This is a genomic window from Xanthocytophaga agilis (genome assembly GCF_030068605.1).
Lineage (GTDB): Bacteria > Bacteroidota > Bacteroidia > Cytophagales > 172606-1 > Xanthocytophaga > Xanthocytophaga agilis.
The window spans coordinates 57,672-115,342 of record NZ_JASJOU010000001.1; the positions used below are offsets into that span (position 1 = coordinate 57,672).

Annotated in this window: 46 protein-coding genes (1 of these 46 only partly in view); 25 read left to right on the forward strand and 21 right to left on the reverse strand. The window is 37.9% G+C overall.

The window, feature by feature from the left end; all coding sequences use genetic code 11:
- Positions 1–1,197: the 5' portion of a MocR-like pyridoxine biosynthesis transcription factor PdxR gene (gene pdxR, locus QNI22_RS00260; RefSeq protein WP_314508589.1), read on the reverse strand. The gene continues 267 nt to the left of window position 1, outside the view; the window shows 1,197 of its 1,464 coding nt (coding positions 1–1,197); the start codon lies at positions 1,195–1,197; the stop codon falls past the left edge of the window.
- Between the two features lie 86 nt (positions 1,198–1,283).
- Here pdxR and QNI22_RS00265 point away from each other — a divergent pair, with 86 nt between their 5' ends.
- The 3 genes from QNI22_RS00265 (at position 1,284) to QNI22_RS00275 (ending at position 3,510) form a co-directional block, all read left to right on the forward strand.
- Entirely contained in the window at positions 1,284–1,628 is a 345-nt protein-coding gene (locus QNI22_RS00265; protein ID WP_314508590.1) for a cupin domain-containing protein, read from the forward strand.
- A 47-nt stretch (positions 1,629–1,675) separates the two neighbouring features.
- Entirely contained in the window at positions 1,676–2,353 is a 678-nt protein-coding gene (locus QNI22_RS00270; protein ID WP_314508591.1) for a pyridoxamine 5'-phosphate oxidase family protein, read from the forward strand.
- 125 nt (positions 2,354–2,478) lie between these two features.
- The gene (locus QNI22_RS00275) at positions 2,479–3,510 is read left to right on the forward strand and encodes a WD40/YVTN/BNR-like repeat-containing protein (protein ID WP_314508592.1); all 1,032 of its coding nucleotides are present in this window, start codon (positions 2,479–2,481) and stop codon (positions 3,508–3,510) included.
- Positions 3,511–3,598: 88 nt separating this feature from the next.
- Here the strand turns inward: QNI22_RS00275 and QNI22_RS00280 are convergent, their stop codons facing one another.
- From QNI22_RS00280 to QNI22_RS00320, 9 genes are all read right to left on the reverse strand, one after another.
- Positions 3,599–4,381, reverse strand: coding sequence for a TIGR00266 family protein (locus QNI22_RS00280; protein ID WP_314508593.1), 783 nt, complete (start codon positions 4,379–4,381; stop codon positions 3,599–3,601).
- A gap of 40 nt (positions 4,382–4,421) precedes the next feature.
- The gene (locus QNI22_RS00285; RefSeq protein WP_313985841.1) at positions 4,422–4,610 is read right to left on the reverse strand and encodes a hypothetical protein; all 189 of its coding nucleotides are present in this window, start codon (positions 4,608–4,610) and stop codon (positions 4,422–4,424) included.
- Positions 4,611–4,708: 98 nt separating this feature from the next.
- The gene (gene gltX, locus QNI22_RS00290; RefSeq protein ID WP_314508594.1) at positions 4,709–6,274 is read right to left on the reverse strand and encodes a glutamate--tRNA ligase; all 1,566 of its coding nucleotides are present in this window, start codon (positions 6,272–6,274) and stop codon (positions 4,709–4,711) included.
- 302 nt (positions 6,275–6,576) lie between these two features.
- The gene (locus QNI22_RS00295; RefSeq protein ID WP_314508595.1) at positions 6,577–7,305 is read right to left on the reverse strand and encodes an ATP-grasp domain-containing protein; all 729 of its coding nucleotides are present in this window, start codon (positions 7,303–7,305) and stop codon (positions 6,577–6,579) included.
- Between the two features lie 10 nt (positions 7,306–7,315).
- Entirely contained in the window at positions 7,316–7,687 is a 372-nt protein-coding gene (locus tag QNI22_RS00300) for a VOC family protein (RefSeq protein WP_314508596.1), read from the reverse strand.
- 40 nt (positions 7,688–7,727) lie between these two features.
- Positions 7,728–8,522: an amidohydrolase gene (locus QNI22_RS00305; RefSeq protein WP_314508597.1), complete on the reverse strand. Its 795-nt coding sequence runs from the start codon at positions 8,520–8,522 to the stop codon at positions 7,728–7,730.
- Positions 8,523–8,688: 166 nt separating this feature from the next.
- On the reverse strand, positions 8,689–11,310 hold the full coding sequence (gene clpB, locus QNI22_RS00310) for an ATP-dependent chaperone ClpB (RefSeq protein WP_314508598.1): 2,622 nt from the start codon (positions 11,308–11,310) through the stop codon (positions 8,689–8,691).
- A 341-nt stretch (positions 11,311–11,651) separates the two neighbouring features.
- Positions 11,652–12,977 carry an ABC transporter permease gene (locus QNI22_RS00315; protein WP_314508599.1) on the reverse strand — a complete coding sequence of 442 codons (1,326 nt, stop codon included), beginning with the start codon at positions 12,975–12,977 and terminating at the stop codon, positions 11,652–11,654.
- Positions 12,978–13,040: 63 nt separating this feature from the next.
- Positions 13,041–13,979, reverse strand: coding sequence for an ABC transporter ATP-binding protein (locus QNI22_RS00320; protein WP_314508600.1), 939 nt, complete (start codon positions 13,977–13,979; stop codon positions 13,041–13,043).
- Positions 13,980–14,328: 349 nt separating this feature from the next.
- On the opposite strand from QNI22_RS00320, the gene QNI22_RS00325 reads away from it, so the two are divergent.
- From QNI22_RS00325 to QNI22_RS00345, 5 genes are all read left to right on the forward strand, one after another.
- Positions 14,329–14,931: an RNA polymerase sigma factor gene (locus QNI22_RS00325; RefSeq protein ID WP_314508601.1), complete on the forward strand. Its 603-nt coding sequence runs from the start codon at positions 14,329–14,331 to the stop codon at positions 14,929–14,931.
- A 51-nt stretch (positions 14,932–14,982) separates the two neighbouring features.
- The gene (locus tag QNI22_RS00330) at positions 14,983–15,825 is read left to right on the forward strand and encodes an anti-sigma factor family protein (protein WP_314508602.1); all 843 of its coding nucleotides are present in this window, start codon (positions 14,983–14,985) and stop codon (positions 15,823–15,825) included.
- 124 nt (positions 15,826–15,949) lie between these two features.
- Positions 15,950–17,311, forward strand: coding sequence for a hypothetical protein (locus QNI22_RS00335; RefSeq protein WP_314508603.1), 1,362 nt, complete (start codon positions 15,950–15,952; stop codon positions 17,309–17,311).
- Between the two features lie 65 nt (positions 17,312–17,376).
- Positions 17,377–17,832: a hypothetical protein gene (locus tag QNI22_RS00340; protein WP_314508604.1), complete on the forward strand. Its 456-nt coding sequence runs from the start codon at positions 17,377–17,379 to the stop codon at positions 17,830–17,832.
- A gap of 636 nt (positions 17,833–18,468) precedes the next feature.
- Positions 18,469–19,995, forward strand: coding sequence for a tetratricopeptide repeat protein (locus tag QNI22_RS00345; protein ID WP_314508605.1), 1,527 nt, complete (start codon positions 18,469–18,471; stop codon positions 19,993–19,995).
- A 59-nt stretch (positions 19,996–20,054) separates the two neighbouring features.
- Here QNI22_RS00345 and QNI22_RS00350 read toward each other — a convergent pair whose 3' ends face one another.
- On the reverse strand, positions 20,055–24,101 hold the full coding sequence (locus QNI22_RS00350) for a PKD domain-containing protein (protein WP_314508606.1): 4,047 nt from the start codon (positions 24,099–24,101) through the stop codon (positions 20,055–20,057).
- Between the two features lie 344 nt (positions 24,102–24,445).
- Here QNI22_RS00350 and QNI22_RS00355 point away from each other — a divergent pair, with 344 nt between their 5' ends.
- Positions 24,446–24,886 (forward strand): YbjN domain-containing protein, encoded by a 441-nt coding sequence (locus QNI22_RS00355; protein WP_314508607.1) that lies wholly within the window; start codon positions 24,446–24,448, stop codon positions 24,884–24,886.
- A gap of 249 nt (positions 24,887–25,135) precedes the next feature.
- Entirely contained in the window at positions 25,136–25,837 is a 702-nt protein-coding gene (locus QNI22_RS00360; RefSeq protein WP_314508608.1) for a sulfite oxidase-like oxidoreductase, read from the forward strand.
- Positions 25,838–25,943: 106 nt separating this feature from the next.
- On the opposite strand, the gene QNI22_RS00365 is transcribed toward QNI22_RS00360, so the two are convergent.
- Together QNI22_RS00365 and QNI22_RS00370 are read right to left on the reverse strand one after the other, a co-directional pair.
- Positions 25,944–27,836: a toxin-antitoxin system YwqK family antitoxin gene (locus QNI22_RS00365; RefSeq protein ID WP_314508609.1), complete on the reverse strand. Its 1,893-nt coding sequence runs from the start codon at positions 27,834–27,836 to the stop codon at positions 25,944–25,946.
- A 77-nt stretch (positions 27,837–27,913) separates the two neighbouring features.
- Positions 27,914–28,885: a tryptophan 2,3-dioxygenase family protein gene (locus tag QNI22_RS00370; protein ID WP_314508610.1), complete on the reverse strand. Its 972-nt coding sequence runs from the start codon at positions 28,883–28,885 to the stop codon at positions 27,914–27,916.
- Between the two features lie 669 nt (positions 28,886–29,554).
- Between QNI22_RS00370 and QNI22_RS00375 the strand changes: the two genes are divergently transcribed.
- Complete coding sequence (locus tag QNI22_RS00375) at positions 29,555–29,980, forward strand: hypothetical protein (RefSeq protein ID WP_314508611.1); 426 nt, start codon at positions 29,555–29,557, stop codon at positions 29,978–29,980.
- A gap of 3 nt (positions 29,981–29,983) precedes the next feature.
- Here the strand turns inward: QNI22_RS00375 and purU are convergent, their stop codons facing one another.
- Positions 29,984–30,832, reverse strand: coding sequence for a formyltetrahydrofolate deformylase (gene purU / locus QNI22_RS00380; protein WP_314508612.1), 849 nt, complete (start codon positions 30,830–30,832; stop codon positions 29,984–29,986).
- Between the two features lie 228 nt (positions 30,833–31,060).
- On the opposite strand from purU, the gene QNI22_RS00385 reads away from it, so the two are divergent.
- The 7 genes from QNI22_RS00385 to QNI22_RS00415 all read left to right on the forward strand — a co-directional run bounded on the left by QNI22_RS00385 (position 31,061) and on the right by QNI22_RS00415 (position 40,088).
- Positions 31,061–32,296 (forward strand): exonuclease SbcCD subunit D C-terminal domain-containing protein, encoded by a 1,236-nt coding sequence (locus tag QNI22_RS00385; protein WP_314508613.1) that lies wholly within the window; start codon positions 31,061–31,063, stop codon positions 32,294–32,296.
- A gap of 89 nt (positions 32,297–32,385) precedes the next feature.
- The gene (locus tag QNI22_RS00390) at positions 32,386–35,490 is read left to right on the forward strand and encodes an AAA family ATPase (protein ID WP_314508614.1); all 3,105 of its coding nucleotides are present in this window, start codon (positions 32,386–32,388) and stop codon (positions 35,488–35,490) included.
- 595 nt (positions 35,491–36,085) lie between these two features.
- The gene (locus QNI22_RS00395) at positions 36,086–36,337 is read left to right on the forward strand and encodes a hypothetical protein (protein WP_314508615.1); all 252 of its coding nucleotides are present in this window, start codon (positions 36,086–36,088) and stop codon (positions 36,335–36,337) included.
- Positions 36,338–36,578: 241 nt separating this feature from the next.
- Positions 36,579–37,133 carry a hypothetical protein gene (locus QNI22_RS00400; protein WP_314508616.1) on the forward strand — a complete coding sequence of 185 codons (555 nt, stop codon included), beginning with the start codon at positions 36,579–36,581 and terminating at the stop codon, positions 37,131–37,133.
- A gap of 170 nt (positions 37,134–37,303) precedes the next feature.
- A complete protein-coding gene (locus tag QNI22_RS00405; RefSeq protein WP_314508617.1) occupies positions 37,304–38,428 on the forward strand; it encodes a hypothetical protein in 1,125 nt (374 codons plus the stop codon).
- Between the two features lie 131 nt (positions 38,429–38,559).
- Positions 38,560–39,009: a MarR family winged helix-turn-helix transcriptional regulator gene (locus tag QNI22_RS00410; protein WP_313985896.1), complete on the forward strand. Its 450-nt coding sequence runs from the start codon at positions 38,560–38,562 to the stop codon at positions 39,007–39,009.
- Between the two features lie 134 nt (positions 39,010–39,143).
- Positions 39,144–40,088 carry a DNA/RNA non-specific endonuclease gene (locus tag QNI22_RS00415; protein WP_314508618.1) on the forward strand — a complete coding sequence of 315 codons (945 nt, stop codon included), beginning with the start codon at positions 39,144–39,146 and terminating at the stop codon, positions 40,086–40,088.
- A 33-nt stretch (positions 40,089–40,121) separates the two neighbouring features.
- Here the strand turns inward: QNI22_RS00415 and QNI22_RS00420 are convergent, their stop codons facing one another.
- Together QNI22_RS00420 and QNI22_RS00425 are read right to left on the reverse strand one after the other, a co-directional pair.
- Entirely contained in the window at positions 40,122–40,649 is a 528-nt protein-coding gene (locus QNI22_RS00420; RefSeq protein WP_314508619.1) for a DUF2911 domain-containing protein, read from the reverse strand.
- 46 nt (positions 40,650–40,695) lie between these two features.
- Positions 40,696–41,376: a beta/alpha barrel domain-containing protein gene (locus QNI22_RS00425; protein WP_313985905.1), complete on the reverse strand. Its 681-nt coding sequence runs from the start codon at positions 41,374–41,376 to the stop codon at positions 40,696–40,698.
- A 218-nt stretch (positions 41,377–41,594) separates the two neighbouring features.
- Between QNI22_RS00425 and QNI22_RS00430 the strand changes: the two genes are divergently transcribed.
- The 3 genes from QNI22_RS00430 (at position 41,595) to QNI22_RS00440 (ending at position 46,033) form a co-directional block, all read left to right on the forward strand.
- Entirely contained in the window at positions 41,595–42,869 is a 1,275-nt protein-coding gene (locus tag QNI22_RS00430) for an outer membrane beta-barrel protein (RefSeq protein WP_314508620.1), read from the forward strand.
- Positions 42,870–43,145: 276 nt separating this feature from the next.
- On the forward strand, positions 43,146–44,741 hold the full coding sequence (locus QNI22_RS00435) for an FMN-binding glutamate synthase family protein (RefSeq protein ID WP_314508621.1): 1,596 nt from the start codon (positions 43,146–43,148) through the stop codon (positions 44,739–44,741).
- Positions 44,742–44,977: 236 nt separating this feature from the next.
- Entirely contained in the window at positions 44,978–46,033 is a 1,056-nt protein-coding gene (locus tag QNI22_RS00440; RefSeq protein WP_314508623.1) for a fatty acid desaturase family protein, read from the forward strand.
- Positions 46,034–46,297: 264 nt separating this feature from the next.
- On the opposite strand, the gene QNI22_RS00445 is transcribed toward QNI22_RS00440, so the two are convergent.
- The 5 genes from QNI22_RS00445 to QNI22_RS00465 form a co-directional block, all read right to left on the reverse strand.
- Positions 46,298–47,821 (reverse strand): GH3 auxin-responsive promoter family protein, encoded by a 1,524-nt coding sequence (locus QNI22_RS00445; RefSeq protein ID WP_314508624.1) that lies wholly within the window; start codon positions 47,819–47,821, stop codon positions 46,298–46,300.
- Between the two features lie 252 nt (positions 47,822–48,073).
- Positions 48,074–48,373 carry a GNAT family N-acetyltransferase gene (locus QNI22_RS00450; protein ID WP_314508625.1) on the reverse strand — a complete coding sequence of 100 codons (300 nt, stop codon included), beginning with the start codon at positions 48,371–48,373 and terminating at the stop codon, positions 48,074–48,076.
- A gap of 39 nt (positions 48,374–48,412) precedes the next feature.
- Complete coding sequence (locus QNI22_RS00455) at positions 48,413–48,715, reverse strand: GNAT family N-acetyltransferase (protein WP_314508626.1); 303 nt, start codon at positions 48,713–48,715, stop codon at positions 48,413–48,415.
- Between the two features lie 12 nt (positions 48,716–48,727).
- Positions 48,728–49,138, reverse strand: coding sequence for an OsmC family protein (locus QNI22_RS00460; protein ID WP_314508627.1), 411 nt, complete (start codon positions 49,136–49,138; stop codon positions 48,728–48,730).
- Positions 49,139–49,162: 24 nt separating this feature from the next.
- Entirely contained in the window at positions 49,163–50,020 is an 858-nt protein-coding gene (locus QNI22_RS00465; protein ID WP_314508628.1) for a pirin family protein, read from the reverse strand.
- 183 nt (positions 50,021–50,203) lie between these two features.
- Here QNI22_RS00465 and QNI22_RS00470 point away from each other — a divergent pair, with 183 nt between their 5' ends.
- The 4 genes from QNI22_RS00470 (at position 50,204) to QNI22_RS00485 (ending at position 57,193) form a co-directional block, all read left to right on the forward strand.
- The gene (locus tag QNI22_RS00470; protein WP_314508629.1) at positions 50,204–50,743 is read left to right on the forward strand and encodes an RNA polymerase sigma-70 factor; all 540 of its coding nucleotides are present in this window, start codon (positions 50,204–50,206) and stop codon (positions 50,741–50,743) included.
- A 115-nt stretch (positions 50,744–50,858) separates the two neighbouring features.
- Positions 50,859–51,941 (forward strand): FecR family protein, encoded by a 1,083-nt coding sequence (locus tag QNI22_RS00475; RefSeq protein WP_314508630.1) that lies wholly within the window; start codon positions 50,859–50,861, stop codon positions 51,939–51,941.
- A gap of 128 nt (positions 51,942–52,069) precedes the next feature.
- The gene (locus QNI22_RS00480) at positions 52,070–55,669 is read left to right on the forward strand and encodes a SusC/RagA family TonB-linked outer membrane protein (protein ID WP_314508631.1); all 3,600 of its coding nucleotides are present in this window, start codon (positions 52,070–52,072) and stop codon (positions 55,667–55,669) included.
- A 57-nt stretch (positions 55,670–55,726) separates the two neighbouring features.
- A complete protein-coding gene (locus tag QNI22_RS00485; RefSeq protein ID WP_314508632.1) occupies positions 55,727–57,193 on the forward strand; it encodes a SusD/RagB family nutrient-binding outer membrane lipoprotein in 1,467 nt (488 codons plus the stop codon).
- The last annotated feature ends 478 nt before the right edge of the window (positions 57,194–57,671 follow it).

Genomic DNA, 57,671 nt, shown 5'->3' on the forward strand with positions numbered 1-57,671 from the left:
CCGGCGTTCGTGATAAAGCTTCTGTGCTTTTTTGAGATGGCGCTTCAATTCTCCCTCTGCAATCAGTTCTGCCATCGCCTGTTCCAGTATAAGGTCTCCCTGTCTGTCAATAATTCTACGCAGATAACCTGCTTCTTCTATAAGGTTTTGTGGAGCAACAATGTATCCAACCCGAAAAGCAGGTGCAATTGCCTTGGTTAGAGAACCTACATAAACTACCATGCCATGCGTATCTGCACTGGCTAACGGTAGAATTGGACTACTGGTGTAATGGAAGTCGTAATCATAGTCATCTTCCAGGATGGCAAAATCGTATTGTGATGCCAATTGTAATAAACGTATTCGCCGTTCTGCACTCAGTGTAACTGTTGTTGGATAATGGTGGTGAGACGTAATATATAATAAACGTATAGATTGCTCTTCACAAAGTGTTTCAATTGAATCTACACATATTCCTTGTTCATCAACCGGAACACGAAGTAACTGTACACCTAGTTGTTGGAATATCATATTAGCTGCCGGATAATTGGCATCTGCTACGATTACTTTATCTCCTTGTTTACAGATAATTTTTGCTGCCAGGTGAATTCCCATAACACTACCTCGGGTAATACAAATATTATTTGAGGAAATTGCCAGTCCTCGGCTCTGATGGAGATAATCTGCCAAAACTTCGCGTAGGTATGGGTTGCCCTGCGTTTCACCATATAAAAGAAGCTTCTTTTGGAAACTGCGTTGTAAAATAGTCCGGTAGGTACGTGAAAGTACTTCCACTGGAGCCAGGCGTACATCTGGAAATCCATCATCAAAACCTATGAGATTACCCGCTTTGATAATTGGCCGATGGAGAAGTGTATTAGATTCAATCCTAAAACCAGTTTGTACAGGGTAAGCAGGTGGTACATTAGTAGCTGAAGATATCTTCTCTGGTGTGATCTCAGGTAACTTTTTGCTTACAAAGGTTCCTTTGGCTGGTATCTGTTCTATCCAACCTTGTGTTAGAAGTTCTTCATAGGTTTTAATTACCGTTTTTCTATGCACTTGCAATTGTTCGGATAAAGCTCTACTACCAGGCAATTTAGTCCCCGCTCCGATAACTCCTTTCTTTATCTGCAAGATCATGTTATTGGTAATTTGCAGATAGACAGGAGTGCTGCTTTGTCTATCAATAGATAATAAAGTGGAGTAAGGAAGCATAAACCGGACTACTTGTTGTGTAAAAACTGGATGCCTTTGGTAGTCCTGTAAATGTATACTTTTGAAAAGTAATCATCAAGTATATTATGGTATTCTCTCCTGATACTTTTCTAAAAAATCTGCCTCTTCCTGCTACTGAGAAATGGAAGGATGGTGTCTGGTATATAGAGGTTTATCGTCATGGGACAATGCAACTGGAAATATTTGCTCCCAAAAATAAAGATTATCAGACACCACATGAGCAGGATGAGTTATACATTATTATTAGTGGTACAAGTGAATTTATTAAAGAGTCTGAACACTATACCTGTAAGGTTGGAGATGTCATTTTTGTGGAAGCAGGAAGAGTACATCGCTTTGAAAATTTTAGTGATGATTTTATCACCTGGGTCATTTTCTATGGCCCCAAAGGTGGTGAGACATCTGTATAAACTTAGTAAAAATCCTTATATCCATCATTTTTAATCAATGCAAAACTATGGAAAACACTTCTCAAACATTTGAACAAACAGAGCGGACTACGCTTACAAGATCTCTCAAAAGAGGAACCTACGACAAGCAGACTATTTATGATATTCTGGATGAATCATTGGTTTGCCATGTATCGTATGTTCAAAATGGACAGCCTTTTATGATTCCGATCAGCTATGGGCGAATGGATGACAAGCTATATATTCATGGTTCTGTGGGTAGTCATTTTTTTAGAGAGCTGGCCAAAGGAATAGATGTTTGTATTTGTATCACTCTGCTGGATGGACTGATTCTTGCGAGATCGACATTCCATCACTCTGTAAACTATCGGTCTGTGGTTATTTTTGGTAAGACAGAACTTGTTACAGATGAGGAAGAAAGATGGAAAGCTTTGGAATGTTTTACAGAACATATTATTCCTGGTCGTTGGAATGATGCCCGGCAACCCAATGCCAGTGAAATGAAAAAGACAATGGTAATCTCTATCCCTCTGGAAGAAGCTTCTGCCAAAGTACGTACAGGCGGGGTAAATGATGACGAAGAGGATATGGACTTGAATGTATGGGCAGGTGTACTACCATTAAAGCTGGTTCCTCAACTACCTGAACCAGATGCTGCTCTTGATTCCAGCATTGTATTACCTGACTACATTAAGAATTACAATAATTCAGTGAAAATAGTATAATGTAGTATTATTATAGAATTAACCTGATAAAAATGCCTGGGCGAAATCTGTTTCATTCAGGCATTTCCTCTTTATTGTAGAAACAATCATTTTATACTATTTTGAGGGCTTAATCTATTTTACCAATGAAATATATCCTACTCTTTTTTGTTTGTCAGGCAACCTTTGCACAATGGATAGTCCAGAACAGTAATACCCAGGCGAGTTTTCGAACGGTAAGTGCTGTTGATAAAAATACATGTTGGGTTAGTGGCTCCGGAGGTACAGTACTCCGAACATTAGATGGTGGTGTCTCCTGGCAGAAGCTATCCGTTCCTGGTGCTGACCAACTTGATTTCAGAGATATTCATGCGTTTGATGCCCAAACAGCAGTTATTATGAGTGCAGGCGATGGATCAGAAGGAAAGGCAAAATTATACAAGACTATAGATGGGGGAGCTAGCTGGAAGCTGGTCTATTCAACAGATCAGAAGGGCGTTTTCTTTGATTCCATAGATTTCTGGGATAGACAATACGGTATAGCTTTTAGTGATCCGATAGACGGCAAATTCTATATTATTACTACTTCTGATGGAGGGGAAACCTGGAAACGGATGAATCCTGAGAATATTCCTGCTGTTAAAAGTGGTGAAGCTGCGTTTGCCGCCAGTGGAACAGCCTTAGTAGTGCAGGGAAATACAAACGCTTGGATTGGTACGGGTGGAGAAAATGGTGGAAGAGTTTTTTATTCTACAGATCAGGGCCAAACCTGGCAAGTATCAGAGACAACCATAAAGGCAGGAAAAACATCTGGCATATTTGGTGTACGCTTTCTGGATGCCAAAACTGGTATCGCCATTGGCGGAAATTACGAAGATGTAAAAGAGGCTTTTCTAAATGTCAATGTAACGAAAGACGGAGGTAAGACCTGGACAGCCGCTTCGCAAACTATTCCTGCTGGTTTAAAAGAAGGAGTTGCTATCTACAATAAAAATACGTTGGTGGCTGTAGGTCCATCAGGTACTTGTTATTCAATGAATTGGGGTAAGACCTGGACTAAAATTGACGACTCAGCTTTACATGCTGTTAGCTTTGCTGGAAAGGTTGGCTGGGCTGTAGGAGGGAAGGGGCAAATTGTAAAGTTTAACGATGTTATTCTGAATCAGGAGCCAAAATAGAAAGAACTGCATGTAACTATAAATTCTCAAAAGTAACAAAAGCCTCTACCAAGAGGCTTTTGTATTATAAATGGTGTTTTGCAAACAACTAATCACCATCCAGTAAATTACCCAGGCCACCTAAAATAGAACCACCTTCTTTGTTGCTGTTACGTCCATAAGGAGCAAGAGCCTCTACTAGTTTGGATATAGGCATAGATTGTAGCCATACACGGCCTGTACCACGTAAGGTTGCCAGAAAGAGACCTTCTCCTCCAAACATCATAGAACGTAAACCTCCTGCCTGCTGAATATCAAACTGGATACTAGGTTCAAATGCTACCACACAACCTGTATCAACACGTAAAGTTTCGTTGTTAAGATATTTCTCAATTACTACACCACCTGCATGAATAAAGGCCAGTCCATCACCTTGTAGTTTTTCCAGAATGAACCCTTCTCCACCAAAAATACCGGAACCAAGTTTCCTGTTAAAGTGAATGGAAATTTTGGTACCTAGTGCTGCACACAGAAAGCTATCTTTCTGAGCGATTAGTGTATTACCTTGTATCTGTGCCAAATCAATAGGCAGAATGGTACCAGGGTAAGGGGCTGCAAAAGCAACTTTGCTACGCTGATAGCCTCGGTTGGTGAAGTGAGTCATGAAAAGAGATTCACCTGTGAGTAAGCGGGAGCCAACCTGTTTAAGCATACCCATAAATCCACTATTGGCCTGTGATCCATCTCCCATTTTCGTCTCAAACTGAATACCATCGTGCATATAAACCATTGCACCTGCTTCTGCTATGACAGTTTCATTTTGATCCAGTTCAATTTCTACAATCTGAATGTCTTCACCAATGATTTTGTAGTCAATTTCGTGTGATTGCATGAGGTTAGATAGTTGTTTTTATAAAAAGGTTAAGGTTGCTTTAACTGCTTTTTTTGTCTTTGCGATTTCTTAGTTTTTTATCATCTACCTTTCTATTGAGAAACTCATTGATTTTATCAATGTCGTAGTTGGCTGTAATCTCACCAAATGTATTGACCGTAAGTTCCAATCCATCTAGTTCGGGATGAACTTTGGGTTTATTTTCGGAATTTTCTTTCTTTTTTGCCATGACTGTAAAGGATTAGAAGAAGTATAAAGAATTTTGATAAAAGCCTGTGCCTTGGTTTTTAACACAGGCACAGGATACTGAATATACAAATTTCTTGTTTAACCTATCACAACTAATTTATCAATAGCTTTTTCAATTCTGTTACTGGTTTCTTCTTTTCCCAAAATGTCCATGATTTGCATAAGATCAGGTCCGTGTCCAGCGCCTGTCAATGCTAATCGAAGTGCTGGCATAACTTTTCCAATTTTGACTCCTGCCTTTTCCAGGACTGTATGCAGCGTTGCTTTGGCTATTTCTGCATTGAACTCTGTTATAGTAACCAATTCATCTTTAAATGCTGTTAATAGAGTCACAGATTCCTGATTCCACTTGCTTTGTACAACCGATTCTTCATACACTGCTGGTTCCTGGAAGAGGAATTCTATTTGTTCATGAATTTCCTGAGGAAAGGTAACCCGTTCTTTCATCAGATGAACAATTTTACTTGCTTTCTCCTGAGAACAAGTGATATTTTTTTGCTGTAAGGCATTTATTAGTCCTTCTGCTAATTCTGAATCGGGTTTTTGACGCAAATAGTGCTGATTAAACCATTTGGCTTTCCGAATATCAAATTTAGACCCCGTTTTATGTATTCTTCCCAATGTGAAGCTGTCAATCAATTCATCCAGTGAAAATAACTCTTTATCTGTACCATCATTCCAGCCAAGTAAAGCAAGGAAATTGATTAGTGCTTCTTTATAATATCCTGCTTCCCGATACCCAACAGATGTAATATCTTCACCATCGGCATTTGTTCCATTCCATGTTAATGGGAAGATTGGGAATCCCATCTCATCGGCATCCCGTTTGCTAAGTTTTCCATGTCGTTCTTCAATAATTTTACCTTTTTCATCCAATAAATCAGGCTTTAGAATCAACGGCAAATGGGCAAATTGAGGAGCTTCCCACCCAAGGAACTTGTACAATAATATATGCAAAGGAGCAGATGGAAGCCACTCGTCACCCCGAATCACGTGGGTGATCTGCATCAAGTGATCATCTACAATATTGGCCAGGTGATAGGTAGGTAATCCATCTGACTTCATCAATACTTTATCATCTAATGTATTGGCATGTACAACCACCCAGTCACGAATTAAATCTTTGAAGCGGATTTCTTCCTTCATAGGAACCTTAATCCGAATTACATACGGCGTTCCTGCATCAATTAATTGCTTTGTCTGATCTTCATTCAATGTCAGAGAGTTACGCATTTGGGTACGTGTCAATGCATTATAGGACGTATTGGCTGCTCCTGCTGCTTTTAAGCGCTGACGCATAGCCTCAAGTTCTATATCTGTATCAAAGGCATAATAGGCTTTCCCTTCATCCAGTAATTGCTGTACATATTTCTGATAAATTTCTTTCCGTTCAGACTGGCGGTAGGGGGCATGTGGACCTCCAACGCCCTGTCCTTCGTCAATATGAATACCTACCCACTTTAGTGATTCTATAATATATTCTTCCGCTCCGGGTACAAAACGCTTTTGATCAGTATCTTCAATGCGGAGTAACATTTTTCCGCCCATTTTCTTTGCAAACAGATAGTTAAATAGGGCTGTACGAACCCCACCAATGTGTAAAGCCCCCGTTGGGCTAGGTGCAAAACGAACTCTTACTTCCATGTAGTCGATAAGTAAATAAATCTGGAAATGATATATTGCTACAGAGTTAGCAACTCTGGGTTTTCTAAATCGGTGGCAAAGCTACAAAATAGACAAGAGGAATAGAGCGAAAATCTAATAGAATCTCTGTATTAATAAAAAATATGCCTTTTTAGAGGCTGTCCAAACTATTTTATAAAGGCTTCAAAGGCATCTTTTGTGCTGCACCTTCGCCTATTTTTCAGTCCGTAGCTTTTGCTACGAACTGAAAAATAGTCATGGCTCGCTACAAACTCTGCTCTTTTCGCTTCTTTAAAAATAATTTAGACAAACTCTGATGGATTTATAGTAGCTGCTATAATACATTCAATCACTTTTTCCGGATCACAACCATTCAATCCTGCACCCCAACTAGCGTTAAATTCCAGAATGAACCAGCCTTTAATTGAGGAATATCCCAGATCAACCACAAATGTTTCTGGTAAGTCAGGAACGTTATCTAAAAAATCCTGAATAAAATCTTTGCCCGTTTCCAAAGATGTGGTGCCTTCATAAATGGCGATATCTTTAAGTGTATGATGCAATACAAAGCATCGTGCTTCTGCTTCTATTGCTACAATTTCTGAAATCAGCAATTGTGTATCAGGAGCAAGTCCATCTGTTTCTGTTAGAAGGTCTGCTTTTGTTTGATAAACGGCTGCTTTAAATTGTTTGGGAACAACCGACTTAATAAATGCTGGAAAGAGATTGTCTGTAATAGATTCTAATGACTGAGTGTGTATTTGTCTTTTTGTCCAGATTGGAGAAAGCTTTGTGAGTAAAAAATTGTCAGGAGAGATAAGTTGAAGCGCAAATAGTTGGGCTACAACTAGTGAAAAAGTGTCATTTCCGTAAATGGCAATTTTTTGAGTAGGAAGAGCAACGGGTTTTTCCCAGAAACGATCTAATTGAATAACCTGTCCACCCATATTTTGCCAGACTGCAGTAACAGATAATCTTTCTGTATCCGCTTTGTAGGGAATGAAGAGCGTTATTTCAGAAGGAACAAGCATGGAGGACAAATTAGTTTTTGGAACGAAGTCCTATACGATTTCCCTCAGTATCGATAAAAATAGCTGTATACCCCTGATCTGGCGAGATGAGGCGTTTGGGAAAGAGTATCTTGCCACCTACTGATTCTACTTTATTGAGAATAGTACTCAGATCCGGATTTGCATCTATATAAATCATTGGTCCTTCAAACGAAGGTTTGTAAAATTCTGCATGTTGACATAATGCTCCGGAAACTCCTGACGGAGAGGCAGGAAAACTGCCTATTTTTAACGCCCCCAAGTCAAGTAGTTGAATCTTGATATCAAAGATTGTTTCATAAAATATTTTGGCTCTGGAAAGATCTGTAACAGGAATCTCAAACCACGCAAGTGAAATACTCATGGCAAAATATATTGGCTAAGTAAGACATCAGGATTACAAACTAGATTTTAATCTCATACGTATCGGCATCCAGATAGGCTGGAAATTTCTCACGATAAGTTTGAAGATCATTCCAATCTAGTTCAATAGTTTTGATTACTTCCTCATATTCGGCATGAAATAATTTTTCTCCACGAGGACTGATTACTACAGAATCTCCACTGTATGGAATATTTTTTCCATCAGTTCCAACCCGGTTTACACCGACCACATAACTCAGGTTTTCAATAGCTCTTGCCTGTAATAATGTGTTCCAGTGCAAGCGTCGAGCTTCTGGCCAGTTTGCTACATAGATAAGACAATCATACCCACTAGATGGAGAAGCTAAATGTTTGTTGCGACTCCAAGCTGGGAAGCGGAGGTCATAACATACCAGTGGCAGAAACTTCCAGTTTTTTATCGTAGGATAAATATTTTTAGTACCTGCACTATAGGTTTCATGTTCATTCGCCATACGGAATAAATGGCGTTTGTCATACGTTTCGTAGCTCCCATCCGGACGCATCCACACCAACCGATTGTAAAAATTTCCATCTTCCTTTACCACAAAGCTGCCCGTAATAACTGCATTCATGGAGGCTGCCATCATCTTGAGCCATTTGAATGTTGTAAAGTTCATTGGTTCTGCCACTGCCGGAGCATCCATTGTAAAACCTGTGCTGAACATTTCAGGTAGGACAATCAGATCTGTTGGTTCTTGTATATTCCTGATTTTTTCTTCCAGAGAATGAGTGTTAGCTCCCGGGTTTTCCCAATGTAAAGCTGTTTGAATCAACGTAATCCGAATGTTTTCCATACTATTTAGTGAGTAGCAGATGATGTACAAAGATGTGGTTAGCAAATATACTATTCTCTCTGAGAAATACAGAGAAGAGAAAAGATCCCAATGAAATTTTAGACAACTTCTTAACTAAAAATCCCCGACAGTATATGCCGGGGATTATAGTATTGAGTTGTTGAGTTTATTTATCTAACTCTGCAGGGATACTTTCAACATTGAAGAATTTGATAGCATCACTTTCTTCATCATAAAACATTCCGACCACATCATCTTTGTTTATTTTACCTGCCAGGATATCTTTTGATAGTTCATTGAGTATTAACCGTTGCATTACTCGTTTCAAAGGCCGTGCCCCAAATTGTGGGTCAAATCCTTTTTCTCCAAGTACATCCAGTACCTCATTATTCGGTTCAATATGGATTCCGCTTTCGGCCAACCGTTTCTGGATCTGACGGAACTGAATGTCCACAATCTTCCGGATTTCTTTCTTCGCCAGAGGTTGGAACATTACAATTTCATCTACCCGGTTAAGGAATTCCGGACGAATCATCTTCTTGAGTAAATCAATCACCTGCTCTTTGGTATCCTCAATGATCTTCTCACGATTCCAGTCTTCCATCTTCTCAAAGTTATCCTGAATGATGTTAGAACCCATATTGGATGTCATAATGATAATGGTATTCTTAAAGTTGGCTATCCGGCCTTTGTTGTCTGTTAACCGACCATCATCCAATACCTGTAACAGAATATTAAATACATCCGGATGGGCTTTCTCAATTTCATCCAGCAAGATTACAGAGTATGGTTTCCTGCGAACTGCTTCAGTCAACTGTCCTCCTTCATCATATCCAACATATCCGGGAGGCGCACCTACCAGACGACTTACCGCATGGCGCTCCTGATACTCTGACATATCAATACGTACCATCGCATTTTCGTCATTGAACAGATACTCAGCCAGGGCTTTAGCTACCTCGGTTTTACCAACCCCTGTAGTACCAAGAAATATGAACGAGCCAATGGGACGTTTAGGATCTTGCAATCCGGCCCGGCTACGACGAACGGCATCTGCAACAGCCTCGATTGCCTCACTTTGTCCTGCAATTCGTTTACCTAGCTCTTCTTCCAGATGCAATAGCTTTTCTCGTTCGCTTTGTAGCATTTTAGACACAGGGATACCTGTCCACTTCGCTACCACCTCTGCAATATCTTCAGATGTGACTTCTTCCTTCAACAGAGGTCGATCAAGAGTTTTTACTTGTTTCTGAAGCTCTTCCAGCTTCTTTTGGGATTCTACAATTCTTCCATAGCGAAGCTCTGCCACCTTTCCATAATCACCGGAACGTTCTGCTTGTTCAGCTTCTACTTTATACTTTTCAATATCTTCTTTCTCTTTTTGAATCTCATCGATCAGACTTTTTTCATTCTGCCATTTGGCTTTCAGACTATCCCGTTGTTCATTCAGTTCTGCCAGTTCTTTGGATAGAATAGCTTCTTTATCTCTATCATTTTCTCTACGGATCGCTTCCCGTTCAATTTCCAGCTGCATAATGCGACGGTTGATCTCATCCAGTTCTTCAGGTAGAGAATCCATCTCAATCCGGAGTTTGGAAGCTGCTTCATCCATTAAGTCAATAGCCTTATCTGGCAGAAAGCGATCCGAGATGTATCTGTTTGATAATTCTACAGATGCAATTACTGCATCATCTTTAATCCGAACACCATGGTGTAATTCATATTTGTCTTTGATACCCCGAAGGATAGAAATGGCATCCTGTACACTAGGCTCATCTACAAATACAGCCTGAAAGCGACGTTCCAATGCTTTATCTTTCTCTACATACTTCTGATATTCCTTTAAGGTTGTTGCGCCAATAGCATGTAATTCACCACGAGCCAATGCAGGTTTTAATAAGTTGGCTGCGTCCATTGCGCTTTCTCCACCACCACCAGCTCCAATCAGTGTATGTATCTCATCAATAAACATGATGATTTCACCATTGGAGTCTGTAACTTCTTTTATTACAGCCTTTAGACGTTCTTCAAATTCACCTTTGTATTTCGCGCCTGCAATTAAAAGTCCCATATCCAGAGACATTAATGTCTTAGACTTTAGATTTTCAGGAACGTCTCCATTAACGATCCGCTGTGCTAATCCTTCAACAATGGCAGTCTTACCAACACCAGGCTCTCCAAGCAGAATCGGATTGTTTTTGGTTCTCCGTGATAGAATCTGTAACACCCGTCTGATTTCTTCATCACGACCAATTACAGGGTCTATTTTACCTTGTCGTGCTCGTTCAGTTAAGTTAATAGAATATTTCTCTAATGAACGGTACTTACCTTCTGCATGCTGATCTGTCACTTTATTTCCTCCTCGTAATTCTTTAATCGCATTTTTTAATGCTTTTTCGTTAATACCTGCATCTTTTAGTATTTGTGCTGTACGGTCACGGCCTGCAAAAAGGCCCAAAAGAATATGTTCAATAGATACAAATTCATCTCCCCATTCACCCAACATACCTTCTGCTTTTTGAAGGGCAGCAGCTGCATCATTACCCAGATAAGGATTCCCTCCACTTACTTTAGGATAGGCATGAACTATTTCGTTCAGACGTGTCTCTAATGCTTTTTGATTGACATTTAGTTTCTTTAACAAAAAGCCAATCAGATTCTCATCAGATTGAAGTATGGCTTGTAGCAAATGACCAGTTTCAACGGCTTGCTGGCCATGGCTTAAGGCAATCTCAGAAGCCAGTTGAATGACTTCCTGAGATTTAACGGTATATTTGTTAAAATTCATAGTGGTTTAATTTCTAGGGTTGATAGCTATAGTTTTCATAAGTTATAGTATTTTATCCTTTGTAAACAAATAGAATGATTAGTATCACCACTTTATTTTTAATTTCTTACAAATTCAGGACACTATCTATCTATCAAATAAAAATCCATTCCTTAAGAAACTGAAAATATGTCTGTTTTCTTCTATTTTTTGAGGATAATCAGTCATTTTGGCATTTTTGGTTCACCTTATATAGAAATGAAGTATAATTGTCAGTACAAATGAAAAATTACCTTTGTGGGAATAAAAAAAGAGGATACTTGACCGGAAGTACCCTCTTTCTGTAAAAGATGATTAGCAAGTTATCCCTTGTAGAAAAGCCATTTTGAAAGCTCTTTGTAGCTTACCTTTTTTCCATACATAAGAATTCCTACTCTGTAAATACGAGCTGCCAGCCAGGTTGTACCTAGAAATCCCCCCACCAATAAAGCCATAGATAAACCAATTTCCCACAACGGTGGATTAAATGGCAGTCGAATAAGCATAATAATAGGGGAAGTAAGAGGAATTATCGATGTCCAGAAGGCAATAGAGCTATCTGGATTCTGAACAATATAGGTAGCTATTACAATAGAAAAGATAAGTGGAACGCTAATAGGAAACATAAACTGCTGTGTATCTGTATCTGCATCAGAGGCGGCACCGACTGCTGCAAATAATGCACTGTACATCAGATAGCCAAAAAGAAAGTAAAAAAGCAGACAAGCAATGATCTTGGTAAAGTTAATAGTTGCCAAGCCTTTATAAATATCTTTTGCCTGCAAACCAGGTTTCTTTTGAACCTCTTTCAATTGTGATAGACCAGGTTGGCGATTTTCAACTTGCTGCATCATGGTTTGCTGATCTATACCCAGAGTTTGGGCTGTTCCATAAATAATACCAAACCCTAGTAATAACCATAAAAGAAACTGAGTCAGGCCCACCAATGCGATACCAATGATCTTACCCATCATTAACTGAAAGGGTTTAACAGAAGAAATCATGACTTCTACAATTCGGTTAGTCTTTTCTTCCAGAATGCCTCGCATTACTTGTACACCATAAAGGAATATAGATATATAGATGATGAAGGCTGATATATATCCAACAATAGAAGAGGCGATTACATTGCTCTCCTGTTCTTTTTCTTCCTCCAGATTGGCGGTATTGACAGCTATTTCATACGATTCAATCTGTTTTAACAAATCTGTATCTATATTGGCTTGTTTCAATTGTAAATCCTGTATCTTTTTTTGGATAGTTTCCTGTACTTTATCTTCGACTTCAATGCTGGCACCTTTTTTGGAAAAAAGTTCAACTTCCCGATTATGCGTTTTATCCAAAATAGATTTTGGGATGTAGAGTACTGCGTAATACTTATCCTGTCGAACTTGTTCCTTTGCAACTGCCAAAGATGTATTGATAGGAGCAAAGCTAATATTTTTGTTGTTTTCAAAGCTTTGGCTAAACAAACCACTCTCGTCGATGACAGCAATGGTTCTTTTTTCTCCTTCACGTAACATCAGATAGGCTGGAACAATGTAAATACATGCAAGGAGAACAGGACCTAATATTGTCATGATTAGAAAAGACTTTTTGCGGACACGTACCAGGTATTCGCGTTGTATAATCAGGGAGATGATTCTCATATTTGAGGTGTTTGGTTTAATTGTTTGACAGGTTGCAAGAACAGAGATGGTTGAGTAAAACTATCAAACAGTAATAGCAGATGGTTCAATGGTTGTTCCCGTTCCTGTGACACTTCGGATAAAAATATCATTCATGGAAGGAATATTCTCAATGAATGAATGAATCTGAATTTGTGGTATCAGAATCTGCAATAAATCATTTGGTGAAGCTTCATTAGAAATCTTAATTGATGCCTTTATATGATTTTCTTCGAGTTGTTGCAGATCGAGCAGTTGAAATTCTGGCGGGAGTGTTCCCAGAGAGCCTTCTCCTTCTAGTACATAGGTGTTTGTTCGGTATTGTCGTCTAATTTGTTTGGTAGCTCCATCCAGTATTTTTTGAGACTGATGAATCAATGCGATGTAGTTACACATTTCTTCTACCGATTCCATACGGTGGGTTGAAAAGATGATGGTACAGCCATTTTGTTTCATTTGTATGATTTCATCTTTTATTAAATTGGCGTTTACCGGATCAAATCCAGTGAAAGGTTCATCCAGTATTAACAACTCGGGCTCATGTAGTACTGTAGCAATAAACTGTACCTTTTGTTGCATCCCTTTTGACAGGTCTTCTACATTTTTATTCCACCATTCCTTTATATCAAATTTAATAAACCATTGTTTGAGTTTATCTGTCGCTTCTCGCTTCGTCATACCTTTGAGTTGTGCCAGATATTGTAGTTGTTCGCCTACTTTCATTTTCTTATAGAGGCCTCGTTCTTCTGGCAGGTATCCAATACGCTTAATATGGGCAGGGGATAGTTTTTCTCCTGCAAACAGGACTTCACCTTTGTCTGGTGCGGTGATTTGTGTAATGATGCGAATTAGTGAGGTTTTACCTGCACCATTGGGACCTAGCAATCCAAAAATGCTGCCTTTGGGAATTTCAATGCTTACATCATTAAGGGCGGTGTGGTTTGCATAACGTTTCGTAATATGGCGTGCCGAGAGAAGACTCATAGAAAATACTCAATTAGAGAAGTTAAGGATGTATTGCCTGGGTTCAGGAAACTTTGGCAAATTAGGGAAATCATTCTTTAATGAAAAACGATCGCTAGGGTAACCTTTTCGGAAAGGTATATAAATAATCTGTTGATTTGTATGGTTATCAATAGAATACTTGTAACACCGATTATGTCTCCATTGTATTTGACTGATCAAAAGAACAGAACTCATGAGAGTAGTCAATGGCAAGAATTAGCATCTTAGCCTATAGAGAACGAATATTTCTTAACTTTTTTTATCTTCCTTAAAACTTTTCTGCATCACTGGGCATCTACAGAGTATATTTTAACCAATCTGATTCTGTTTGGAACCTAAACTTTACACTGATTCGTGGATACGTCAAGCCCAGCAAGGCAGCCAAGCGGACTTTAACCGGTTGGTGAAGTATTGGTATCCACGCATTTACAACTTCACTTATAAATATTTTGCTGACCATGATATGGCTATGGACATTACCCAGCAAACGTTTATAACTGTTCATAAAAATCTTTCCGGACTTCAATCGGTTGAGCAATTTCGTAGTTGGTTGTATCGGATTGCTACCAATTGTTGTCATCAGGAGAGTAGAAAGCAGAAACGAAAAAAAATGTTTTCATTTAGTTTCTGGCAACGGGATTCTGATAATGACAAAGAAATCTCTATTGATGACAGATGGGTTGCTGAAGCAGATGTAGAGACAGAGCGAACAGAAGCAGCAGAATATGTCCTAAAAGCATTACATCAATTGCCTGCTGAACAACGTGTAGTTGTGATTATGAAAGAATATGAGGGATTAAAATTCAGAGAAATTGCTGCTGCATTGGACGTATCCGAAAACACTGTTAAATCCAGAATGTATTATGGTCTGGAAAACATGCGGAAGCAATTGGAGAAATGGAAGGTAACCAAAGATATGATCTATTTCTAAAATACTCTAAAGCTACTATTCAGTAAGATTAAAAGTTGATAAATAAAGATTATGAAAAGTGTTACTAAAAATACGCTGATTGCTTATTTGTATGGTGAGCTTGATGAAGCAGAAGCAGCTCAGGTAAAACAATATCTGGAAGAAAATGAGCCTGCGAGACAGGAGTGGGAGCGGTTGTCTGCTACCAGAGTGAAACTTCAGCAAGTAGAAGATGAGTCAATTGAAGAACCCATCTTTTGGAAACAGCAGAAAATACAAACAAAAACGTATGAAGGAAAATGGAAGAAATGGGCAGTAGCAGCTGCCATCTTTGTAGGAATACTATATAGTATTGCATGGATGAATATACGAATAAGCTTACACAACAATGAACTATCTATACGATTGGGAAAGGATAGTGAAACTAGTACAAAGGAAATGGTACCAACAAGTACATTGGCTTCGATTAATAAATCAGACACAGCAAAACTCTCACAGCTACATACTATAGCTAATGATAGTGTTGCTCTCAAGCGAATTGCTTTATTAGAGCAAAAGCTGCAGCGTCAGATATATACTCTTCAGATGCAGCAATCTATATTGCAAAAGCATCATACAGGGTTGACATCTGAGCAGGTGGCTGGTCTGATGAATGATTTGCAACAGGAAAACTTCGAAACGATGCAGCAGCTTCTATCCTCTGCAGGGCAACAACAACAGCTATATTCTCAGCAATTGTTATCCCAGCTTACAGATTATCTGGCTACTCAACGCAAAGACGATCTGCAAAAGATTAATGCTGTCTTAAATAACATTGTACAGAATACAGATCAGAAACAGCAACAGACAGATTTTCTATTGACTCAGGTAATCTCTAAATTAAACGAAGGTGAGAAAGACAAAGAAGCAAATTAAATGATCTTGATACTCTTCTTATTGGGCGCCAGATAAGTGGAGTAAAAGAAGAATTATCAATTACAATATAAAAAACACTACTATGCTATCATATACAAAAAATATAACAAATAAGCTGCATCATATGCTGAAAATTACAGGATGTATCACAATGATTTTATACTCAGTTGTTGCACAGGCCCAGAAAGTAGCAGATACTACCCGTTTTCAACGCGATGAGGAGGTTCTGAGAACAGTTCTACTTGAATACTTTAAAGAAGCTAATCCTGATAAAAAATCACAGCGAGTAATAACACAAAACGGAGAAGTGCATTATTTTCCTGGATTTGGATTATTGATTTCTGCACCTACCTATACAAATTCTTTAGGAGTAAAAGTCATTAATGGTGATGCTTACTACTATAAATTTAATATGGATGAAGACGATGATAATGATGATGATACCAATAAAACGCCTTCCGCTATTAAGGTTATAGAAAAAGAACAGATTATAACAATTATGAAAGGATTTCTTAGTAGTTATGGAAATTTGTTTGGTTTTGTAAAGCCAGGAGAGAAGATATTCTTTTACTACGATAAGAGATATGACCAGGAGAGGAAGTATAATTCTCAGGACAAAACAGCAAAACCTGAACGTATTTTGTTTGAGTTTACCCAGGAAGACACAAGATTGGCTGGTCAGGAACTGGCTGCTAAAACCAAAGTAAATATAGAACCTATTGATAAAACCAGTAAACCAGAATACGAGATAATGGGTAAGATCTTTACTAATCTCTTCGGAAATGGGTTTGATAAATCATTTGTTACAGCCGATAATAATTTTGTGTATTTCAATGGATTAGAAAAAAGTACTACAAAGGAGAGATATGAATTTTTTAAAGGATTAGGAGTAATTTATAACTTCTCTGTCAATTACAATAGAAGTTTAAAGCTTCATGGAGTTGCTACTATGAATACTAGTAGTGATGTCTGGTCAAATCACAAGAGTATGACCATTACCAGACCTGCAATTGCTGGAAGTGGTACAGTTACAATAGTTTCAGAATCAGAAGAGGAAGTTACAACCTCTGCAAAATCTGAAAAAGGAAAAGCAAAGAATAAAAGTAAAAAAGAAGATAAATCTTTAGAACCTGTACAAGTTATGGGTACTACCGCTGCCAGTGAGAAGACCGGAAAAAACAAGGATACTCAGACAAGTGTACAAGACTATGCTAACTTTATTAATGAAGTAAAAGCATATATGATTGAATATGGTCGTACACTTCGGACGCTAGCTCCAACCGAACGACTTGTGGTGAATATTTCTATTAATACTTGGAACAAAGAAACTTTTCCACAAAAAGTAGAACTTTCAGTACCAAAAACGGTATTGGATGAATATGATAAACAAAGTTTAACTCTGGCAGAAGCAGTTAGTAAAGTCAGAGTTAGTGAACAAAAACATAAAGCCTCATCACATAATATTCAATATCAATGGTCTAAATAGAAAGATTAATAGTACCTTGGATCAGAAAGGCACAATGTTTTTGTAAATACTAAAAAGAACATATTATGGAACTTACAGAATACAAAAAGCAAATTATCCAATCTTGTCGTAAAGCCTTAGAGGCTTCTGAACAGGTAGCTCAACAGACTATTGATCAGAGAATAACAGATGCTACAGAGAGCGATGAAGAAGGGTGGAGTGATAAATATGAATCAAAAGATGAAGAAATGATTGAGGATAGTCGCCAATTGGAACCACATATGGATTTTCTGCGTCAGGAACTCGTGCAGCTTGATAGCATCAATGAAGTAGGTATTAATGCAGAAGTTGGTAAAGGGGCAGTAGTCATTACAGATTCCATTCATTTCTTTATTGGTGTAAGTATTCCATTTAAAGTAAATGGAGAGGATTTTATGGCTATTTCCACCAACGCTCCTATTTACTCAGTTATGAAAGGCAAAAAAGAAGGAGATACATTTAGTTTCAATGGAAAAAACTACAAGATAAAACAGTTGTTTTGAGCCTGATATACCAGAACAAACAAAAATACCCTGTCTGAATCAGTCAGGGTATTTTTGTTTGTTCTGGTATTGAGTTAATGAGACAAATGTTTAAAACGTAAGAAATTGATAATTGACAGAATATGCGAATACTATACATATGTAAGTTTATGTGATATATTTATATTATTTTGGGCTATTACTGGTTTGTATTACCTTATCGCGTCTAATTGTAATATAACTGATTGAAAGGTAATGTGTTGATTGATAGATACATAGTTTTTTGTTTGTAGAACTGATCTGAATTTATTGCACATGGGAGAAAAAAACATTTTATTGATTGTTAATCGTGAATAAACGATAATTAAATTTTCTTTACATCGGATAAAGGAAATTTTTTTGAATAAATATTACTGAATTGATAAAAGGTTTTAATAGAATAGAGTGTATAAGTTATTAATGCTCAGTATATTATTGCATACTAAGCATTTTGCTGTAACGCAAGTACAAATAAAGAGTTACTATTTTTTATTATTACTCAGTTTTGTATCAATAAAGATTAGTTTTGAAAACTTAAAAAATAGTAGAGTCTTATTTTAAAAGAGGCAATACTAACTTGTGTGTAAATAAAATCACTGCTCCTTTAATTTTTATCAAATGAATAAACATTTACAGGCAATTATCCTTTCTTTTCTTTGTTTGCATACCATTGCGCAAAGTAATGTTAAAGATAGTTTGTTGGCATCCCTGAAAAGATCAGGGATTGAACAACGTAGCTTCATCCTCATGGAGTTAGCTGAATTATACCAAACTTCTGATCCTGATTCATCCATCGTGCTGGCTAGAGAAGGCTTGGCTCTGGCTCGTCATATGAAGAATGCCGACAATATTGCTTTGAGTCTTTATCGGATAGGAGTTGCGCATCGGATGAAAGGAGAATATAAAAAGTCAGAAGAATATTTTCTGAAATCACTCGAAATCTGTAAGACCATAAACAATGAAAAACTAATCGCTGCAAACTTAAACAGTATAGGCGTTGCCTATGTAGGGCTAGGGATATATAGTAAAGCACTGGAATTTTATCTACAGGCTTTGAAGAAAAGAGAAGAGGTACATGATTGGAAAGGTGTTGCAGCCACTCTAAGTAACATTGGTATTGTTCATACACAACAGAAGAATTTTTCCAAAGCCTACAATTGTCATGCACAAGCATTAAAGATACTTCATTCTATACCTGATTCTCATCAGGATGCAGCTACAGTCCTGGATAATTTTGCCTACTTATACAAAAAGCAGGGAAATAATGCAAAAGCATTGGAAACATATAATAAGATTTACAGTACATTCATGTTAGTAGGAGATAAGATAGGAGTACACTCTTGTTTATTGAATATGGCAGATATTTATTTGGAACAAGGTAATTCAATAAAGGCGTATGAATATTATTCTCAGGGATTACATATAGCCCAGGAACTAAATGCAAAAGATGCTATTGCTCAGGATTTGATTGGGTTATCGAGAGTTTATACTGTTACTGACAAACTTATTGACGGATTAGCTGCAGCAGATAAGGCTTTGGAATTGGCTAAAGAAAGTGGTGCAAAACAAATTGTTAAAGAGGCAAGCCTTATGTTATATAAGAAGCATAAAGAATTAAAAAACTATAATAAGGCTTTGTATTATTTTGAAGTGGCTCATGCTGTGGATGATAGTATTCTGGTGACAGAGAATGCCAAAGTTGGCTTTACCCTGCAAGCAAATTATGATCTGGAAAAAAAACATACCCAGATGGCATCAGTACATCAGATAGCGCAGAAAGCCTTGACTAAATATGCTCAGCAACATTACCTTTTTCTGGGAGTTTTATTGGGAATAGGGATAATTGTTTACTTGTTGATTCGTAACATTCTACAGGAAAGAAAGATAGATCAATTATTAGTGAAGCAAAAGATGTCAGAGTTAGCCTATCTGAACGCCCATAAGATACGAGGGCCAGTAGCTTCAATTCTTGGGTTGGTAACATTATATAACCGGGCTAATCTTGCTGATGATTTTAACCAGGTTGTTATCAGTCATATTGATACATCTGCAAAAGAACTGGATCGTATGATACATGAAGTAGCCAATAAGACTCAATTAGTATATCAAATGCATGAGCAGAATGGCGAGAAAATAGAATTGTAAGTCACACAAAACGAGAAGGGCTTTATATCTTATAAAGCCCTTCTCGTTTATTTTTAAAGTTAGTTAACAATAATTCTTTTTACTAATTGCTGATTCTCTCCTGAAAAAACAATCAGATATAAACCTTTGCTGTAAGTACTGAAATCAAATTGAGATTCGTAAGGGATATTGGTAGTTTCATAGATTTTTGTTCCGGCAGAGTTATAGATCTGCATTTTTACTTTTTCTATTGTCAGCCCAAGACTACGAGTGATATTTACAAACGATGTTGTAGGATTAGGTGCAACTTTTATGGCATCTGTTAGTTGATGCATATTTCCAATAACTACAAGTTGTTTAGAAAGAGTATCAGAGTTTCCTACAGTATTGGTTACCTGTAAAGAGACTATATATGTACCTTGTTTTGTATAGGTATGTGAAGGATTTTGTTCTGTGCTGGTTGTACCATCTCCAAAATTCCATACCCATTTCACCGCATTGCTACTCGAATCTGTGATTTTTAACGTCTCATTCAGTGTCAGATCAAGTGTGTCTTTATTTAAAGAAAAGTTAGCTATATCTGTGCGAATAACTTGAATAGTATCTGAATATGTATCAATACAGCCATTAATATTGGTTACCTGTAAAGAGACTATATATGTACCTTGTTTTGTATAGGTATGTGAAGGATTTTGTTCTGTGCTGGTTGTACCATCTCCAAAATTCCATACCCATTTCACCGCATTGCTACTCGAATCTGTGATTTTTAACGTCTCATTCAGTGTCAGATCAAGTGTATCTTTATTGATAGAGAATCCTGCGTCAATTTGTAAGATTTTTATAGTTACAATAACAGGGTCACTCTCTACAATATAGTCGGATGCCGTAACATAAAAGATAGTATCATTATAGATCCGTCCAAGATTAAATGAAGTCCCAACAGCTAACAAGTCAAACTTTGTTGAATATAGTCCATACACAGTTCCATTAGATGGCCTTAGTACAACCGAGTCCCCGGCACATATTGAAACTGGCTGAACTATCGGTTTAGGACTTAAAATTCCAGGGAAAACTTTTATTACCTGAGCAACACTATCCTGGCATCCTTTAGCATTTTCGCTTATTAGGGTTATTCGATAATCACCTTGTTTTGTATAGGTATGTGAAGGATTTTGTTCTGTGCTGGTTGTACCATCTCCAAAATTCCATACCCATTTCACCGCATCTGAAGTCATATTGGTAATTTGCAGAACATCCTTGTCTGCTATTCCCAATGAATCTTTATTTATTTTGAACCGTGATTCGAATATACTGACACTTACAGCTACAGGATCACTTTCGTAAAGAGAATCTGCATTGGTTACAAAGAAGGTGGTATCTTGCTCCACATGGTCTATTTCCAGTTCGCTTCCTATGGAAAGTGCTTTTAATGTGCCATCTGCTTGTTTTTGGTAAAACTTAAATGTCTGACCAGGTGAGGGCGTAAGCATAACTTTTGTACCTCGACAGGTTGTCACATTGGCGATTACAGGTTTAGGACTACGATTGATTTCAATAAATTTGGCTAAAGCCGCATCTGCACTTTTCTGTAAGTCAGCTAAATTATTACCACCTAGTATCGCAAATGCTACCACTACAGAATCTCCATCTGCCAGATTTTCAATTTTTGCTGCCAGCATATGAGCAATATCATCAGTTGTGGTAGCTGTTTGGGCACGTCCAACACCACTGCTGATTGCCTGAAATTTTTCTGTGTTGGTAAAACCATCAAAGATGTTTATTCCTGATGTATTGTCAAAAGCATAATAATTAGGTGTTTGTTCTGTAAGCAATCTGACACCTGCATAAGGGAAACTGCCTGTAGGGTTAAATGCATAACCTAATTTTCTGCCAGAGTCCCAGCCAGCCTGGTTTTGTTTACGGTTTCCTATTTCCCAATCTGCAAATATTCCAGTATATAGAGAATCAAGTTTACTACCGCTCTTATTTGTTATTTTATATTCAACAATTACAAACTGATCATTAGGAGCATCTTTCCACGCATATGTCTGGTGTTGTATTTGAACTCCAATTCTATCCTCTTTATACCAGTTTTCCTGGATAATACCTCCTGTGAGAACATCTGTTAATTTATAGTCCTGAAAGTCTACATTACGAACTGATTCAAAATGTTGATTGGTATTATATTCGACAGCTTCATTACGAATACAATCTGAGACATGGGTTTCGTCTGTGGCAATAATCAATCCTGCTTCAAACAAAAGTTGTTGATTCTGAACACGAATACCATTCCCCTTTGCCTGCTGATTGGCTGCAATCCCTGAACTCCAAAATGAATATGCATCTGAGAATCCTAATCTCCCATTACTGGTGGTAGTAATTTTGGTTTTATTGATATCTATATCCAGATAATCTGGATTAATAAATGTTGTCCATGAAAAACTTCTAGTATAAGAGCCATCTGTCACTGTTGCTGTAAATGTAACTTCTGTATTAGTAGGTACGTCACTACCAATTGTAATTTGGAATGGAGTTGTATTGGCAATACTGGCTCCAGTAGCTACAGGCCCGAAAGTGATTGTAGGATTGGATATAGTAATATAGGAAGAATTAGATGTCAAACTGATTTGAGCATTCGTTAAGGGTGATGCTACATTTTTGATGTTTACAGTCAATTCATTTGTTATACCAGAAAGTAGATATGGTTGGTTTTTTGCATTTATACTACTAATCCCCGTAAGAGCTATTGCCTTGGTAACAGTAGCTGTCAAAGCTTTGTATACGTTAAGACGTCCACTACCCAACTTCCCGATGTATTCACTGTTACCTGTTAAATTATAAATGTCATCTGTAGTGGCAATTAAGCGTTGTGCTACTTCTGTAGCTGATAGCTCAGGATACATGGATCGAACCAGGGCTGCTGCTCCTGCTACAATTGGGCTTGAATAAGATGTACCGCTATCATAACTATAAGAATTGCCATCTACTGGACTAATTATATCCTGTCCGGGAGCAGCCAGATCAACTTTGTCATTGAATGCTGATCCTCCTTGAGTTCCCCATCGCAGATCGGTAGAACCTGTTGCTGCCACAGAAATGACATTGTCATAGGAAGCTGGCCACCAGTAACGAGATACTTTACTACCTTCATTACCAGCAGATGCACAGATGACTACATCATGATTAATAGCAGCATAATTAATGACATCTTGCTCTAAGGAAGAAGCAGGACCAACTCTTCCCCATGATAAGTTAATAACTTTACACCCCTTTTCTGCCAGATATACCAAACCTGCATATCCGGCAAAACCACCTGTATAGGGGTCATAACCCGTTACAGGAATAAATGGGCAGTTTATTGCTACTCCTGCTATACCCAGACCATTATTTGCTTGTCCTGTTGCACATCCAGCCACTCTTGTACCATGATTATTTGCTGCCAGATTATTTGAATTTTGTATAATATTCCATCCTGCATAATTATCGATGTATCCGTCTTTATCATTATCTATACCATCAACAGGGTCGACTGTATTATATTGAATCTTGTTTTTTATATCTTCATGTGTTACATCAAAGCCATAATCAATAATTCCAATAACGACATCTGGACTTCCTTTGTGAATATCCCATGCCTCATAGGCTTTTATATTTTTTAATGCATACTGAGCTCCGGTTGTTATTAAAGGATCATTTGGAGTATATAGAGGTTGGTAACCTGTATATAGAGGCTCGGCATATTCTATTGTTGAATCTGATAGTAATGTGTTTATGGCCGACTCCAGATCTTGTTTTTCTGGTAGTTCAATCTGATAGATTGTCGAAAGATCGACAAATGATTGTCCATTTCGGAGACGAGATTTTGCCGTGTTAGTACTTTGCTGTGTTGGAAAAAGTTTTTTGATCTCACTTACTCCTAACTTCTGTATTGTGCTATTGGTTTTGGGAGAAGACTGTATTGTACGACTATTTACACTGGTAGTTGATCGTAATTTTACAACAACTGTGTGTGCCGCATAATCAGTCCGTTTTAGTGATCTGTCTAATGTGAAATGCCTTGTTTGGGCAAGCAACTGCCCTTGAATAGCCCAAAGGCATAATGTAATCAGTAAAATTTTAGTTTTCACAGCTGTAGTATTTGGGAACAAATGATTACTCAATGCACTCTATCAAACAGGTTTCTCCATTTGAGCTTCGTTCATTACAAAAATACTAGGTTGGAAAGGGCTTGTGCTGTGCGTTATTTGGAGGAAACATACACTTAACAGGTTCTGTCATTTATCGTGAATAGCACCTTTACAAAATCCTGTAAGAATATCTAAGAAATAAGTTGTTTTCAGATAAAAAGAGACATAGCCTTATTCGGGATTTTTATGTCTTTATTTGTTTTATTGCAATTCCTGTTAGTAAATTTCCCACTCTGAAATACAAGATTGTAAAAGAGTAACCTGAGAATATATTTTAATTTTTTATGACTGCACAAATTGAAAAAGTAACAGGAATGATTCATCAGTATGTTGAATCGATTGGATTAACACAGGAACAGGTTTTTGATTTTGAGAAAAACATATGGCGATGGCGTAAAGGATCTGCCAGTATTGAAGTTTTTATTCAAACTATTCGTTTTGATAATGGTGGGAGTAGAGATTACTTACGTATTTTCTCCCCTCTGTTAAAAATTCCAGCTAATGACCTGCTTTCTTTTTATCGGCATTTGTTGCAGTTAAATGATACAAACCTGGGAGTAAAAATCACCATTATGCCTAATAGTAACTGGGTATATGCTACCTATGAGCGGGATATTCGGGGAATGGACTATCATGAACTGGCTACCTGTATAGCTGATATGGAGTATTGGGCAGATACACTGGATGATGAGTTGAAAAACGCATTTCCTGACTGGAACAACTGATATGATAAATCTGACAAAAATGTAACTGCGTTTTATAGTGAAGGTACACTGATCCATTATAAATATGTATACTTTATGTAATTCTTCTCTATATATATTTATTCATTGACTTTTTATTGCGTTCCTATTTAAAATGTTTGGAGTCATAAAGAGCATTCTTATGATTGAGAATCTCTGTAGATTCTCTTGATTAAACTTTTTGTTAGTTCTAAAGGTTACAAAAACATAAACACATACCCATACACTATTATGTCAGATGAACAAAGCTCTGAAAAACTGGACCGTATTATAGATGCGCGTATGAAACTGAAGGCTCGTTTTGAAGAAAAGATGAAACAGACTCCTTCAGTTTCGGATAATAAACCTTTGGGTAGCGGACCTACTAACAGACATGGTATGCCTCTCGTACCTGTTGGGCAGCATGTAACTGAAAAATGGCCTGTGTTAGATTTGGGATACCACCCCAATATTCCATTAAACAAATGGAGGTTAATTGTGGATGGCGAGGTAGAAAATCCTGTAATGCTTACCTGGGATGAATTTATGGCTTTGCCTCAGACAGATGATACCTCTGATTTTCATTGTGTTACTACCTGGTCAAAGTTAGATATGCACTGGCAGGGTGTTCGCTTTATGGACTTAGCTGCTTTGGTACAACCTAAGGAGACTGCTACACATGTTATGTGTTACGGATATGATACTTACACTACTAATATATCTTTAGAAGAGGCTTTGAAGCCAGACGTATTGTTGGTTCATACTGTAGATGGCAAACCTTTGCCTCTTGAGCATGGAGGGCCTGCTCGGGTCATTACTCCACAATTATATGCCTGGAAAGGGTCAAAATGGATTAAACGAATTGAATTTTTGTCTGCTAATCGCTTGGGATTTTGGGAAGAGCGGGGTTATTCCAATACTGCCTATCCTTGGCGTAATGATAGATATAGCTGATTAGTAAACTAAAAATACCTCAAAGGGATTCTTTGAGGTATTTTTAGTTTAGTTGTGTTTGTTCTGGAAACTTATTGGAAGAATCACTAATTTGATCAGATTAAAGCTAAAAAGCATAGCCTAGCATAATACCTAATCGCAAAGTCAACAGAAGTTTAGATTTAGGCACATTTTTAAAGATCGTATCCCATTCAGGTTTATTACTCCATTGAGGATTGTAATGGCGATAGGCGATACCTAGTCCTGCAAATCCATCTAATGTAAAACGATTACCTTTGTTCTTCTTATTTGTTCGGCTTGGATCTTGTAAAAAACGATCTCCAACCATAAAGCTATACTCATATCGGTTTTCATCTGCCTGAATAACGAGATAAGAAGAATTTATATCCTGAACATTGGCTTGATGGTTAATACCTGAAAACCGAATTTCATGAGCTATATATAACATACCAAGGTTGCCATCTGGTTGATAGAATTTTTGTTTAATTCCTATAGAAAAGCCTCTGGAGTATTCTACATTATCTGCAATATTATCATTACTGGTAAAAAAAGGATTTCTGTAAATAGTGGCGGTAAATTCATATCCAAGGCGTTCGTGCATATAATATTCAAATGACAGAGGTAAGCCTGGATTTGACTGCCAGAACATAGCCAAAGGATTAACACCAACAATAAATGCACGATACTCATTAGGTTTTGAGATGAAATGCCAGTTGTGTTTTTTGGGAAGTCGTAAAGAAGGTTTATTATATGGTTGATTCACACGGGTTATAGTATCCGTAATAACTACCGAATCAGTTGTGTTTATAGTGGCAACTGGTATTTCATTTTCGTAAAATGCCTCATAGTAGCCGGCAACATTTCCATCAGGTTTGTATAAGGTCCAGAGCCCTACACGTTTGTCATTTTCGAGATGACCTTCCATACGAGGCTTTCCATCTTTATAGATACCCTTATATAATCCTTTGCCATCAACAAAGACACAATGGCCTTCCAACGTTCCGTCATCTTCATAAAAATACTGCCATTCACCTTCATATAAACCATTCCGAATAGAACCTTTGGCTTTTAATTTGCCATTTTCATGGTATTCTATATAATTACCATCTTGTTGTGTATGATTTAAAGCTCCGCGTGTGGTTCCATTTGCATAAAAAAGATTCCAGATTCCCTCTTCTTTTCCTCCGGATTTTTTTCCTTCAGCTGCTATTGCTCCATTGGGATGATAATACTTCCATTTTCCTTCCTGTATTCCATCCTTGTATTCTCCTTCCTGAATTAATTTTTCATTTTCATCATAAAAATGCCACAATCCTTCTCGTACCCCCTCTTTTTCTGGACCCTTAGCTTTTAGTTTTCCATTTTCATAATAATAACTCCATAGGCTGTCACTTTTTCCATTGGTAAGTAATCCCTGCATACGAATATTTCCAGATGCATAAAATTCCCGGTACCAGCCATTATCGTTATTTAGTGTAGCTTCAGCTTTCTTTTTGCCATCCTCATAGAAATATTCCCACAATCCTTCTTTTTGATCATTGATATATGTACCGCGATTTTTCAGTGCCCCACTTTCATAATAATAACTCCATTGGTTGGTACGAATCTCATTTTGAAGGGTGCCTTCCATTTGAAGATTTCCATTCTCATAATAGTAACTCCAGGTACCATTTTTCATGGCATTCTGCCAATTGCCTTTTATTTTTAGTTTTCCATTTTCATAATAATAAGTCCAGTTTCCATCAGGAACTCCTTTCTTGTAAGTTCCTCTGGATCGTACTTTCCCATTTGCATAGTAATTTTCATATGGACCTTGTAGATAAGGAGGCTTGGTGTTGGAAATAGTATATTTTTCTTTTACATGTTCCTTACCTTTATCATAATAGGTAATTACCTGTTTGGTCTGAGCTTGTAGGTCAGGGCATGAGAATAACATAAGCCATATACTTACAATGGCTAAAAATGTAGTATTTACCGTTTGAGAATCGGTAATAATCATCTGCTCAAAATAAAAATTGCTGATTCTCCAGTTTAAGTTGTTTGTCTGGAGGATTTCTAAAATTAAAAAATAGGCTATTAAATAGTTTGAATAACCTCATCTACCCAACTCTTGCCCCATTCAATTTTTTCATCTTCCGTCCAAAGCTCTGGGTAGAAAATACGTTTTTGGAAGCGCGGAGGAAGGTATTGTTGCCAGTTGGTTCCACCAGTTGCTGCAATTACTTTTTGATCCCTATGAAGATAGCGGGCTGCCGATTTATAATGTGCCAGTGGCCAGTTTACATTTGCCAGTGCATCAAATCTGCGTAAAGCACTAATTAATTCCAGATTTTCACCTTGTTCTAATGTAAGCTTTCTATAACGCATCCAGAGATTTTTACTTTCATACTCTTCAGCTAATTTGATTAATGTTTCTGCATATTTTTTCTCAAATTGCTTAAGCGTTAGTGTCTTTTGCTTGGTTGCTAATTCTGTAGCTCCCATTTTCCAATACAAATGCTCATAAAGCTCGGCAATTGTAGAGTCAGAAGGAAGTTGATGACGTTGCTCAATTTCGACCAGATTGCGAAATCGTGTTGCCCCAATCTCTATCATCCGGTATTGTACAGACTGAAATCCGCTTGCAGGAAGCAGAGACATTCGATATTGTAAAAACTGAGACTTATCCATTCCTTCAATCATTACATCAAAGGATTGCACCAGAATCTCAAAGTAACGGCATATTCGTTTTATTCTTTCAGTGAAGAACGCTATTGTTAGTGATTCGTTATTGGCAATTTGCTGTATCTCCCATAACACTAATTTAAAATATAGTTCAGTAGATTGGTGAAACGTAATGAATATCATCTCATCAGGAAAATCTGTTCTGGGATTTTGCAGAGATAACAACGTATCCAGATGGATATAATCCCAGTAAGTCAGATAATCTGCATATAGCAGACCTTGCAGATAGGAAGGCATATCCTGACCCATTGCTGCATATTTTTCTTCTAGGGCTTTTAAAAGTTCGTCAACCTTTTGTTGTGAATTTGTTGAGTTCTGCTCCATATGACTCATATATCAAAGACTATGCAATTCCGAGTATGTTTCTCAGAGTTGGAATAAATGTAAAGTTTTCAAAATTACACAAAATACATTCGATATGATTTTTTTGATCCTATTTATTGATTAGTTAGACAGTTGTTAGGTTACAAGCTACTCAGTTACAGATTGTTATTTTATGAGTATTAATAATAGAACTAGCATACCGATTAACGTAAGATATAGAGGAATTGTGTATCTAAGAGAAGATTTAGTGAAGTGGGATTATTTTAATAGATTAAAAGGATAATTTGCAAACAAACTCTATCTGTTTTGTATTTATTGAATTTTGTTAAAAATTTCTATTTTTTAAATGTTGAAAAATTATTTTATTATATAGAAATAGTTTTCTTTTACACTTATTTTGACATACTTTGTGATATATAAACTATGCTCTGTCTCTGTAACGAGGGGTTAGCAAAAATTTTTGCAAATTCAAATACTTACAATTTAATTGTGACATTGACCCATTTTTTAGCTGTACAGGCAGAGCATTTTTTATACTAATTTCCTTCTTCAAAGAAAAAGCGGGTATGGACATGGCTTGTGTTTGAGGAGAATGACTACATGTGATAGATACTAAACTAATACCTGATTCTTTGTAAATAACTTATTTTGATGGCGATGGTAATTTCTATGAATGTTTCTTCTACAGAGGAATTGTATGGTGACCAGTACACTACTGTCTATTTTTTGTTAGTTCAAAAAATAGCTATTGTTAAAGTACATAATGCTTTTGTACCTATGAGCAACTATAGAGAAGCTTTGAGACAAATTGCAGGATTTGCAGAACAAAGGCAGATAAATAAGTTGATTATTGATGCTCAGAACTTAGTGGCTTACCATCGTCCTTCGGTAGAGTGGAGCTTTACAGATTGGAAACGGCAGGCATTTAATCATGGACTTTCTGTCTATTGTTATGTATTACCTAGAAATGAAGAATATCAGAAGAAGTTGAAAAATGAGATACACCGGATTAAGAATGCGAATCCAGATCTTGGATTCTTAAAACAGATCCGAATTTCTTTTTGTGACTCTCTGGATGAAGCTGTAATGGAATAGCTCCTATTCAAATATTATTGTCTTATTTCCTTTGATGAAGACACGATCTTCCAGTACAAGCTTTAGTGCTTTAGCTAGTACAATTTTTTCAACGTCATGGCCTGCCTGCGCCATATCTGATGCCGTTTTGGAGTGATCAACATGAATAACATCCTGCATGATGATAGGACCTTCGTCTAAATCCTCATTGACAAAATGTGCTGTAGCGCCTATAATCTTTACACCTCTTTCAAATGCTTGTTTGTATGGATTGGCTCCAATAAATGCAGGCAGGAACGAATGATGAATGTTTATCATTCGATTGGTATACTGGCTTGTGAATGCAGGCGTTAATATTCTCATATACTTAGCTAGAATTACATAATCTGGTTGATATAATTGAATGGTTTTCAATACTTCTGTCTCATGATCTTCCCGTGATAGGTGTTCATGTGAAATAAAATGAAACGGAACAGAGAACCTTTCTGTAAGTTCTTGCAGCAGGGTATGATTGCTGATAACTGCAAGTATATCCATATTAAGATCCTGAAATTTATTACGTATCAGTAAGTCACTCAAACAATGGTGTTCTTTGGTGGCTAAGATAACTACCTTTTTTGTTTGGGTTGTAGTAAGAGAAATTGTGCTGTTATCAGGTAGAAGACCTCGTAAACCCTGTAAAATTTTATCAGGCTGAATATTGCCGGAAAACTCTGTCCGCATAAAGAAATGACCAGTTGTACGATCTACAAATTCATCATTTCGGATTACATTTGAATCATGATGATAGAGTACCCCTGTAATTTTATGAACCAATCCCTTGGCATCAGGACAATCAATTCGCAAAATATAAATAGAATTGGCAGCAGACATGTGAGAGTATGATAAGTATAAACTTCCGATGATAGTCGTTATGAGAGTCTTATACTGCAATGATACAGGATTCCTGGAGTAGATTAGCCGTAAAAAAGATAGAAATTTATTTAATTATTTTTAGCGCAGGATTTTTCTGGGATAAGTCGGATATTTGCAAAGGCTACTCTACTCTTGTTACAATCCAAGTAAAATGTAGAGATTTCTGTATTTAGACTCTTAATGATCATGCGTATTTTGCATACTGCAGACTGGCATATCGGACATCGTCTTCATGATAATGAACGATATGATGAACACCAACTGTTTCTGGATTGGTTGTTAACAGTTATAGAAACTTATGAAATAGATCTTTTGATTGTTGCTGGAGATATTTTTGATAATGGATATCCTTCACATGAATCACAAAGCCAGTATTATCAGTTTTTACGTGGTTTGGCTCAGACTAATTGCCGGAACACAATTATAGTTGGAGGGAATCATGATTATCCTGGAACACTGAATGCACCACGGGATATTCTGGAATTGCTTAATATTAAGGTTATAGGAAAGGCATTTCGGGAACTTAAATACCAGATTATTCCTATCCATGATTCACAGAAAAAATTGCAGGCAGTGGTTTGTGCTGTTCCTTATCTACGTGATAAAGATATCCGGCAAGCGATTGTAGGAGAGAGTTATGAGCAGATTGAGGAACGAATTAAGGAAGGTATTATTAAACATTATCAGCAGTTAGCAGAAGAAGTGACTCCTTTTCGTTCTACTAATGTTCCAATTATAGCTACAGGACATTTGTTTGCACTGGGTGGAGAACCTTCGGCTCCCTCTGAAATGAGAGAATGTAGTGAAAAACCCATTCATATTGGTACCCTGGGAAATATTTCGGCTGCTGATTTTCCGACTGTTTTTGATTATATCGCTTTAGGACATTTACATCGGCCACAACGAGTAAATCAGCAGTATCATATTCGTTATTCCGGTTCTCCGCTTCCATTAAGTTTTAGTGAGTTTACAGATAAAAAGACAGTTTTGGTGCTGGAATTTACAGACAATAAACTTATGGAGGTTGTTCCTGTAGAAGTTCCACAATGGAGACGTTTGGTGCGATTTAGAGGTACATTTGAAAAGCTGGAAAAAGATATCAAGGATTTTGATGATTCGGGGCAATTAATGCGTGTCTGGGCAGAAATCAAGGTGGAGCTGGATTACTATGAACCTAATATTGTACAAAAACTTCAGGACCTTATTAAAGATCGTAACATAGATATACTGAAACATCAGGCTATTTATACCCATACACATTTGTCACTGGATGAACAGATTGGTTTGGAAAAGGCTTTGTATGAATTAAGTCCGGAAGAGATCTTTGAGAAAAAATGTGAGAGTGAAAGTCTTGATCCTGAAAAATATCCGGAGATGTTACAGGCGTTTCGGGAATTATTGGAAGATGAAGATCATTCCTGAGTTGACTTGTGTTTCTGCGATTTATTAAAACTTACAGACAACCAGTTTTATTGGTTATCTGAATACCACCTACTGCTTATAATCAACGAATGAAAATTTTAAGTATCCGCCTGAAAAATATTAATTCTCTTAGAGGCGAGCATTATATTCCATTTCATGAAAGCCCAATTGCCGATTCGGGTCTATTTGCTATTGTTGGGCGAACCGGTGCAGGGAAAACATCTATTCTGGATGCTATTACGCTGGCGTTGTATGGTTATGCACCACGATTTGGAATTGATAAAGCAGAGAAGATAATGAGTTATCATACTACGGATTGTTTTGCTGAAGTAGAATTTGAAACCAAAGAAAAACGATACCGTAGCAAGTGGTCATTATGGCGTAGCCGAAACAAGCTGGATGGAGATCTGCAACCTCCAAAAATGGAATTAACTGATCTGGAAACAGATCAGATTATGGAGTCTAAACTGACAGATGTTCGGGAAAGAGTAACTGCTTTGACAGGTTTGGATTACCAGCGTTTTTTGCGGTCTGTAATGCTTGCTCAAGGTGATTTTGCAGCGTTTCTGAAAGCAAAAGAAAGTGATAAAGGTGAACTTTTAGAAAAGATTACAGGGACAGACTTATATACCAGACTTTCACAAAAAGCCTATCAGCGAAAGAAATCAGAGGTAGAGAAGTTAAAAGATTGGGAGCGGAAGCTGGATACCACCTCTTTGCTGACCGAGATACAGCAAGATGAAATTCGTAATAAGCTTGAGATGCTTACCAAGCAAAAGGGAACTTTATCTGAAGAACTTAAACTTTTGGAATCTCAACGACAGTGGCTTGCCCGTATCCAGGAACTGACCGTTCAGCGTAATCACATACAACAACAGATTTCTACACTGGAGTTAGAGAAAACAAACCTCAAACAGGAGTTTCGTAAACTGGAACTACACCAAAAGGCTGTATCCTATCGAACTCCTCTTGCTGAAATTCAAGTGCTTCAGTCTACTATCTATAATATAGAGAAAGATATACGTGAGTTGTATTCAGTTCTGCCTGTTGAAGAAACAGCTACACTGGAGGCTGAACAGGCTTTGGCAAATATTCGTCAATATATCTCCGAATTAAATGCAGAGCAGGAGGTGAGTCTGCCTAGATTGGAAAAAGCTATTTTGCTTGAGAAAGATATTGAAAACTTCCAGCTACGATTCAATGAAATTCAACAGGATTTGACTGAACAGAAAAAAAAGGTTCAGTCAATGAAACCGGTGCAAGACTTTATTGCTATTTCGAATGACAGGAAAGAAATTGAATCGCAAAGCAAAAAAATTGCAGCAGCTATACAGGAAAGAATCCAGACATTACGGGAGTTACTAAAACAGCAGGATAAAGAATCGATCACAAATACTGAGATACAATTGGGCGAAACACTGGAGGTCTGGAATGAGCAGCTGAATCGATCAAAGTACTATCTGGAAGAGTTTCAACTGCTGGAGCAACTGCGACACCAATTCAGGCAAGTAAAAGAAGCCTCAGAACAGAGTGAGAAAGAGATAGAAACTCTACAAATACAGGAAAGTGCTGCCAAAGAGAAAGTAGCCGATTTGAGAAAAATTTATGAGTTGGAACTGAAAATCCAAAACTATGAGAAAGCACGTATATTATTGAAACCTGGCGAAGCATGTCCATTATGTGGCTCCGTACATCATCCCTTTGTAGAGAATGGATATACTCAACAGGTGAATAAGGCTCAGCAGGATATGGAATTCCAGCAGACGATACATGATGAGATGGTAAGGAAAATTCAGTCAATGAAAGAATTACTAAGCCAGAATAAGGGAAATATGTTACTACTGGCCGAACAAGGGAAGAAGGATAAAGAAAAACTAGATAGAATTCGTTTGGAGTATCAGAAAGCTGCAGATTTGCTGGAGAACAAAATAGAGATACAGGATCTGGATTCTATTCAGAGAATGATAAAAAATGTTACAGATGCAAGAATAAGCCTTCGTAGTCAATTACAGATATATGATCAGTTGCAAAGTGAGGTTACTTATCTGGAAGAGAAATATAAGCTCAATCAGCTTTGGTTGCGATTGATAGATGATACAGAACAGCTTGAACGTCTCAAGACAGAACGAAGACGTTTGATAGGAGATAAAGATCCTCAACAAGAAAAGAAACAGCTTGTTCAAAAAATGAAAGTTGCAGAAGATAAGAGGCAAACTGTTGAATATCAGTATAATGAAAAGGTTAATTCTTATAAGGTAAAGACCAGGCAACTAGAAGATAGGGAAAAAATGCTTGAGCATGAAGTGAAGCTTGTTTCACAAAAAGAAGAAAGGTTATTAAAGAATCTGGTGAAAGAGTCTTTTGATAGTATTGAAGCTTTGAGGGAAGTACTACTGGATGAAGAGACTGAAGCTATTCTTCTTAAAAAGAAAGATCAGATAGATACACTGTTGAATCAATTGCATGGGGCTTGGAAGCAAACAGAGAAAACATTAGAAGGTTTAACTAGTGAAGTGCTTACTGAGCAGGACTATACGCAAATACAAACACAGATAACTGCCTCTCAAATTGCCCTTGAACAAGTAATTACTGAACATACATTGCTTTTACAGGCACTTGACAATCACACTAAGACTGCACTGAGAAACAAAGATGTCGAAACTGCTATTCTTAATCAGAAAAAAGAACTGGAAAGATGGTCTGCACTAGACAGTTTGATTGGTTCTGCTGGAGGAGCAGAGTTTAATACCTTCGCACAAGGACTTACACTGGCTCAGTTAGTACATTTGGCTAACCGGTATCTGGATCAGTTAAATCCGCGTTACCAGATTCGCCGTATTCCAAAAACAGATCTGGAATTGGAGATAATAGATCGGGATCAGGCAGATAATATTCGTCCTGTCAAGACGCTTTCCGGGGGAGAAACTTTTCTGGTAAGTCTTGCATTAGCATTAGGGCTATCAGACATAGCAGGACGAAAAACACGTATTGAATCCTTGTTTATTGATGAAGGGTTTGGAACATTAGACCCTCAAGCATTAGATGTTGCTATTACAACCCTAGAAAATCTGCAGGCTACTGGTAAGATGATTGGAATCATCTCACATGTGGAAGCACTAAAAGAAAGAATCACTACACAGGTGCAGGTAGTACGTCAGCCGGGAGGAAATAGCCTTATACGAATTGTAGGATAAAATGTTTACTTTTTACTTAAAAAATCATCAATATATAAGTGATGGATTTGAAGTGACTTTTTGTCTTACTTTTTATCGAAATTATTGCCTGGATGTATAACTTTTTGCACTGAGATATCGTTAAGGTTAATAAATCAGCAGATGTAACTTTTTCTGCTTTTGAAAAGTGAAATGAGAAATATATGGCACGTGTTTTGCCCCAAAAAAGCAAAGAGAGAGAGAATTTGCGAATAGTTTGAAAAAAAAATCTTTTTTGGTTGATGTAAGGAAAGTTAGTGAAAAAGATATATCTTTACTAAACTCCTAACTCTTGCAGGAATACTGAACCGAATTGTACCAGAATTCTATAGTTTGATTCAGCCGGAATGCTGATTAAATGTCAAGTAAGAAAATTACCTAATATAGAGAAGTAAATAGTATATCTATAATTATTATACAAAAGGTTAGTATTACGACTGGTGAGGTGAATCTATAGATATTAAAATGTGGTAATTTCCTCCTACCTTTGGTATAAAGATTGTAAATATATTACTAACCGGCTGATCAGATGCATAACACTTATTTAGAAACCGGCAACACAATCACAAAATCGACCATGGAAACAATTGCAGAGCAATCTATTCTGTTTTTCAATGGATTAACAGAAAATGCAGTCGCTGAAAATGAAAAACAGTTAATGATTCTAAAAGAAATACAACTTTTAGAACAAAAAATTGAAGAAGTAACTAATATACTTTGTAAGGCAACTTTATCTTATATGGTTCGCTTCCAGCTAAAAGATGACTTGGAGTACTATAATGAAATGATTGAGAGAAAGCGACAGCAACTTCAATCCCAGTCAGTCTAATAATCGTATTGGATGTATATATTTACCGAATGTAAAAAGCCCTTTTAAGGGCTTTTTTTTTGAGTATATATTTCCCCAGTCGGGTATTTTATTCGGCAGTGCTAAATGTAGTATGAATAATCAATTAGTTCAGTTTAAATTTTTTTTAAATTATAAAATTTTATATGCATTTTATGTTTAATTTATTCTTGGAAAAATAAAATTTTTCTATATTTGATGGAAAGTATAACCACACCTATAGTTGAAAAAAATAGTATCAATATTTCTACTATATTTACTTCTGTATCATACAGTAGGGTATCATTTATTTTTACACTTTCGTCAGCAAAAAATACGTTCAGAGTTAAGAACTATTCTTCTTACCAATCATCAACCTGAAAAAGATTGGTTTATAGTTTCTGTTCCTATTACCGTATATCATCAAATAGATCGTGACTTTGAACATACGGAAGGTGAATTTGTATACAGAGGAAAAGTCTATGAAAAGGCATTGCAGCGTATCAAAAATGATACATTGTTTCTGTATTGTGTGAATAATAAACAACAGGAACAGGTCAAAAAAGAGCTGTCTGATTATTTGATGAAATATGTGATTGATTCAAAACAGGAGACAAAAAAGCATGCTCATGAGTTAAATAAAGTGTATGAGAAAAGTTATTACCTGTTATCTGAGATAACTTCTTTTAAACATCTGTCTGTAATGCAGATGTTAGATTTTTCGTCCTTCATTAATTTATTTGTTTCCTCTGTAGAAGTCAAAATACCAACACCCCCACCTCGTTATCACTCTATTTGATTTAGGGCAATCTCTTATTGTTTCTCAATTCTTTTGGAGCCTTCTATTACATAGAAAAGGTAAAGGAGTGTCATTCCTTGCCTAATAAAACACTGATACTCTATGTAAAATCAGTGGAGGATTCCTATATACTTACAAATTTTTCAATTACATCTTACCACTTCATATTTATGAACCGTATTCTACTCACTATTAGTGTAACATATATATTTTTTATACTAACTAATCTGAATGTTTTTGGACAAGGATGTGTAGCTGTCAGACACATGAGTTGTTCTGCACCAGCCATGTCATCTTCTGATTTATTTAAGCAAAATCAATATAGTAAGTGGCAGGTTTCTGTGGGATACAGATATTTGCATTCGTTCAGACATTTCAAAGGAACTGAGGAACAAAAAGAGCGTATTGCTAATGGTACTGAGGTAATAAATGATTCCCATTCTTTTGATATCGGTTTGAATTACCAGTTTACAAATCGGTTATCTTTTGCCGTAAATCTCCCTGTAATTATAAACGATAGATCTTCCTTGTATGAGCATTATGGCAATAGTGTAACAGATAATCCCTCACAATCCAGGTTTCATACCAAATCAAATGGGATTGGAGATATGAGGTTATCCGTAAATTACTGGGTATTAAATCCTGATAAACACACAAAGAATAATATCTTATTTGGTGTTGGATTAAAACTGCCTACAGGTAATTCAAATGTTAAAGGAGATTTTCATAAGCTAACAAAAGCAGGCCAGGATAGTATCGTAAATCGAGCTGTAGACCAGTCTATTCAGTTGGGAGATGGTGGAGTAGCATTAAATCTTGAAGTGCAAGGTTACTCGCAATTAGCTTCAAAAACTACACTTTACTATAATGGTTTTTATATGTTCAATTTCCGCGAAACAAATAAAACTCTGAATCGTGGAACTCTCACAGGAGTAGATCCTATTATTGCTTATCACTCAGTGGCAGATCAGTATGCTGCACGAATGGGAATTAATCAAGCTTTTTCTTTCCTGGAAGGATTTTCAGTAATGCTAGGTGGTAGAGTAGAAGGTGTACCTGCTCATGATGTCATTGGTGGGAGTAAGGGGTTCCGTCGGCCCGGATATATTGTTTCAGGAGAGCCTGGGATAGCCTATATGAACAGTAAATATTCACTAACATGTACTGTTCCTGTAGCTCTGGCCCGTAATAGAATTAAGAGCTATTACGATTTACAAGATCCTACCGGAAAACGGCATGGTGATGCTGCTTTTGCAGATTATTTCATTTCTGTGAATGTAACAAGACGTTTCTAAATCAGAGACGTTAGATGTAAGATCAGGAATCATCTTCCAATATATGGATAATGATTCCTGATTTCTTTTATACTGTATGTTGCAACATTAATTGTATATACATATATTTGTGTGAGAAAATCTAATAATTTATGGAATTGGAGAAAGAAATTCAACAACCTCGTTTTCAAAATCAATTTCAGAAACTCATACTAAATATAGTATTCACTGCAAATTGGTTGGATTTGAAGCAAATACAGCTTCTGAAACCATATGATGTATCCCCTCAGCAATATAACATTCTACGAATTTTGAGAGGACAACATCCAAAGGCTGCTACAGTATCATTGCTAACAGAACGCATGTTGGATAAGAGTTCCAATGCTTCCCGTTTGGTTGAAAAGCTAAGAGTAAAAAAATTTCTGGAACGGGAAGAGTGTCCGGAAGATCGGCGTGCTGTCAATGTTAAAATTACAGATAAGGGACTGGAGTTGTTGAAAAAGCTGGATCCCCTTATTGGCGAAGTAGAAAAATCAATGCATATGATCACAGAAGATGAAGCAAAAGCCTTTAATGATTTTCTGGATCAGTTGAGGGACTAACTATTGGTTGACATAGGCAGGTAATTCGGCTAAGATTTTAAGTATACAGTTCAGGATGTATGAAATCAAAACAGACAGTTCTGGTTTTAATGGTTGTATTATTTATTTTGCGGCCTGAACTGTAGTTTTGATATATGGCAAAATCAAATACCTCCAATGCATTGTTTTGGGCTATCATTCTGGTAGGCATTTTTGTGTTAATTGGTAATTGGAAAGACTTTTTCGGAAAGGGGACTTTCGGAGGTGTTTCTTTCCCTAAGGAAGAGAAGAAATCTACTTCAAAGAGAAGCTCTAAAGATAAGGATACGCCATCTGAAGAGGAAGAAGATGAAGCTAACAATGAGGTTGCTGAGCCAGCAGCCGGAACTGACTTTGAGAAACGTGCTGATTTTGTGTACCCTACAGGGCAAAAGGTAGAGGTTATAAAGCATTCTGCCTATGCATTAGGATACTCAGAAAAGTATGAACAACCTGCATGGGTTTCCTATCGCCTTACAAGTAGTATGGTAACGGGCAATAACAAGCGGGAAGATAATTTCAGACCTGATCCGGATGTTTCTACTGGGTCAGCTGTTCCTGAGGATTATCGTGGGTCTGGATATGATAGAGGGCACTTAGCCCCTGTGGCTGATTTCCGTGCTTCGGCAAAATGGATGGATGAGACATTTTTTATGAGTAATATGAGCCCTCAGTTGCATGAGTTCAATGCAGGTATATGGGAGAAGCTTGAATCAAAAGCAAGAGGATGGGCCAGACATAATAAAGTTATTTATATTACTTCTGGCCCTATTTTGAAAAGTGGATTGCCTACAATCGGGCGTTATAATAAAGTGGCCATACCTGAGTATTACTACAAGGTAATATATGACATTCGTGAACCAGAGGTCAAAGCCATCGGTTTCATGTTTCGGAATGAAGGGACTAAAAAACCTCTTCAGAGTTTTGCTATGTCTGTGGATGAGGTAGAACGCCGAACAGGTCTTGACTTCTTTCCTCAATTACCTGATGAATTAGAAAAAAAGCTGGAAGGTTCATTTAATGCAAGCCAATGGTTTGATAAATCTAAAAAGGACAGATAAAGTCTGACCAGACTTTATCTGTCCTTTTTAGATTTATTGAGGCTTAATCGGTACTACTATATCTGTCCGATCCCAGATAAGATGTATGTCTGCTCCAGTTGATTGTGAGTTAATCGTGATGGTGAAATTTTCTGTAGTGCTAGGCAGTGTAGCTGTAGGTACAGATACACGTAAGACGTCTTGTTTCTCATCATAATTGGTTCCCCACTGGCCTGTTTCCTTGTTAAAGATAATAGTCCATTGATTTGGATCAGGAATTGTCCACAAGGTGTAGGTACCCGATGCAAGTGGTTTTCCTGCCACAACAACATCTGGCTCAAATGTTATGGTTGTCGCTTCATTTGCGCCTGTTCTCCATACCTTCCCATAAGGAACCAGTCCTCCAAAAATCTCTCTTCCTTTCTTTTGTGGTTGGGAGTAGCTTACCTTAATTTCCAGATCATCTGTTTTAAAGGTTGTTGTGGTTTGTGGACTATGTGACTTAGTCCAGGTTTTAAATCCCCAGAAAGCAACTCCCAGTACTAGTATGATAATCCCAAGTAGTATAAAAAGTTTCTTCATATTGAGTTATAGATTAAATGATGGATAGTTTGCCAGAGATAGTTGATTAGTAATCTTCACCACGACGATATCTTTCCATAATAGGTTTGAATAACTCTCCTGTAGTAGGTGGAGTGTAGGATATTGCGTTAGCCCCATATTTGATTACCTCTACAATATTTTCGGGTTGTTTACCACTAGTTGCAAGGATCGAAATATCTTTGCTGATACTTCTGATTTTTTTGACAATATCAACCGTTTTGGCAGCGCCTGAAACGTTAAAAATATCCACTCCTGCTCTTAGTCTTGCTTCAAAATCTTCATCCTCAGAAACAACTGTAATCACAATAGGTATTTCCAGTGTTTTTTTTAGTTTTTTAATTAAACTATTGGGGGTAGGTTTATTAAGAACAACTCCCATGGCTCCCTGAAACTCCGCGTCCAAAGCTATTTCTACTGCACGTTCTCCCGTTGTAAGACCTCCTCCAACACCACAAAAAATAGGTTTGTCTGCAGCGAGTATGAGTGCATGTGTAATGATAGGTTGAGGAGTAAACGGGTAGACAGAAATAACAGCATCGGCATTGCAATTACGAATAATCGCAACATCTGTAGAAAAGACAAAAGATCGCAAAAGCTTTCCAAAAATACGTATTCCTGTACATTGTTCTATTTCTTCTGGCAATCGGATTACATTTTTTCGAAGAAAGCCGTTGTATTCGGGTACTTCCTGTTTTTTGGATTTCACAAGTTGTAAAAAAAGGTTTGTATTGATGAAGGTAATATTTCAGTAAAACTACTACAATTCTTTTGTGTAAGGTGATTGGAATAGCTTCTGTCCAAGTATAATTATGTACTTTTGTGACTGTTTTGCCCAAATATAGTTCAATATAGAGACAATTTGTATTCTGTTGAGTTATAGTATAAATAAGTAATCAGTAGTTTCTATTTTATTCTAATTATTTCATGAACCACAAGTCAACTTTCATTTTTGTTTTAACAAATTATTTTATTTTCTATTTCACCTTACCTTCCTTTGCACAGAAAAATTACGAGCCAGGTTATATTGTCACAACTCAAGGTGATACACTCAAAGGTTACATAGATAACAAAGATTGGAGAAAAAATCCGGAAACTATCCATTTTCGAAAAAGTATAGACAGTGACAATACTGTTGAGTATAAACCTGCACAACTTACATCGTTTTATCTGAAAGCAACCAATGAGCAGTATGTGGGGGCAATAGTGGATATGGATCAGCTACCTGTTACAATGGATAAACTAATAGAAGTAGCCACTGATGCAGAATTTTTTAGTAAGGTTATCCCTATCAGAGATACCGTTTTTCTGCGTACACTTGTTAGTGGAGTAGTAAATCTCTATATGTATGAGGATAGTAAAGTTCATTTCTTTGTTCAAAATAAGCATGCCAAAATAGAAGAGCTTGTTTTTCAAAGATACATATTATCAAATGTACGACTTTCAAGACAGTATGATGGATATAAAAAGCAATTAACTACTTATATGACAGGGTGTTCTACTATAGAACAGTCTATAGGTAGAAGTCTCTATCTTGAAAGCGATCTCACAAGGTTATTTGAAAAATACAATAGGTGTGTAGCTCCGGAGATTGTTCAGGTCCAGAAACGGGAAAAAATAAAGTTTACTCCTGGAGTAATAGGTGGATTATCTATAACTAACCTGATATTTGAAGGTAGTTCGGCTTTATATCTGACAAATGTAAATTTTTCATCTTCTACCAAACCTTATCTTGGAGTTTCTCTCAATATTTCACTACCCAGAGGTTTACATGCATGGTCACTATATAATGAATTAGGGTTGAAATCATATCATGTGAATGGAATATATAATGAAGAATCTTCCATAAGCCCTGATTATGCGTGGAATGTTGATTTGAATTTTGCGTATATAAAATTGTCAAATCTTGCCAGATATACCTATCCAAAAGGTTTAGTGAGGCCCTTTATTAATCTAGGAATCTCAAATGCTTTGGCTGTTAAAACAGAGAATAAAGCAATAGAAGAGACTCATGCCAAGCCTGACAAAAATGCTTTGAGTACCCTGAGGAAACATGAACAGGGTTGGATAGGAGGCATTGGCATTTTGATGAAAAAGTGGAGTGTTGAGGCCCGATACGAACAGTCTAATGGTATGAGCAATTATAATGCTATTAGCTCAAAATCAAACTCATATTATTTATTACTAGGTTTCAGATTTTAGCTTTGACATTGTCTTCGCTCTTTAAAATAGTCTAAACTTGCTACGAAGTCTATTCTTGAGCTGCTATAAAAGTATAGCAGATAACATCTTTATTTGGAATAAAGTATGGAAGGATAAATCAGCAAGAGAGAAAAATCTTCGAAACATTTATCTCTTGCTGATTTATAGAATAAATTAAAGGGAAAAAATAAAAAGTACCATTTGTGCTTCTTATTGTATATGAAAGTTTAAAATAAATCTCTTTTTTGCACCGATTTACTATCTCTGTAATTTACTATGCGTAATGAATTTATTGCCTTTTCAATTATCTCTGTAGTTTTGATTGGAGGTGTTGCCTGGTGGTTATGGCATCCATTAGCTTACACCTATATTGTGTTGCTTCCTGTCATTGGGATAGGTTTCTATGATATGTTTCAGACACGTCAGGCTATCAAGCGTAATTTCCCTATTTTAGGAAGAGGACGATACATTTTTGAAAGCCTGCGCCCGAAACTATATCAGTACTTTATAGAGTCTGATACGGACGGAACCCCATTTAGCCGTACTCATAGATCTATTGTTTACCAAAGAGCTAAAAAAGAGCTAGATACAACTCCTTTTGGAACACAATTAAATGTATATGATGAAGGGTATGAATGGATGGCTCATTCCATTGCTGCATTGGATAAAAAATTACTGAACCATGATCCCAGAGTGCTTGTGGGTGGTCCTGCTTGCAAACAACCTTATTCGTTGAGTATATTCAATGTTTCTGCTATGAGTTTTGGCTCATTGAGTAAGGCTGCTATAATGGCACTTAATGGAGGCGCAAAGATAGGTGGCTTTGCGCACAATACAGGAGAAGGAGGCATTAGCCCTTATCATATTGAGATGGGAGGAGACTTGATTTATCAGGTAGGAACTGGCTACTTTGGTTGCCGGGCCGACGATGGAAATTTCTCTCCTGAGCGCTTTAAAGTTTCTGCTGCGTATCCAAATGTGAAAATGATTGAGTTAAAACTTTCACAAGGAGCTAAGCCTGGTCATGGTGGTATATTGCCTGCTGCTAAAAATACACCGGAAATTGCAGCCATACGGGGAGTAAAACCCCACACTCAGGTAGATTCACCTCCCTATCATCGTGCATTTACTAACCCTCTGGGTTTGCTGAAATTAATTCAGCAGATGCGGGAATTGTCAGATGGCAAACCTGTTGGATTTAAACTGTGTATAGGCCACAAACATGAATTCGTAGCTATTTGCAAGGCCATGATCGAAACAGGCATCACACCGGATTTTATTACAGTAGATGGTGGAGAGGGGGGAACAGGAGCAGCGCCACTGGAATTTTCGAATTATGTGGGAATGCCATTCAAAGAAGCCTTGGCGTTTGTGTATGATACCTTAATGGGATTTGACCTGAAGAAGCATATTACGATTCTGGCTGCAGGTAAAGTAATCAGTGGATTTGATATGGTACGGGCTATGGCCTTGGGTGCAGATGCCTGTTATAGTGCTCGTGCTATGATGATGGCATTGGGTTGTATTCAGGCTTTGGAATGTAATAATAACAAATGTCCTACAGGAGTTGCTACACAAGATCCCGAATTAGTTAAAGGTTTAGTGGTAGAGAATAAACAAGTACGTGTTGCCAACTACCATCAGCTCACAGTAGAAAGTTTCGTTGAGTTAATGGCTGCTGCCGGATTAAAAGAACCTTCACAGATTACCCGCAGACATTTGAGCAGGCGAGTATTTATGAATCTGGTAAAGCGGTATGACGAAATCTATCCTTATGTGCCGAAAGGGAGCCTTTTAGATATAGATACCTGTCCTCAGGACTATGCAGAACTAATGAGATATACAAATACGGATAGTTTTGCCATGCAGTAAGTAGGTAGTCGCTGATCTGGAAACTCTTCTGTTTTAGAAGGATTCTAATGCCTGTAGTATTTATTTTTGGCTTAAAGTATGTTTAAAAAGTATTCTATTCGTTAGAAAGTAATAGAATACTTTTTTATTTTCGCTAAACTTGCTCTTGATGAGCAGATAAGAGGAATCGGCCAGTTTTGGTATGTATCAGACTAATGCCATTTTTTCAGACTTAGCTATCAAAACTTCTTTACTTTATGCGCACACTGACCAACCTAAACGATCCCATTTTTATACCTAAAGACAATTATACTCTATTGGATCGCTTTTTTCTTCGGCTTCTGGCTGATGAGAGAAATCTTCCTTTTGCTTACCTGACTTTAAACATCAGTTTAACTTTGATACCTGTTGGCATTTTGCTTTTTATGCCATTTATTACAGGGTGGGTATGGTGGAGTCTGGTAGTTGTTTATTACTATTTTTGTCATATCAGGTACAAAGGTCCTTTTGGATTAATGCTGCATTGTGTTAGCCATCGGCCTTTGTTTAAGAAAGAATATAACTGGCTTAATCATTATCTTCCTTGGGTAGTTGCTCCTTTTTTTGGACAGTCTCCTGAAACGTATTTTAGTCACCATATTGGTATGCACCATTCTGAAAACAATCTGGAAGACGATAAAAGTAGTACGATGTTTTATCAGCGGGATAGTCTTCGTAGTTTCCTTAAATATCTGGCTAACTTTTTATTCTTGGGGATATTTGAACTGGTTGACTATTTCAAACAGAAAAAGCGCCGGAGTCTGATGCGTAGGGCTATTACAGGAGAGGCTGTGTTTTTTATTTTGTGTATTGGGCTTTGGTTTGTGCGCTGGCAGGCTGTGGTTGTAGTATTTATCATACCTTTTCTGGTAACCCGTATTATTCAAATGATAGGAAACTGGACACAACATGCATTTCTGGATGCGGCTGATCCGGGTAATCCTTTCAAAAATAGTGTGACTTGTATTAATACCAAATACAATAAAAAATGCTGGAATGATGGCTATCATGCGAGTCATCATTTTCGCCCTGCTATGCACTGGACTGAGCACCCCACATTTTTCCTGAAAAACCTGGATAAATATTCGGCTAATCAAGCTATTGTCTTTGAAAATATTGAGTTTCTGGGGATTTTCTCATTGCTGATGAGAAAACGATATGACAAACTAGCAACATACTTTGTAAATGTAAATAATGCATTTTCTTCTGATGATGAAGTAATAGCACTCTTAAAGGAAAGAACACAACGAATACCTCTTCCTGTCAGTGCATAGGAAATCGGATATATTGCTTTTTGAAGACTGTATTAAGTGATTAATACAGTCTTTATTTTTTATTAAGAAGTGGTTTTGTATACATCAACCTTTCTCAAATTGCTGTACTAAACAGATCTTCCATTGCAGGACTACTAAGTGCTGTCTGGTTTATTTTGTTCGTTCCAAAGAGTTCAATATCTTTACCTCTACTATTGTAAACAAGAAAGGAGAAGCTACTAACCGCTTCTCCTTTCTTGTTTACAATAGTTCTGGGACTAAGTATTAAGCTATTTCATTCACCATTTCCAGAACCTCTTCAATATATTCACGATTATTGGATAATCTAGGTACTTTGTGTTGACCTCCCAACTTTCCTCTTTTCTTCATCCAGTTATAAAATGTACCTTCAGGCAGGCTGTGTACAATTGGCATTTGTAATGCCATATCCTGATAGCGTTTGGCATCGTAATCTGAATTGATGCTACGAAGTGTGTCATCTAAAATCTTTGTGAATTTTTCCAGATCTTCAGGCTCTTTTTCAAACTCTATAGCCCATTCATGTCCGCCTTTCCCTGTTTCTGTCATATAGACAGGAGCAGCGGTAAAGTTTCGGATCAGGGCATCTGTTGCTTCGCTTGCTTTTGTGATGGCAGCTTCTGCATTTTCGATAATTACTTCTTCTCCAAAGGCATTAATAAAATGTTTTACTCGTCCTGTGATACGTATACGATACGGATTTACAGTAGTGAACTTGACTGTATCGCCAATCAGATAACGCCACAGTCCTGCATTGGTAGAAATAACCATTGCATAGTTCTTATTTAATTCTACCTGGCTTAGAGTAAGTGCTTTGGGATACGGATTTTCAATTTCTTCCAGTGGAATAAATTCGTAGAAGACTCCATAATCCAGCATAAGCAGCATGTCATTTGATCCTAAGCGATCCTGAATACCAAAAAAGCCCTCAGAAGCATTGTAAAGCTCCAGGTAACTCATGGACGCCGAAGATACTAGTTCTTTATTAAATAAATCCCGGTAAGGATCAAAGGCCACTGCTCCATGAGCAAACAGTTCCAGATTTGGCCATACCTCCAGAATGTTCTTTTTACCTTTTAACTCTAATATACGACGTATCAGCACAATGGTCCAGGTGGGAACGCCCAAAATACTGGTCACATTCTCATCCATAGTCACTTGAGCCATCCGTTCAATTTTCTCTTCCCATTCATTCATCAGAGCGATGTCCAAACCAGGAGTACGAATAAACTGAGCCCAGATAGGCAGGTTTTTCATGATAACAGCTGACACATCTCCATAGAATGATTCAGGATTACGTTCGTTGGTTTGATAACTACCTCCAATAGACAATCCTTTTCCCATAAATACTTTGGTGTCAGGTTTGTTATTGACAAAGATGGTCATCATATCTTTACCACCTTTAAAGTGGCAGGCTTCCAGTGCTTCCTGAGAAACAGGTATGAATTTACTACGGGCATTGGTGGTCCCTGAAGACTTGGCAAACCATGTAATTTCAGAAGGCCATAAAAGATTTTGCTCTCCACGCATCAATCGTTCAATATACGGATACAAATCCTCATAGGACGATACAGGTACACGTTGCTGAAAATCTTCGATAGAATGAATAGAATCATAATCATATTTCTGACCCCACTCCGTATCTCGAGCCTGATTTATCAGATTGACAAACTGTTCCTGCTGGGTATCATGGGGATACATCATGAAAAGCTCTATCTGACTGATACGCTTTTTCATAATCCAGGTAAGAATGCTGTTGAATAGTTCCATGGGTTGTAATGAATTGCTTGCTTTACAGAGGCGAATACTAGTGTTGCTCAGTGTCTTGTTACTTCCTGAATAGAAATAAAGAAACTTACCAAAGTACTAAAAAAATATTCTATTTCCCAAACCGATCTGTATTGAATGATTTGTATAGGAAAACGGATGAAAGACTGCGTTTTTACAAAGAAAATGGATTTCAAAGGCACAAAATAGCTTTGAAATCCATTTTACTAACTATAAACGATAGGTATTTATTATTTAGGCTGTTTGTTTATTCCATATGTCAGCATACTCTTCCGGGTGTCTTTTGAATTGTGCATGCACATACGGGCATAAAGGAATCACTTGCAGATTATTTTCGCGAACATAGGCTACCATGGTGTCAAGTAATTGTTTGGCATAACCCTTTCCGGATTCTGCAGGATCTACTTCTGTATGGTAAACAGTAAGATTTGTTCCGGAAATGCTAATGACCATTTCTCCGATTTTTTTGCCCTCATCATATAAATTAAAGGAACCGTGTTTGCGCTCGTTCAGTTCTAACTTTATTTCTGCCATAGTATATAGATTTTGTGGTGTGTTACGATTAAAAGGTTGTTATTGTTTATGATAACCCGGATCAAGCTGTTGCTGATACTCCGGATGCTTTTTGATAAACTCTGTTACAAATGGGCAATAGACCATCACAGGCTTATGATGCTTCTGGGCATACGCAAATGCGCCTTTGGCCAATGCACTGGCAATACCTTTTCCTTCCAATGCCTTAGGAACTGTTGTATGCATAAAGGCAATGCTGTCCTTATAGAAACGATACGACATAGAGGCTATCTCACCATCGACTTCTATTTCAAACTGCATGTTTGTTTCGTTATTTCGAATAGAATAGGCTGTGTCAGACATAGTGAGACTGGGTTAAATACTGTTATCCTCTTCCAGTACAGTATGAATATGAATAGGATGTGTTAATATTTTGTGAATAGAGCAACGGTCTCCTATCTCCAGCAACCGTTGCTTTTGTTCGTCTGTCAGGTTACCTGTCAGGCGGATACTACTTTGCATAGAGGTGGTATTTAGATGAGTGTCACGTAACAGTGTTACCTGCACATCTGCATGTTCCAGTGGCCATTGTTTACGATCTGCATACATGCGGAGGGTAATGGTTATACAGGCAGCCAGAGAGGCACATAACAACTCACCTGGAGAAAATCCTGTGTTCATACCACCCACATCCATTGGCTCGTCGGCCATGATCTGGTTGTTGCTGCCAGACTGAATGGTGGTTGAGAAATGATCTTTTCTGATCTGTGCTTTGACAATATTCATCAGCAGTGGGTAAATAAATGAAAATCAATAATCCAGTGTACCAAATAATCCGTTCTTATAATCTTCTATGGCCTGATCTACCTCTGCCATTGTCGTCATGACAAAGTTATCTTTTGCTGCAACAGGTTCGTCGATAGGTTCACCTGACAAGAAGAGAATGATAGCATCTGTATGGGCAGTCAAAGAAAATACATCTCCTTCCTTTTCAAAAATAATAAGGTTATGTTTATCTATAGTGGTTGTATCATCGATCAGTATACTACCATACATGATATATACCAAAGTCCAGTACCCGCTTACAACAGGAATCTGGATTGTTTTGCCTGCCCGTATTGTGCCCATGGCGGAAGTAATAGGCGTGTAAGAAATGGTGATAGGACCTGTCTGATTATCCAGTGTACCACTAACCAGCCTGATATCAATACCTTCTTCTTCAAAGATAGGTGGCATTGCTTCTTTCGCGGCATATTGGTAACGAGGCTCATCCCATTTATGTGAAACCGGAACATTGATCCATAACTGTACCATTTCATTAGTACCTCCATTGTGATGGATGTGTTCTGATGGACCCTCACTATGCAGAATGCCTTTGCCTGCAAACATCCACTGCACATCGCCTGCATTCAGTATCTGGTCATTACCTGTACTGTCTTTATGATGAAACTGTCCTTGCAAAATATAGCTAACTGGTGCAAAACCTCTGTGTGGATGAGGATGAATGCGATTCTCAGAGCCTGGTGGAATGGTGTCAGGTCCTCCATGATGTAAAAGGATAAAAGGGCTGGCAAACCGGAAATCTTTGTGTGGTAGTGGTTGTAATACTTTTTCTGTAGGAGTAATCAGCTTCTCTCTTCCCAAAAGTATGTGGGCTATTTTTTTCATTATGGTGTGTGGTTAAAAATAGAATTAGTCAATTGGTTCTGTTTGGGTTTTGAATATAGGTGTGTAATACATACAATCCAAACTTGTAGTATCTGCTATATTTCCTTTGTCAATTTAATGATTTCATAACACAACTCTTGGAGAAGGATGGCAAAGGATGCTTTAGTTTTGCTTTTTTATTGCATGGAATCGACTTACCTCAATGAGTTGTTTGATAGAATGCGCCAGGGAGATCGCCTTGCGCTTGATAAGTTGTATGGGCATTTCTACCATCGACTGTGTGACTTTGCCTGCCAGATTGTAAAGAGTCCTGATCTGGCAGAAGAAGTGGTTTCGGATGTGTTTTTGCTATTGTGGCAGAAACGAGAGTCTTTAACTATTCAAACAACGTTGAGGGCTTACCTGTATAGTATGGTTCGAAATCAGGCGCTGCTTTATGTCCGGAAAGAGAACATATATCAGCCGTTAGCTGATGAATTTGAAAATACACAAGCCGAGTATTATAATCCGCTGGAAGCTCTGTTGTTCCATGAACTGGATTTTCACATTGACTCACTGATCAATCAATTGCCTGAGCCCGATCGGCTTATCCTGCGTTTAAAACTTTCCGGGCTAAAATATGCTGAAATTGCACAAGCCATGGAATTATCCGAAAAAACAATTGAATACCGATTGTCTAAATCTATTGATTTTCTCCGGAAGACCTATCAAAAGAGCAAATAACCGCTCTCGAATCTGCATTTACCCTGATTGCAGATAACATTTTCTTAATGATTTCTTAACCTGTTTTCTCAGGGGAAGGACCTTCTTTTTCTCTCATAGGTGTGAATAAACAATTATGTGGAAAGAAGAAAATTTTGAAAGACTGCTCAGATACTGGCATGGGAAGAGTTCTCCAAAAGAGGAAGTCGAAATTCGCCAGTGGCTTGCCAGTGAACCCGAGAGTGAAGCTTTGTTTGACGCTCTTAAAGACTATTTTGAAACCATCAGACTAGAGGAAACAACCTATGACGTTTCTGATAAAGGCTATAAACGTTTGTCAGATAAAATAACAGATTGGGAAGAATCTGTCAGGGTTGAAACTGATTCTGTGTCTGTGACTAAAGATGCTACTCAGAAAGCAATGAAATCTGTAAGCAGGAAGCTCTCATACAAAAAGATACTGGCTTTGGCTGCTGTACTAGCAGGATTTGTATTTGGCGGACTCTACATATGGAAAATAGGAGCACAGGCTTCTGAACAGGAAAAAGTTGTCTGGATGAAGAAAGAAACAGGCCGGAAACAGCAGGAAAAAGTTGCTCTGCCAGATGGGAGCATGGTATATCTGAATGTCGAAAGTCGCATAAAGTACAATACAAACTCCTTTGCTCAGGAGAGAACTATATACCTGGAAGGAGAAGCTTTTTTTGAAGTGACACCTGATAAGAAAAGGCCCTTTCGTGTGGTGACTTCATCGCTAACTACACAGGTGCTGGGTACATCCTTTAATGTGCAGGCTTATCGTAACTCAATGGGAAGCAATTACGGCTCTACCCATGTAACTGTGGCTACCGGAAAGGTGCGGGTTGTAGATAGTGTACAAGCTGAATTAGAGCAATTACTTCCGGGTGATGAACTGATTTATGATAATACTCACCATTCCGTTCAGACTCGCAAAGTAGATCTGTCAACTATACGTAGCTGGCAAAATAAACGTCTGATATTCAGAGATACACCTATTGCCGAGATTGTAGCTCAACTGGAGCGGTGGTATGATGTATCTATTGTGATTGACAATCCGGCTTTGTATTCCTGTCATTTTACAGCCACCTTCAACCAGCTAACATTGCAACAAACATTGGAACTATTATCTATTACTACAAACCTCAGTTATCAGCAGAATGGAAAAACAATAACGCTTAGAGGAAACGCGTGTCAATAAGAAGACCGGATCTGCTGGAACAGATCCGGCTTCGAAAGAAACGCGGCTGGCTAATCAGGTATGGTGCCTGATAAAACCAACAACCTATTTTTAATAACCCTTCACAGCCATTAAAAACGATCAAAAGTATGAAAAAAAATTATCTTCCCGCAATCGGGATGTGTTTCGGTATCTCTATGCCCAGAGGTAGAAACATGGGAATAGCCGTACTTCTGGGTATTTTCAGCAGTCATATTGCCATCACAGGCAAGGGAATGACATTACAGACACAGAGCCATCAAATTGCTGCAACTCAGGTATCTCAGAAATTGAACACACAGGGCTTTGCAAAAAATAGTACGTCACAAAAAAATCAGGAGCCTACCGGGTTGATAACTATTACTCTGCAACAGGTTTCACTTAAGCAGGCTTTAAGTGAGATTGAGAAAAAGACCTCCTATACATTTATCTACAATGATCAGACACTAGAGCGGACTGGGCTGGTAAGTATTCAGGAGCAAAACCAATCGCTTGCCAAAATACTAACCCGGATTCTTCAAAATACAAACCTGACGTATCGGGTAGTAGGACAATCTATTGTGATTTCGCCTCAGGAACACAAAACCCAGAATACAGAGAAAGAATCCCGTGTAATACGTGGACAAGTCACAGACGAAGAAGGACAACCATTACCAGGGGCCAGTGTCGTAGTGAAAGGGACTGTAAGTGGAACACTGACAGATGTAAAAGGCGAATATTCGATTACTGTACCAGAAAATGCTTTGGCACTTCTATTCTCCTATATAGGATACCAGTCTACAGAAGTTGCAGTAGGATCTCAGAATACAATCAACGTTCGTCTGGTAGCGAATAACAATAGCCTGAATGAAGTAGTTGTAACTGCTTTGGGGATTAAACGGGAAGAGAAAGCATTAGGGTATGCTACCCAAACATTGAACAGTGAAGCGATAAATGATGCCCGTTCCAACAACTTTGTAAATGCATTGTCTGGAAAGGTAGCTGGTTTGACATTAGTATCTCCCGGGTCTGGTCCTGTTAACTCAGTACGGGTAAAACTCAGAGGTGACAATTCGATGGACCCCAGCAAAAACAATGCATTGATTGTATTGGATGGGGTACCGATGAGTAGTGGAATGACCACATCCGGTGTGACAGATGCGTATGGTGCAGGTTCTGGTAATGATGTGCCTATTGACTTTGGGAATGGCATTGCTGATATTAACCCGGATGATATTGAAAGTATCACTGTACTGAAAGGTGCCAGTGCCACAGCCTTATATGGTTCACGGGCTGCCAATGGGGCATTGATTATTACTACGAAGTCTGGTTCCCGTAAAGAGAAAGGAGTAGGGATTACAGTTAACTCTAACCTTAGCTTTAATAGTGTTTTAAAATGGCCTGAATATCAATATGAATATGGACAAGGTACTGGCAAGACAATGAGTCCTGCATCAGATTTGTATTATTCGTATGGGGCTTCTGCTGATGGCGCTAGTACAAGTGGAACCAGTAGTGCTTTCGGACCTGCTTTTAATGGACAGAGCTATTTTCAGTATGATCCTACATTAGAAGGTCAATCAGCTGAGCGGCAACCTTGGAGACCCTATAAAAATAATATCAAAGACTTCTGGAAAACAGGCTATACATTAACCAACAATGTGGCTCTGGAAGGAGCGAATGACAAAGGTTCTGTGCGTGCATCTGTAACTCATTCCAAAAATGAATGGATCATGCCTAATACAGGTTTCGAAAGAATCACAGCGGCATTGAGTGTAAACTATAAAATATCCGAACGGTTAAAGATTTCATCAAAAGTAAACTATACCCATAAGTCCAGCGACAATTTGCCTGCAACCGGATATAATAACCAAGCAATTGCCTATTTTATGATCTTCCAGAACCCGAATGTGGATCTGAACTGGTATAAGCCACGCTGGAAGACAGGAAAAGAACAGGTAGACCAGATACATCCTTTTAGTTCGTATATCGATAACCCATACCTGATTGCCTATGAAATGACCAACTCACTGAATAATAACACAGTAGTTGGCAATATGTCAGCCACTTATACATTGTCCGATAAATTGGAACTACTAGTGCGATCCGCTATAGATCTAAGTGATGAGGACAGAGAACAGCGCAGACCTTATAGTACAGCTAACTTTCAGAGAGGGTATTTCAAGCAACAAACTATCTTAAGTTCTGAAGTAAATACAGACGCGCTTATTACCTATAAAGAGAAGCTAGGAAATCGTATTGCACTAACAGCTTCTATCGGTGGCAATATCCGGAATCAACGATATCGTAATGTGAATGGATCTGTAGATGGCTTGGTGATTCCTGGTGTATACAAACTTTCCAATGGGGTGAACCAGCCATTGATGACTACCAATAATTCTGTTCGTAGGGTTAATAGTCTGTATGGATTGGCATCGTTTTCGTATGATGAGAAAATTTTTGTAGATGTAACAGGACGAAATGACTGGTCGTCTACATTGCCTTCACAAAACAATTCCTTTTTCTATCCATCCATTAGTACCAGCTTTATTCTAAGCGATCTGTTACATCTGCCAGCAGCGGTTTCGTTTGCCAAGCTACGTTTGTCAGCAGCTCAGGTGGGTAATGATACTGACCCTTATAAAACCCGTAAATACTATGGACAGAGTGATTTTCCTGGTTCCGGATCGTTGTCTACAACGCTCTTTAACGTAGATTTTAAACCGGAGATTACCACCAGTTATGAGGTAGGATTAGAGTACTTTATGTTTAATCGTCGTCTGGGTCTGGACTTTACATTATATCAGAATAGTACGAGAAACCAGATTCTGGATGTTCCGCTTGATCCTACTACCGGTTATACCAAAGCCGTGTTGAATGCAGGTAAAGTGCGTAATCAGGGTGTAGAACTTGTATTGAGTGGCAGACCGTTGGATCATACACAACTGAAATGGGATATTACACTGACTTGGGCCATAAACAGAAACAAGGTATTGGAACTGGCAGAAGGGATGACAGATCAACAGGTGATCGGAACGGGTGGAAATGCTACCATTATTGCACGTAAAGGTGGTACTACCGGCGATATTTACGGATTTGGATTTATGAGATCGCCTGACGGACAAATAATCTATACGAAAGATGGTCTTCCTGCTCGCCCGGTAGAGATACAGTATATAGGTAATGCCTATGCAGACTGGAAGGGTGGGATCCAAAATACGCTTACCTTCAAAAATTTCCGGTTTAGTGTGCTGGTAGATGGACAATATGGAGGTATTGTATATTCTCAGACACATCATAAAATGACGGAACAAGGTAAGCTAAAACACACACTGAGAGGTCGTGAAGAAGGATACATTATTGGAGAGGGTGTGGTAGATAATGGAGATGGTACATATACCGCCAATACCAAAAAGGTTACAGTGGGAGATTACTATGCAGATTATTATCGGCGGGCAAACGTGGAATCCAATTCTTTCGATGCTTCTTATATCAAGTTACGTGAGGCAAGACTTGAATATAGTTTGCCTAAAGTATTGTTACAACGTTCCAGGATCTTTGAACAGGCCAGCATTGCATTCTATGGACGTGATCTGCTGATGATCACCAACTTCCCAATGTTCGATCCGGAAACAGCTGCTTTGAATGGAGCAACCATACTGCCTGGAATTGAAATGGGCCAGATGCCTTCTACAAGAACTTACGGAATGAATCTTACACTCAAATTCTGATGATCTGATTGATATCCTATAGAACAGATTTTCAATAGATCCTTTATGCAAACTAGTATGAACAGACAACGACCACATTCCATACAAAAATTTATCATTGCATTAACCATTCTGACAGGATGGTTACTCAGTGCCTGTACCGGCAATTTTGATGAGATTAATACAGATCCTAACCGTATTGAAAAAATTAGTCCTGGTACCCTCTTGAATCCGATTATCTATGAGATGGCTAGTTTTAATACACTTCGTTCGGATGAGTTTACGTTTGATCTTTTACAGGTTTCGTTACCCTTTCCAAGTGTATCCGGAGGTGTTCATCGCTATGATATCAGTGAAAATGCAGGTGGTTCTACCTGGAACACATACTATCGCTGGATTACAAATATCCGGGAAATGCAGACTGCCGCTGTAGTTGCAGAAGATCCTAATTATCAGGCGATTGCTTTGATATTAAATGCCTGGGTGTATTCACTGCTTACGGATGGGTTTGGGGACGTTCCAATGACGGAAGCGGGCAAAGGAGAAGAGAAAATTTTTCAGCCAGCCTTTGACACACAGGAGTATATTTATACTACCATACTTAAAGACCTGGAAACTGCCAATGGCTTGTTTGATCCTTCCCGGTCAATGATCTATGGAACGGATATTCTGTATGCTAACAATGTTTCGAACTGGCAGCGGTTTTGTAATTCATTGCGCCTGCGCCTACTGCTTCGGGTAATGAAACGTAATCCTGAAACTGTACAAGCTGCCCTTGTCACCATGTTGAGCAATCCGGATACCTATCCGGTATTTACCAAAAACACAGAAGCCGCTGTGCTGAAAATTACAGGTGTGACACCCAACGTATCACCGTGGGGACGTGCCGTAGACTTTACCAATGCACGCGCTGCGGCAGAATTCTTTGTGGACAATCTCAATCAGTTCAATGATCCACGTCGTCCTATATTTTTGACGCAGGCCCGGAGTAGTGATGGGAAAACCACTATTGGTTACAAAGGCATCCCGAGTGGGTATGCAGGAGGTGAGTCGCAATTTGACTTTTTGCCTTCCAATTTAAATGTAAATCTGGTAAAAACGGATGTTGGGCCTATGCAATCCGTAATGATGACCTATGCTGAGGTAGAATTTATCAAAGCGGAATTGGCTCAGAAAGAAATTTTTGGCGAAGATGCTCAGATACATTATGAAAATGGAGTGAAAGCTGCTATTGAACAATGGGGAGCTGTTTTACCAGCGGATTATTTTGCCAATGAATACACTCAATACGATGGCACATTAGATAGGATTATGCTCCAGAAGTATTATGCCTTATTCTTTAATGATTATCAGCAGTGGTTTGAATATCGACGCACTGGCTTGCCTAAATTGCCTAAAGGAGAAGACATGCGAAACAATGGCATTATGCCAGTTCGGTTTCGATACCCGACTACTGTACAGACAAACAATGCTGCCAACTACAAGATCGCTGTAGAAAAGATGGGAGGCGATAATATCAATACCAAAGTCTGGTGGGAGAAATAAGAATCATAAGGAAAATATAACCTGAGAAACGCTCTTCTCTATACTTATGAAAAGAGTGTTCTCTCTCTGTCCTTCTGGAAGAATCTTCCCGTCACGGCGGGCCACGTGTGGCAAAACCGGAAGCATTTAGATTTTGAGTTTATTTCTCTCAGAAACCAAGCAGGGCTCTATTTGTCACAAGATTCTTTCAGAAGGACAGTGGGAGAGAGAGCCTTTCAGGAGGACAAAAGGGAGTAAGAGCAGGTAAGGGAAGAAAGATATTGGATAGTAAAGTAAAGGATGACTAATATCAAAGAAAAAAGCTACAAAGAGAGTAACGATACCTTTAATCGCGGCACGTTGTAGCTGTGCGTTGGCAATCTTTCTGCCGCGAGGAAAGCCCCTGGCTTTGCGCGGGGGAGGTTCGGCAGAAAGTGTCCTTTTTTGGTTACTTTTTTGGACAAGCAAAAAAGTGACATGGCGTGTGATACGCGAAAGT

Coding starts and splice junctions, on each gene's coding strand:
- QNI22_RS00270 (WP_314508591.1), top strand. CDS start 1,676: ATGGAAAACACTTCTCAAACATTTGAACAAACAGAGCGGACTACGCTT.
- QNI22_RS00330 (WP_314508602.1), top strand. CDS start 14,983: ATGAAAAGTGTTACTAAAAATACGCTGATTGCTTATTTGTATGGTGAG.
- QNI22_RS00345 (WP_314508605.1), top strand. CDS start 18,469: ATGAATAAACATTTACAGGCAATTATCCTTTCTTTTCTTTGTTTGCAT.
- QNI22_RS00340 (WP_314508604.1), top strand. CDS start 17,377: ATGGAACTTACAGAATACAAAAAGCAAATTATCCAATCTTGTCGTAAA.
- QNI22_RS00295 (WP_314508595.1), bottom strand. CDS start 7,305: ATGCTTGTTCCTTCTGAAATAACGCTCTTCATTCCCTACAAAGCGGAT.
- QNI22_RS00445 (WP_314508624.1), bottom strand. CDS start 47,821: ATGGAACTATTCAACAGCATTCTTACCTGGATTATGAAAAAGCGTATC.
- QNI22_RS00475 (WP_314508630.1), top strand. CDS start 50,859: ATGTGGAAAGAAGAAAATTTTGAAAGACTGCTCAGATACTGGCATGGG.
- QNI22_RS00450 (WP_314508625.1), bottom strand. CDS start 48,373: ATGGCAGAAATAAAGTTAGAACTGAACGAGCGCAAACACGGTTCCTTT.
- QNI22_RS00390 (WP_314508614.1), top strand. CDS start 32,386: ATGAAAATTTTAAGTATCCGCCTGAAAAATATTAATTCTCTTAGAGGC.
- QNI22_RS00370 (WP_314508610.1), bottom strand. CDS start 28,885: ATGGAGCAGAACTCAACAAATTCACAACAAAAGGTTGACGAACTTTTA.
- QNI22_RS00460 (WP_314508627.1), bottom strand. CDS start 49,138: ATGAATATTGTCAAAGCACAGATCAGAAAAGATCATTTCTCAACCACC.
- QNI22_RS00440 (WP_314508623.1), top strand. CDS start 44,978: ATGCGCACACTGACCAACCTAAACGATCCCATTTTTATACCTAAAGAC.
- QNI22_RS00405 (WP_314508617.1), top strand. CDS start 37,304: ATGAACCGTATTCTACTCACTATTAGTGTAACATATATATTTTTTATA.
- QNI22_RS00395 (WP_314508615.1), top strand. CDS start 36,086: ATGGAAACAATTGCAGAGCAATCTATTCTGTTTTTCAATGGATTAACA.
- QNI22_RS00355 (WP_314508607.1), top strand. CDS start 24,446: ATGACTGCACAAATTGAAAAAGTAACAGGAATGATTCATCAGTATGTT.
- QNI22_RS00320 (WP_314508600.1), bottom strand. CDS start 13,979: ATGAGTCTTCTCTCGGCACGCCATATTACGAAACGTTATGCAAACCAC.
- QNI22_RS00360 (WP_314508608.1), top strand. CDS start 25,136: ATGTCAGATGAACAAAGCTCTGAAAAACTGGACCGTATTATAGATGCG.
- QNI22_RS00275 (WP_314508592.1), top strand. CDS start 2,479: ATGAAATATATCCTACTCTTTTTTGTTTGTCAGGCAACCTTTGCACAA.
- QNI22_RS00315 (WP_314508599.1), bottom strand. CDS start 12,977: ATGAGAATCATCTCCCTGATTATACAACGCGAATACCTGGTACGTGTC.
- QNI22_RS00455 (WP_314508626.1), bottom strand. CDS start 48,715: ATGTCTGACACAGCCTATTCTATTCGAAATAACGAAACAAACATGCAG.
- QNI22_RS00305 (WP_314508597.1), bottom strand. CDS start 8,522: ATGGAAAACATTCGGATTACGTTGATTCAAACAGCTTTACATTGGGAA.
- QNI22_RS00420 (WP_314508619.1), bottom strand. CDS start 40,649: ATGAAGAAACTTTTTATACTACTTGGGATTATCATACTAGTACTGGGA.
- QNI22_RS00480 (WP_314508631.1), top strand. CDS start 52,070: ATGAAAAAAAATTATCTTCCCGCAATCGGGATGTGTTTCGGTATCTCT.
- QNI22_RS00470 (WP_314508629.1), top strand. CDS start 50,204: ATGGAATCGACTTACCTCAATGAGTTGTTTGATAGAATGCGCCAGGGA.
- QNI22_RS00285 (WP_313985841.1), bottom strand. CDS start 4,610: ATGGCAAAAAAGAAAGAAAATTCCGAAAATAAACCCAAAGTTCATCCC.
- QNI22_RS00430 (WP_314508620.1), top strand. CDS start 41,595: ATGAACCACAAGTCAACTTTCATTTTTGTTTTAACAAATTATTTTATT.
- QNI22_RS00410 (WP_313985896.1), top strand. CDS start 38,560: ATGGAATTGGAGAAAGAAATTCAACAACCTCGTTTTCAAAATCAATTT.
- clpB (WP_314508598.1), bottom strand. CDS start 11,310: ATGAATTTTAACAAATATACCGTTAAATCTCAGGAAGTCATTCAACTG.
- QNI22_RS00415 (WP_314508618.1), top strand. CDS start 39,144: ATGGCAAAATCAAATACCTCCAATGCATTGTTTTGGGCTATCATTCTG.
- QNI22_RS00385 (WP_314508613.1), top strand. CDS start 31,061: ATGCGTATTTTGCATACTGCAGACTGGCATATCGGACATCGTCTTCAT.
- QNI22_RS00435 (WP_314508621.1), top strand. CDS start 43,146: ATGCGTAATGAATTTATTGCCTTTTCAATTATCTCTGTAGTTTTGATT.
- gltX (WP_314508594.1), bottom strand. CDS start 6,274: ATGGAAGTAAGAGTTCGTTTTGCACCTAGCCCAACGGGGGCTTTACAC.
- QNI22_RS00485 (WP_314508632.1), top strand. CDS start 55,727: ATGAACAGACAACGACCACATTCCATACAAAAATTTATCATTGCATTA.
- QNI22_RS00335 (WP_314508603.1), top strand. CDS start 15,950: ATGCTGAAAATTACAGGATGTATCACAATGATTTTATACTCAGTTGTT.
- QNI22_RS00265 (WP_314508590.1), top strand. CDS start 1,284: ATGGTATTCTCTCCTGATACTTTTCTAAAAAATCTGCCTCTTCCTGCT.
- QNI22_RS00375 (WP_314508611.1), top strand. CDS start 29,555: ATGAATGTTTCTTCTACAGAGGAATTGTATGGTGACCAGTACACTACT.
- QNI22_RS00465 (WP_314508628.1), bottom strand. CDS start 50,020: ATGAAAAAAATAGCCCACATACTTTTGGGAAGAGAGAAGCTGATTACT.
- QNI22_RS00365 (WP_314508609.1), bottom strand. CDS start 27,836: ATGATTATTACCGATTCTCAAACGGTAAATACTACATTTTTAGCCATT.
- purU (WP_314508612.1), bottom strand. CDS start 30,832: ATGTCTGCTGCCAATTCTATTTATATTTTGCGAATTGATTGTCCTGAT.
- QNI22_RS00280 (WP_314508593.1), bottom strand. CDS start 4,381: ATGCAATCACACGAAATTGACTACAAAATCATTGGTGAAGACATTCAG.
- QNI22_RS00300 (WP_314508596.1), bottom strand. CDS start 7,687: ATGAGTATTTCACTTGCGTGGTTTGAGATTCCTGTTACAGATCTTTCC.